This window comes from Butyricimonas sp. (assembly GCF_019423355.1).
Lineage (GTDB): Bacteria > Bacteroidota > Bacteroidia > Bacteroidales > Marinifilaceae > Butyricimonas > Butyricimonas faecihominis.
In genome coordinates, this window is record NZ_JAHZBP010000003.1 from 115,344 (window position 1) to 173,014 (window position 57,671).

Genomic DNA, 57,671 nt, shown 5'->3' on the forward strand with positions numbered 1-57,671 from the left:
TTCGAAAAGATTTCCCGATAGAGGCATGGAGGAAGAATCCGAATCCTAGAGGATTCGTGTATAATAATTTTTATCGGGAGTTGGCCACGAGGTATTACAAATCGGGGAATTACAAGAAACTGGAAGAAATATTGCCTGAGATGGATATGGTAATGATCAATGATGTATTCCGGAAAAGTGTCGAGTTTGCTATTCGGAAAACTCCCACGCCACCGGAAAACTATGTCGAGATTTCAAAGAAATTCATCGACCAGATGATTGCTAAGGTGGGTGACGGTTCGTATCGGCAGACAATAGCAGCTTCTCCCCGACAAGCGGAAGAGCTTGCTCGCTTGTGGTTGAATTACTACATCTGTGTTCATGCTCAAGTTGCCGAAAAATGTGGTCGTTACCAAGAGGCCGTGGACATGATGAATTTGATTGACGAGGATCAACGGTATATCTCTTATCCGGCAGGAAATGAGGCATACATCGTGAGTCTGGAAAAGTTAGGAAACCATACTGGGGCTTTCGAAGCAATGAAAGGTGCGGCAAGTGCCGGGCAGATGACTCCGGTAATTTATGACAAATTAAGAGAGCATTATGCTACCTTGAAGGAGAAACCTGCCACATTCGAGGCATGGATTGCATCTCTGAAACCGAAGCATGAGGTAGAAAAAATCAAGAATAAACTTCGTGCAGAAATTATAGATATACCTTTTGAGCCCTTTGTCATGGAATCACATCAGGGAGGAAAAGTGAAATCTGCCAGTTTCAAAAAAGATGAAATCGTGGTGATTGATTTTTGGGCTTTGTGGTGTGCGCCTTGTATTGCTGCTTTAGATGGGATGCAGATGGCCGTGGATCTTTATGCTAATGATCCGACCGTGAAATTTTATTTCGTGATCACGCAAGATGAACCGAACCGTGAAAAGATAGATGCTCTTTGGAAGAAGAATGATTTCCGGAACATGGAAGTCCTTTATGATGCGAATCCGAAAGGAAAGAATTCACGGAATGTCGTGTATAAATCCATGTTTCCCGGAACGTCGGGTATTCCTCAAAAAGCCATCCTTAAAAACGGGCATATCCGCTATCGTGCGGAAGGGTACGGTGGAAGTCCCAGCGGTCTGATGGATGAGATTTCTTATGTTATCGAGATTCTTAAAGAGGAGGGAAATCATGCTGAGAAATAATCTGATCGTCCTGTTGCTTGCAGCAGCAGGACTTTTTTCTTCTTGCGGGAGCGGGAACCACTATTCGCTTACCGGGAGTTTGCCGACTCGTTATGATGGATGTCTGGTTAAGCTTACGCCTGCCACGTTCTTTTTCTCCGAGGAGAAACCCAGTCCAGTGGATAGCGTCAAAATTAAGGATGGTAAATTTCGGTTTGCCGGAACGGTGCAGGAACCGACTGTCTATATGCTGACGATTGATGGAGTGGATTATAAGATCCCGGATATGGGTTCAATAGCCGTGGTGATTGAACCCGGAGACGTTGCGATAGAATACGATACGCTGGGAATCATTATGGCGGGAACCCCTGTAAATGAACGGTACATGACGACGATAGGAGAGGCCAAGCGGGAAACCGTGCGTCAACGCCAACTTTTATGGCAGGAACGGGATAGCGTGAAGCGTTTGCCGGGGAGTGTGGAAAATGAGGTAGATAACTACTATAATCTGAAAAGTAGTGCTATTTTTAAGGAGAATGTCATTCCGGCATCAGAAAACTTTATTCGAGAATACGCGGGTACTGAAATCGGGGAGTTCTTCTTCTTTCATTGTTGCGGGAAAGATGTGTATAGCAAGGCTTTTGTAGATGAGGTTTATCCGACTATTCGGCCGGAAATACGGGAGCAATACGAGACTTTAATCCGGGCTCGTCAGGAAAAACAGGATTATTTCGTGCATTCGCAGAAAGTCACGAACGTGGGAATGCCCTATCGGGAGATTGTGGCTCGAACAATAGACGGGAAAGAGATTCGTTTATCGGATTATGTCGGTAAGAAACAACTTATTTTACTGGATTTCTGGGCATCTTGGTGTATCCCTTGCATTCAGGAGGTTCCTCTGCTAAAGAGATTGCAGGAAAAGTATAAAAATCAAGGATTACAAATTGTGGGAGTGTCCGTTGATTCTGACCGGGAAAAATGGCAAGATGCTCTTGAAAAGCATAAACCGACAGGTATCCAGATTTCCGAATTGAAAGGTTGGGAAAGTGTTTCCCGTGTTGATTACGGGGTACAGGCGATTCCGTTTACGGTTTTAATCGATGCATCCGGTAAAATCCTTGCTCGCAACCCGCATGGTCCGCTTTTGGAAGAGATCATCGAGAAGTATTTTTCTAAAAAATAGAAATCATTTTTAAATGATTTAGGGTTATATCCCGAAAAACTATCTTTGTTTGAAAAGTTTTTCGGGGTATAACCCTAAACATTTACCTTGTTAGGTAAAAATTGGCATTTCCTTGGGCCGGAATAACTTTTTCTGTACCACGTAGTATGCGACCAGAACGGCAGCACCCGTTACGATCCACGAAATGGGATAGATGACCATCAAGGCGTCGAAACTGGGCAATAAGGGACAGACAAGGTATATCCATAGTAATCGTAAGACACAGGTACCGAACACGGTGAGGATTGCTGGTAGCATGGAATAGCCAAGTCCCCGGAGTGCAGCTCCGGCAATTTCGTATGAGCAGGCAAGACACTGTGTCAATAAGACGATATTCATGCGAAGTGCTGCATAATGGAATACTTCCGGGCTGGACGTGAAGAAGCTGATGGCGAAGTGTTTTTGCCAGACGAATAGCACGTTCAGCAAGCCGCAACAGGCAACACTTAATAACATCGTCAGACGGAAAATTCTTTTACAGCGATCAATTTGTCCGGCCCCGTAATTTTGGCTGATAAAAGTTACCGCGGCTTGACTGAAAGCACTAACGACAAAATAACAGTAATACTCGTAAGTAAGGGCTGCGGCGGAGCCTGCAATGGCTGCAGAACCGAATCGGTTGACGGCTGCTTGTATGAAAATGTTGGCAATCGAAAACACCATCCCCTGTATTCCTGCGGGGACACCGATTTGAAGAACTTTTCGTAATTCGGGACGATTGATGCGGAGGTGCTTGAAGTTTAGTTTGAATGGCCCTTGTTCGTGTCGCAGGATGTATATGATCACGCCTGCGCTGAACATGTTGGCAACGACCGTACCAATAGCGACGCCTGCAACACTCATCTTGAAGACAATGACCAACAGTAAGTTTAGCACGGTATTGATGATCCCGGCAGCAACAAGACAATAAAGCGGGCGTTTCGTGTCTCCCATGCTACGGAGAATGCTTGCCCCGAAGTTGTAAATCATGAAGAAGGGCATCCCGAGAAAGTAAATGCGAAGATACAGAACTGCCAAGTCAATGACATCATCGGGCGTGTCCATAGCTTCCAGTATCGGGCGGGCTATGAGTAAACCTACCACGAGTAGTAGGCACCCGCTTGTCAAGGCGATCACGGAGACCGTGTGTATGGCATTTTTGATTCCCCGTTCATCTTTTTGCCCGATGTAGTTGGCGATCACGACATTTGCCCCGACGGATATTCCCACGAACAGGTTAATCATCAAGCTGATCACCGAACTGTTGCTTCCCACAGCTGCCAGAGCCTGATCGCTGGCAAATCTTCCCACGACGGCTACATCTACCGAGTTGAATAACTGCTGCAGGATGCTACTTGCCGCTAATGGCAGAGAAAACAACAGAATTTTGTTCAGTAAACTACCGTGCAGCATGTCCATCCGGACCGCACCTTGTGATGATTTATTATGAGTACGCATATTTTGATATTTTCATGACGCGAAAGTACAGGAAACAACCTGATAATAGCATACACGGATTACTTTTTGTTTTATCAATTTTACTGATCGGGTAATAGAGAGGAATAAAAAAATCCGCCTCGTTCGAGGCGGATTCTTTATATAGACTTACTGTATTATTAGCAGTGTCCTTGAGCGCACATAGCCTCAGCAACTTTGATAAAGCCACCGATGTTAGCACCCTTAACATAGTTGATCTTGTTACCTTCTCTACCGAATTTAACGCAAGTATCGTGGATGTCTTTCATGATCTGAGACAATTTAGCGTCTACTTCTTCAGCAGTCCAGCTATATCTCATTGAGTTTTGGCTCATTTCAAGACCAGAAACGGCAACACCACCAGCGTTAGCTGCTTTACCCGGAGCGAAAGTAATGTGTTCGTTCAAGTAGTTAACAGCTTCAGCAGTACAACCCATGTTAGAAGTTTCAACTACCATTTGGCAACCGTTAGCAACCAATTTCTTAGCATCTTCTTCGTTCAACTCGTTTTGGATAGCGCAAGGGAATGCGATGTCACATTTAACTTCCCAAGGTTTAGCTTTCGGGAAGAATTTAGCACCGAATTTCTCAGCGTAAGGAGCTACAACGTCGTTGTTGCTAGCACGCAATTCCAACATGTAGTCTACACCTTCTTGAGTAAGACCTTTTTCATCATAGATGTATCCGTCAGGACCAGAAATGGTAACTAATTTAGCACCTAATTGAACTAATTTCTGAGCAGCACCCCAAGCTACGTTACCGAAACCAGAGATAGCTACAGTCTTACCGGCGATTTTCTCACCTTTTTCAGCCAACATGTGTTGTGCGAAATAAACGGTACCGTAACCAGTAGCTTCCGGACGTACTCTTGAACCACCGAATTCACGGTTCTTTCCAGTTAATACACCAACGAATTCGTTACGGATTCTCTTGTATTGTCCGAACAAGAAACCGATTTCACGAGCTCCAACACCGATATCACCTGCAGGTACGTCAGTATCAGCACCGATATATTTGCAAAGTTCAGTCATGAAACTTTGGCAGAAACGCATGATTTCGTTATCTGATTTTCCTTTCGGGTTGAAGTCAGAACCTCCTTTACCACCACCCATCGGAAGAGTAGTCAAAGAGTTTTTGAAAGTTTGTTCGAAACCTAAGAATTTCAAACCGCCAAGGGTTACTGACGGGTGGAAACGCAAACCTCCTTTGTACGGTCCAATAGCACTGTTGAATTGTACTCTATAACCACGGTTGATTTGTACTTCACCTTTATCGTCGATCCAGGGTACTCTGAACATGATTACTCTTTCAGGTTCTACCATTTTCTCAAGGATCTTGTTAGCCTTGTATTTCGGGTTTGCCTGATAGGTATCCCATACAGTTTCAATCACTTCTTGAACTGCCTGGTGGAATTCTGATTCACCTACGGTTCTAGCCTTTAAGGCATCCATGAATTCTTTAATCTCTGCTTTCATTTGAATATTGTTTAAGTAAAAACTTTAAAAAAACATTTTCATTTACTTGAATTATCAAAATTCGGTTCAAAGGTATGCTTTTGTTTATGATTCCAAAAATTTTTCGAGTTATTTTTTGGTAGGTGCAAACGTTATAATAGTTTAAAATTTCAATCACGATTCATGAAGTGCTATGAATCTGTAATAAAACCTGTTAAATGAGCGTGTAACAATTACCGGGGAGTTGCATCACGTGACCTTCCAGCTCGAGTTTTAAAAGAAGTACGGAGAGGTCATGCACGGATATGTGTGTAAGTTGATGTAACTGATCGATATTTTGTTCTCCTCTTTTTAACAGAGTCTCCATGAGTAATACTTCATTATTTGTTACGGGGAATAAATCTAGGGACATCTGGTAGGGGCCGGTTGGGAGAGGTGGCCAGTTGAGAATCCGGATCAGATCCTTGATGTTTTCTACCAAGGCGGCAATATTTTGTTTGATCAACAGGTTACACCCGGCGAAGGTCGGGTCTTCCGGTCTTCCGGGAATCGCCATCACGTCCCGGTTGTACGACAAGGCTTGTCGGGCGGTAGACATGGCCCCTCCTTTTATGGGAGATTCGGCGACAAGAATCGCCTCGCTCATGCCTGCCACGATTCGATTGCGTTGGAGAAAGTTTGTCGGTAAAATCTGTGCGCAAGTCGGAAATTCTGAAATTAAAGCTCCCCCTTGTTCCAGAATCTTTTCGGCCATACTTTTGTGTGAGGCAGGATAAACCATGTGTAGGCCGTGTCCGAGAACGGCCTGTGCTTTTAAACCGTAATGCATGCACGCCGTGTGGGCGGTAATGTCGATCCCGTAAGCCAATCCACTGATAATATTCGGGTGGTAACCTGTTTCGGCCAGTTCATGGAGCAACGTGTCTACTCGTTTCTTGCCCATTTCGGTCGCTTTGCGGGTTCCCACGATGGCAATATTCTTCGAGTCGGAGGCATCCAGAATCCCCTTATAAAATAGTACGAGCGGGGCATCCGCGCAATGTTTCAAAAGGCGGGGATAATTCGAATCTTCGATTCCGCATACCCGGATGTGATGTTTTTTCATGACGTCCAACTCTTGTTTTGCCATCTGTAACCAGCGGGAGCGTTCGGGTTGGATGTTTGTCAGGTTATTTTCCCGGAAAAGAATCTCTATATTCTGATCTGTTTCTTCGAAAAAGCCGGAAATTCCGCCACATTGTTGGAACAAGGAGGCAAAAAGAGCATTGTTAAGCCGGGGTGCCATGGTGATGGCAACCCTTGTTAGGACCGAGTTTTCATGATTCATACGCCGATATTTAAAAGTCATTTGAGACAAAAATACACCTTTATAGTTAGAAAAGCGAATGAAATGGAGAAAATGAGTCCATAAGGTTTGTAAAGTTTATAAGGTTTATAAAGTGGCGGGGTGTCCTCCGGGCAAAATCTATCGGCAAACCAAGCTGCCGTGGACAAAGGTCCCGCGGGTGTCCAAGAACTTTATGGACTTTATAAACCTTATGAACCTTATAAACCCTTTCTCTTTTGGGCATCTGATTAAAATAGTTTAATTTTGTACGGAAATACAGGATGAATGGAAAGTATCATTTTTACCACGGATGCCAGCATTGTTCTTGCTGAATTACTGGGCGGAATCAGGCACGAGAATTTATTTATCGTGGCGGATAAGCACACGGTCGGTTTTTGTGATCGTTTGTTTGAGAAGGTGGATTGGATTCCCTCTCACGTGACGGTTCTGGATTGCGGGGAAGAGTATAAGTCGATTGAAAGCGTCAGCCGGATTTGGACGATGTTGAGTAAACGGGGGGCGCGTCGATCTTCCATTCTCGTGTGCGTGGGAGGTGGTGTCGTGACGGATTTAGGAGGATTTGCGGCTTCCACGTTCAAGCGGGGGATGCGTTGCATCAATGTTCCCACGACACTGCTGGCGCAGGTTGATGCATCTTTGGGCGGTAAAACCGGGTTTAATTTCAACGGTTTGAAAAACGAGATCGGCACGTTCTCCATCCCGGAAAAAGTGATTATCGATGTCCATTTTTTAAGTCATTTACCCGTGCGGGAACGAATGTCCGGTTTCGCGGAGATGATCAAGCATGGTTTATTGTCAGACCGGGAGTATTTGATCCGGTTGTTGAATCTGGAATATCAAGAAACGAGTCCGGAGGACTTTCTGGAGCTGATTCGGCGCTCCGTGACGATAAAAGGTGAAATTGTCTCCCAAGACCCTAGGGAACAGGGACTGCGTAAAGTGTTGAATTTCGGACACACGATCGGGCATTCCATCGAAAGCTTGTCTATCATGCGGGGAATGGCTCTTTTGCACGGGGAGGCGGTGGCATTGGGATTGGTGGCCGAATTGTACCTGTCCGTCAAAGAAAAAGGTTTCCCGGAAGAAATTTACCTGGAAGTCCGGAATTTTGTTAAACGATATTATCCGAACTATCCTCTGATGGAGCATGTTGATACCTTGTATGAATTGATGTTGCATGATAAGAAAAACGAACGGCGGGGAGTGAATTTCACGTTACTCCCGGGCATCGGGGAGTTTTCACTAGATAATTATTGTTCGAAAGATTTAGTGGTTGAGGCATTGAGCCAAGTGTAAATAACGAGTAGAATTATGGATCGAGTTATCGCGTGGGACAAGACAAAGATTGAAGGTGTGGCTGTTTTACCGGCTTCAAAGAGTATCTCGAACAGGGCGCTCGTGTTATGTGCCTTGGCAGGATGCCCGGTACCGGAGAATTTGTCGGATAGCGATGATACACGGGTGTTACGGGAGGCCCTGTCCACTTCTGACAGGCTGGTCAACGTGGGACACGCTGGAACTGCCATGCGTTTCTTGACGGCTTATTTTGCCTTGAAAGGCGGAACCCGGGAATTAACCGGTTCGGAGCGTATGAAACAGCGTCCCGTGCAGGTATTGGTGGATGCTTTGCGGGAATTGGGTGCGAGTATCGCCTACATGGGGGACGAGGGTTTTCCGCCTTTATGGATTACTTCCGCACCTTTACAAGGAGGGCGTTCCCTGTCGTTAGACGCATCCGTGAGTAGTCAATACGTGTCGGCCTTGATGATGATTGCCCCTTTGCTGCCGGGAGGCTTGACGCTCGATTTGGAAGAAAGAATCGTTTCTGCCGCTTACATACGGATGACGGCCGGCATGATGCGCTTGTTCGGGGTAGACGTGCGTTTGGAAGGGAAAAAGATTATTATTCCCGAGAAGGGGTACATTCCGGTAAACTTGCGTGTGGAATCCGACTGGACGGCAGCATCTTATTTCTACGAGATGCTTTCTATTGTCGGGCAGGGGGAAATCTTTATTTCGGACTTGGAAAAAGACAGTTTGCAAGGGGATGCGTTACAATATAGATTGTGGGAACAATTAGGGGTGCAAACAGAATGGCGGGAATCGGGAGTTCTCTTGAGAGTTGCTGGTGAAAACACGGGTTTATTCGAGGCGGATTTCACGGAAATGCCCGATCTGGCTCTTACTTTTATCGTGACTTGTTGTTTAAAAGATATTCCGTTTCATATTTGCGGCTTGGAAACTTTGTATGTTAAAGAGTGTGACCGGGTAGCCGCCTCGATTCGAGAGTTACATAAATTGGGGTATGATCTGGATGTCCCCGTGCATGGCGAGTTGTCATGGAATCGGGAACGGAATACGTTGATTTCATTGGAAATAGATACTTATCAAGACCATCGTATGGCAATGGCGTTTGCTCCTGTCGGGTTAAAGTTACCCGGTTTGGTCATCCGCAATGCCGGGGTGGTGACGAAGTCTTTCCCTACATTTTGGGGACAGCTGGATAAATTATTGATTTAATCATCCGATTAATCACGAAATCATTAATCGGTAATCACGGAATCTATTTATTTATGGAATCATTATTACAATCTTCTTATTTCGCGTTGTTTTTAATTGTTGCTCTAGGTTTTATACTGGGACGAATTAATTTTAAAGGAATATCGCTGGACGTGTCAGCGGTCATTTTTATCGCCTTGCTTTTCGGTCATTTCGGGGTAATTATCCCGAAAGAACTGGGAAATTTCGGGTTGGTACTATTTATTTTCACGATCGGAATGCAGGCCGGGCCGGGATTTTTTACCTCTTTTAAAGCGAAAGGGAAAGTGCTGGCAATTATCACGTTATTAATCGTGGCCACGGCAGCACTGACCGGAATCGCCTCTAAATATTTGTTTGACATCGATACGCCGAGTGTCGTGGGATTGATTGCGGGAGCGTTGACGAGTACACCGGGTTTGGCTGCCGCTATTGATGCCACGGGTTCCTCATCCTCTTCCATCGCTTACGGGATTGCCTATCCTTTTGGGGTGATCGGGGTGATTCTGTTCGTGAAACTTTTACCTAAGATATTACGCGTGGACATCCGTGCTGAAGAGAAACGACTGGAAGCCTTGCAGCAACAACAATACCCGGAGATCAAAACGGCTGTTTTCCGGGTGAGTAATCCGAACGCTTTTGACAAGAGCTTGGCTGATTTGCAAATTCGGACCATGACAGGAGCCGTGGTTTCCCGTTTGGTTCACGATAACCTGACCGAGATCCCAACCCCTCTATCCGTGTTGCGGGAGGGAAATTTGATCAAGGCGGTAGGCTCCCCGAATGCTTTGCGGCAGTTAGAAATCTTGGTCGGGGAAAAGATGAATCAGGATTTGCCTCTGGGGGATAGCATTGATATGCAGTACGTGCTGTTGACGAATAAAGAGGTGGCCGGGAAGAGCTTGGGTAGTTTGAACCTGCATCAGAATTATCACTGTACGGTGACCCGTGTGCGTCGTTCCGGTATTGACGTGGCCCCGAGTCCCGATTTAGTTCTGCGTTTTGGTGATAAGTTGACAGTAATAGCCCGGAAGGAGAGCATGAAGGACGTGTTGAATCTTTTGGGGAATGACAAGAGACGTTTGTCGGACACCGATTTTTTCCCGATTGCAATGGGTATCGTGTTGGGCGTGCTTTTTGGAAAGGTGAATATCTCTTTTTCCGATAGTTTCACCTTTTCTCCGGGATTGACGGGAGGAATTCTGATCGTGGCTCTGGTTTTGGGTTATCTTGGTAAGACTGGACCTATCGTGTGGTCTATGTCCGGCCCGGCCAATCAACTGTTACGTCAATTAGGATTGTTACTGTTTTTGGCGGAAGTCGGGACCTCGGCAGGCGTGAATCTGGTACAAACCTTCGTGAATAGCGGGTTAACCCTGTTCGGGGTAGGTTTTGCTATTACCTTGTTGCCGATGATCGTGGCTCTGTTGGTGGGGTACTACGGTTTCCGGATCAATATTTTGGATCTGATGGGAACGATCACGGGAGGAATGACGAGCACACCGGGATTGGCTGCCGCTGACTCCATGACTGACAGTAACATCCCGAGCGTGGCCTATGCAACGGTTTATCCGATAGCGATGGTGGTTCTAATTATCTGTATTCAACTATTAAGTATGTTAATTTGAACATAAATTACGAGGAATACTTTTTATAAGTGGAAAATAAAAAATATTTTTGTCCCACTATGGTTCAAAATAAGTGCGAAATTGGATGAATCAATATTGATAGAGAGATTACGACGGAATGATCGAAAAGCCTATTCAGATTTGTTTGACAGGTATTTCGACAAGTTGTTCACGTTTGCCCTGAATATGGTATTCCGGGAAGACGTGGCCAATGATATTGTGCAGGAGGTCTTTATCGCGATCTATGAAAAATCGGTTCTGAAAAATTATCAGGGTTCCCTGAAAGCCTACCTTTACACGAGCGTGCGTAATCGTTGTTACAATTACCTGCGGGACGCGAAAGTCGAGGATCGTAATATGGCGTTATACGCCGAGGCGGCAGTCTATTCGGACAACGTGGACATGATTGATCGGGAGGAGATTCTGGAGAAAATCCGGGAGGTGCTGGACGAGTTACCGGAAAAATGCCGGGAAGTGTGCCTTCTTCGTTTCATGCATGGGTACAAGTACAGCGAGATTTCCGAACAGTTGGGGATGAATGAGAATACCGTAAAGGTACAGTTGCATCGCGGGTTGGAAAAGTTGAAACGTTGTTTCTCGGATTATGATTTCGCGCTAGTGCTTTTCATGTTGACGGTTTGTCTTGAAAATGTATAGGCTGTTTCAAATCGGCTCCATTCGTGTGTTGTGACGTGCGTGACCCGGGTAAGCTGTTTTTGTCCTTGAAAAACGAGATCTTGGGGGAAGCTTCTGCCGGGTATGGTTATTATATCACAATTAAATAGTTATTATAGACCAAACCGAATGTTAATATATCCTATCGTAATACAAATATTTGTTATTGTTATAGGAGGGGAATAGGGGAGGAATGGGAGCGGAATGGGAGCGGATCGCAATATGATAACTGGATGATGAAATTATAATTACGATTTTTCACATTAGTTCAGATTTTTCTTGCTCGCAACATTTATGAAATTGCGGGGGATAATCGAGTTTCAAAAAAACGGTATCACTCGCAAATGGAAGGTTTGATTTTAATGATAAGATAAAATTCTGAAATTTTTTCATTTCTCCTGTAAACATTTTTCGAGGTTTCGTGTTATAGGGACGAAATTTTTAGAAAAATACGATGAAAATAGATTGGAGGTTGATAAAACGGAGCTTTACTTCTTCACTGGATGAGGAGGATAGGCAGGTTTTGGAAGCTTGGCTGGATGAATCGGAAAGACATCGACAGCTTTACGGGGAGATGAAACGTTTCGTGGCGAGGCGGGAGAATTTCCAGTTGAGCGTGGAGACAAAGAAACGATTTAAACAGGATTTCGAGACGAGAGTTGACGAGGCTTACCGGAGACGGGGACGACGGGTGTGGTTGAAGGTGGTGAGTTACGCGGCAATGTTGGCATTACCGATTATTGCGGGAATGTTACTTTGGACAAGGCAATCCGTGGAGGAAGTTGTGGATTACGGTATCGGGCCTATTGAGCATGGCGTGAGAAAAGCGACGTTGGTGTTGAATGACGGGAAAGTCCTTGCTCTTGATACTTCCCGGATGACACTGAAAGAGATTGACGGGGTGACGATTCACACGAATGATCAGGCGTTGGTTTACGTGGATTCTCTGGATGATCAGGATGTTAATTTACAGAATCGCTTGATTACTCCTAAAGGGGGAGAGTACACGATCATGCTGGCCGATGGGACGAAAGTGTGGGTGAATGCGGCGACAGAGATTCGTTACCCGGTGAAGTTTGCGGGTAAGGAGCGACGGGTACGGTTGGAGGGAGAGGCTTATTTCGAGGTGGTGAAGAATACCGAGAAACCGTTTATCGTGGAGGCGAACGGGATGGAGGTGAAGGTGTACGGAACGCAGTTTAACGTGAACTCTCGTCGGGATGACCAGATCCAAACGACGTTGGTGGAAGGTTCCGTGTCGGTGAAACCGAAGGGATTGGCGGAAGTGATGTTGAAACCGAACCAGCAAGCGGTGTTTAACAAGCTCGCGGGACGGGTTACGGTTCGGGACGTGGACGTGTTATCTTACGTGGCGTGGCAGCGAGGAAATTATTATTTCGAGAACAAGAGTATAGGCGAGATACTGGATGAACTATCGTTGTGGTATGATATTCAGGTGTTCTTTGTGAATAACGAGGTAAGAAACGAACGGTTTAGCGGGTATTTGCCCCGTTACGAGGAAATTAATGGGTTGTTGTCTCTGATCGAGAAGACATCCCATGTGCAGTTCGAGATAAAAGGTAGAGTGATAATCGTGCGAAAATAAAATTCCGGACAAGCGGCTACTTATCCGGAGTTTGAATTCATTCGGGTAAACAAATGCGACAATGTTTACCCAAGTAGTTTTTTAATTCAAAAATCAAATGTATGAAAAAAAACCAAAGTTTTTACTATTTCTATGGTAAAAAGAATTTATTGAAAATCATGAGGTTATTATTTATTTTGATGACAATGACCAGCATGACGATTTCTGCCAATGGCTTCTCGCAAGAACAGCGGGTGACGTTGGACGTGAAGAATGTTGGTGCGATGGAACTATTTAAACAGATTCAGAAGGAGACGAATTTGTTCTTCGTGTATAATGATGCGGATTTGATCTCGTTCAATAATATATCCGTCTCGGCCAAGGATGAGGCCGTGGATGTTTTGTTGAACCGGGTTTTCACGGGGTTGGATTTTTTGTTCGAGGGAAACGTGATTATCGTGAAACCAACACAAGTCAAGGACGAGAAAAAGGAAGTGAAGAAATTCACGATTAAGGGAAAGGTGGTTGACGAGAAGAAACAACCTCTTCCGGGAGTGACCGTTCGTTTGGATAGTACCACGGTGGGATGTGCCACGGATGCCCAAGGGGTGTTTACTTTGACCTTACCCGTGGAAACGGGACGGTTGATTTTCTCTTTTGTGGGGTTTAAACAAGAGATCAAGAATTTCAAGGCGGGAGAGGAGTTGCTCGTGGTGTTGAAAGAGGAGGTTTCCGACTTGGACGAGGTGACGGTGATTGCTTATGGGGAAAGGAATAAAAAAGAATTGATCAGTTCAATTTCTTCCGTGAAGTCAAAAGATTTGGAAGAAGTTCCTTCTGCCAGTTTAGAAAATTTGCTACAAGGACATATGGCGGGAGTGGAAGTGAGTAACGTTTCAGGAGCTCCCGGAGGTGGGGGTACTCGTGTTGCTATTCGTGGTTACAACACGTTAATGCAAGAGGGAGTAAACGATGGAACTCCTTTGTACGTGGTAGATGGTGTTCCAATCCAATCGTTTACTTCTCCATTGACCGGAACGAATACCTTGGCGGAGATTGATCCGATGACGATTGAGTCTGTGGAAGTCTTGAAAGATGCCGCTTCTGCGGCGATATACGGATCGAGGGCTTCCAACGGGGTTATTTTGATCACGACAAAACGCGGTCGGGAAGGAACAGCTGTTTTCCAAGCAAATGCGTCCTACTCGTGGTCTTGCTTGCCGGAAACTCCGGTACAAATACAAGGTAATGGGGAACGTCAGTGGTGGTTGTATGCAGCTAGACACGTGAGATGGGGATATTCGAATAATATGACTCAGCAGGTCTACATGCCATCATCGTATAATGAGGCTATGGGAAAGGCCGGGGCCGTTTACGATTATTTTTGGAGAAACGGGGCTTCTTCTCTTCTTAATAAAGTGCCTTTGGAACGTCAGTTACAGGATAGTTTGAATCCTTTTTATAATAATTCCACGAATTGGTGGAAATATACTTTTCGTACCGGTAAGATATTGAATGCAAATCTTCAGGCATCCGGTGGAACAGCGAAGGTAAAATATATGGTTGGAATCGGTTGGTATAACGAACGGGGAATTATGGTCGGTTCGGATTTTTCACGAGCAAATTTAATTTCAAATTTAAATTTGACTCCCCGTAAAAATTTATCTTTGGATATGCGTTTATCGCTTTCTTATACTGACATGAGTTCTGCGGGAAGCGGTTTATCTGACAATAAGAATATATCATACATGACGGTCAAACCTACGAGTCAGTCCACGTTGATTCCAAGTTCCGGGACTGTGTATGATAAAATATTTGAAGGGCTTAACACGGTTTCTGAAAAGAAATATAACTTTAATATCCGATCAAATATTCGTTTGGCTTATAAAATTATCGAAGGCTTGGATGTTTCTGGTTCTTTGGGAATTGATTATAGTCAGGCAAACGGGAATAATTTTCGTCCGAGTACACTAGATTCAAGGTATGGTTTAAGTTTGTCGACGGGGAGCGTTATCGGGAGTATGTTACTGCAAACGGAGGAATTGTTGCATTATAATTTTAGTATAAAAGAACGGCATAATTTTGATTGGTTATTTGGTTTTTCGTATACACGGGAGGCAAAGAATAGTCTGTCCGGAAGCGGGAAAGGATCTCCTAGTAATTACATCCATTACGTGATAAATGGGATGCCAACGACGAAAGAATTGGATGGAACTGTTCAGGCGATGCAGAATTTCCTATCCGGTTTTGAAGAAAAGATTATGGTGAGTTATTTTGGGCGTGTGGCATATAATTTCGATAGAAAATATTTGATGGAATTTACTTTACGTCGGGACGGATCTTCCGTTTTTGGTAAGAATGTCCGGTGGGCAACTTTCCCATCAATTGCTTTAGGATGGAATTTTTCCGACGAGAGTTTTATGAGAAATTTCTGGTGGTTAAGTCACGGAAAAATTCGTGGTTCTTGGGGTAAATCAGGACAAGTCTTTAGTAACCCGTATTTGGCACAAGGGGTGCTCGATCTGGGATCTACTTTTTTGGGTGTTAGCGGGATGGTGCCCACGCAAATGCAGAATCAAGATTTGACGTGGGAGAAATCAGATCAATATGATTTGGGGTTAGATGTAGATTTGTTCGATTATCGGGTGAAAATGAAATTGGATTATTATTATAAATACACGAGATCGATATTATGGCAAACCAAGTTACCGGGTACGGTTTATTTCCATACAACCATGTGGGATAATGCATTCGAGGTGTCCAATCAGGGAATCGAGTTAGAAACCCAATTCGATATTTTGCGAGATACGGAGGTGAAATGGCGTGCTCGTTTCAATGTTTCTCGAAATTGGAATGTTTTGGAAAAGACTTATACCGGGGTGGATATTTCCGATAAATATGTAATTGGAAAATCGACATACCAATTGCGTGCTTATAAAAATTTAGGTATTGCACAGAGTGAGAACGATGTTCCGAAGTATTGGGATCAACAGGGAAATTCTAAGTATTTGGGAAACGGCGGAAAGGTTAATCCAACTCGTGCGGGGATGAATGTCATTGCAGACTTAAACGGGGATGGCGTGATCACGGACAAGGATTTGTATTTTGCCGGTTCTACCTTGCCGCTTGCCTACGGGGGTATTGCCAGTGAGGTAAAGTGGAAAGGTTTTGATCTGAACGTTTTGTTTAATTATTCTTTGGGACGTAAGATGATTAATGTATTCCGGAAAAGTACGTTGAATTTTAATTCAACGAATTTAGGAGCCGTGTTTGAAGATTATCGTAACATGAGTTTTTGGGAAAAAGAGGGAGATAATGCGGATTATCCGACGATTGATGCTATTTATTCATATAATTACGGGCAATTTGATGGTCAAATCGATTCAAATATCGAGACTGTTAATTTTATCCGCTTGAAGCAATTAACTTTAGGGTATAACTTGCCGAGCGAGTGGGCAAAGAAATGTTACTTGGCAAGTGTTCGCGTATTTTTCACGGGTGAAAATCTGTTTCTGTTGACTAATTATTCAGGATTAGACCCGGAGAACGTCGATCTATTGCAAGGATATGACCGTATGGAGACTTATCCCTCCGCTAGAAAATTCACCTTGGGATTAACGATTAAATTTTAGTCAATGAAAAAGTTTCTCTATATAATATTGATCGGACTATTTTCTTCATGTAATAGTCTGTTGGACGTGGAGCCGGAAATAATGGTTTCTTTCGATAATTTTTACAAGACAGAACAAGATCTGGAGGTTACTTTGTATCAATTACAGGATTTTGTACATGATCGATTGTTTGATATTCAAACTCAGGAAGCGGCGGGAATGCATGATGATTACACGGGTAATTCCTTGGCAGAATGGTACTGGACTCCGACGGTAATTATCGGGACACAGGGAACAAATTGGTCGGAATCTTATTGGATCGTGTACATGGCAAATGTACTTTTAGAGAATATGGGGACGGCGGCCGCAAAGGTGAGTCCCGAACGACTTCAATATTATGAGGCTCAGGCTTGTTTTGCAAAAGGATTAGCTTATTTTATTATCGGTCAGAAATGGGGAGCGGTACCTATTACTCGGAATAGTACGTCATCGGAGGTTTATGGGAATAAACCCATCCTAGAGGTTATAGATACTGCGATTGCAAATGCCACGAAGGCTTTTAATCATTTACCGGTACAATCCGAGTTGCAGGATCGTCTGGGGGCAAAAATCACGTCAAAACAATTTGGAAGTAAAGGTTCTGCGGCGGCTTTGTTGGCTCATGCTTACGCTTGGAAAGGGAGTTTGATTGATTTACTCGGTTTGGAAGGAAATTCGAAAGATTGTTATAGTAAATCGATTGAATACGCTACTTTCATCATTGATGGAGAGGCGGGAGCTTATAGTTTTGCCGGGAGTCCGAAAGCATTATGCGAACTTTTTTCGGATATTGATAAGGAAAATCCCGAAACTATTTTTGAACTTACGATGGATATGCAAGTTGATATAATAACAGCTCCTTACATATTGGGAGCAAGGTATATAGGTTATCCTTACCATCCGGACGTGTCGACTGCAGCTAGTCACAAATGGAGCGGGAAAAGTTTGATAAGTTATGAAACTATCGAAAAATTGTATGAGGAACAGGATTTACGCCCGGAAGAATATTTCTATAAATATGAGACTTACCGGGTTGCGGATTCAGTAAAAACGACCGGTGGATATGCCTACCCGAATAAGTGGCGGTCTTTCGTGTACACAACCGATCCTAATCTGCCCGGAAGGCAAAAAATGTCGGCGGTTAAGACAAATTATGCCTATTGGAGATTATCCGATATTTATTTGTTGAGAGCTGAATGTTACGTTAAAACGGGACAGGATGGTTTGGCTCAATCTGATCTGAACCGGGTGAGAAGTAATGCAAATGCTATTGCTTATCCCGGGGGGAGAGATGATAGTAGGGGGTTGCAATATGCGATATTCCACGAGCGAGAACGTGAATTTTTGATGGAAGGACATCGATTCTTTGATGTTATACGCAATGGCATGGAATATATTAACAAGGAATTGAAAGGAGCTTTCACCACGATGACCCTGACGGATGTAAAGAACGGGGCGATATTCTTGCCCATATTTGATGATGCTTTCGAGCTGAATGGCTTGTTGAGGCAAAATGTGTATTGGTCCCAGTTTATGAATTAATTAAGAGAACAAAGATGAAACAATTTATATTATTAGGAATATTGTTATCTGCATTTGTCGGTTGTACAAAATACAACCAGATAAATACCGGACTTGCTAAAGCGAAGTTCAACGGGAACATGTACGAGTATTTTCAATCAAATTCTTACGATTGGGATTCGTTACTTTTATTGATAGAATATACAGGATTGGAGGAGTATTTCACGGGAGAAAAGGAGGGGTATGAAAATATTACTTTTTTTGGTCCTACCAATCATTCCATTCGGCGAAAGATGTTTGAAAAATCGCATTGGAATTCAAACTATACAGAAAAGATATATGATTATCATAGCATGAGAGAGTTTGTCGATGGTGTCGGGGTAGAGCAATGCCGGACTTGGATTTTGCGTCATATCGTGAAAGGAAAATATAAGGTGGAGGATATTCCAAGAGGAACGAGTACGGATGCTACTTCCGGTATCACGTTCGAGTCGGCGGCTGGGTCTACATTCCGAGTGTTCTCTCTTCAAGAATCATTTGCAGGAGTACCTGAGGCAGGTGCCGTGGTTCTGTATATTGTAAGTACTACAAATATTGATGTCGCTTCCACGGATATTCAACCGGATAATGGGATCGTGCATTCTTTAGCGTATGGTTATACTTTTGGACAACTTTAATGAATGAAATATGATGAGACAGGTTATTATTATATTATTGATGATTTTGACTTTTGGGGCGTGTGATGGTGTGAAGGTCGGGTATTTACAGGTAAAGGATGCAAGTTATGCCCCACAGGATTCATTGGTTATTCGTAAGGTGCTAGGTGATGATAAGTATGATGAAAATCGATTGGCCAATAATGCACCTTGGGTAACCGGTAATATTAGTGGAGTCTTGGGTACGGAACCTTTGACTTATGAATTAGTTGAGGTTAGAGCGTTGAATGGAACCGAGGAAGGAGCTACATTATTAGCGAAAGAAATAAAGGTTCGCGGATGTGGCAAGATGGAAGTTCCCTTGAAACCGGAAGCGCCTGCGGGGCGTTATGTTGTAACACTAAGAGTAAGTAACGAGGATTATTCTGCTATGTTGTCGGATATTTTCACTTTTATAATTGAATAGGAATGACAAAGAATTATTTTATAACGATATGCTTCACCCTGTTGATGGGGTGGAGTGTATCTGCCTCTTCTCAAGGGATTAATTTTTTCAAAGGAACTTTTGACGAAGCGTTGGCAAAGGCAAAACAGGAAAATAAACTGGTGTTCGTGGATTTCTATGCCACGTGGTGTGGACCTTGCAAGCAAATGGTCGAGAAGGTGTTCACGGATGAAGAGGTGGGGAAATACATGAACGAGAAGTTTGTGTGTATGCAGATAGACGTGGAGAAGGAGGGATGGCAGAAGGAAACAGCGGGGAATTTTAACGTGACAGTATTACCTACATTGATTTTTTTCAAGGCAGATGCTAGCGTGGTTTCCCGGTTGGCTGGGGCGAGAGAGAAAGCTGATTTCTTGAATGCAGCTAAGGTGGTTTGTGGGGAACAGCTGAGTTTCGAGAAATTATACGATCGGGCAAAGTCGAAAAAGGATTTGGCTGATATGCAATTGGTTTTAAAGCAGGCCCCGGATTACGTGGGAGGATTGCAGGGGATGGAAGCTCAGAAATGGATCGTACGAATTGATAAATTATATGCCGAGTACACGAAAGCCAAGATGGGGCTGGATTTTATTAATAAAGAGGATTTTCAGATCGTGAGCAAGTTCAACAAGAAGAACGTGAAGGATGATGCCGTGATGAATTTTATCGCAAAAAATCTGGAGACATACATGAACAAGTTGGGAGAGGCTCCCGGTATTCTGTTGGTGGAGCATAATAATAATGTCATCGGGGATTTGGCGAAAGCCGGTAAAGAGGAGTATAAAAAATACCTTGAAAGAATTAACGGTGATTTGGAAGCGGCTTACGCTATCATGCCCACGGGAACCTTGACTCCTTACGAAAAATTCAAGTATTATTATGACGGAATGTATTTGTTGTCTTACAAGAAGGATGTGGCTTCATACGTGGAATTGATGAACAAGTATCTTGCTGCTTTGGGCGATCAGGTAGGTGCGAATGATTACGGGGAAATTGCTCAAAACATGTATGTCATGAGTAAAGGAAAATTGAATGACGAACAGTTGGGACAGGTAAAGGATTGGTTAGTGAAAGCCATGCAATATGAGGGAACAGGTTTGATCGACCGGATTAATTTCGTGACCATGCTGGGAGATACCTACAAGGCATTGAAACAGTTCGACAAGGCGAAGGATGCTTATAACCAAGGGTACATGGAGGCTTTGCAAATCGAGAACAAGATGCGTTCTGCACAGATTCAGTTAATCATGAAGCGGAAGTTGCAGGCGCTGGAATTAGCTAAATAAAAGGTATGAGGGGATTATTATTTTCAATTGCGATATTTCTTTTTACAGCCTTTACTCCCTTGGTGGCACAGGAAGGAATGGAGGGGTTACGTTACGGGAAGTTGGAAAACGGGTTGACTTATTACGTGAAACATTCCAAGGCAGAACCGGGACGGGTGAGTTTTTACCTGTTACAGAACGTGGGGTCTATCTTGGAGGAGGATCACGAGAACGGGTTGGCGCATTTTCTGGAACACATGGCCTTTAACGGGACGACTCATTTCCCGGGTGGCGTGATGCCCTATTTGCGTGGAAAAGGTATTTTTACTTTTAACGCCCGGACGGGAATCAATCAAACCGTGTATAATATCGAGGACGTACCCACGGCTGACGGGGGATTGGTCGATACGTGTATGTTTATCGTGAAGGACTGGTGTAACGAGATTTTACTGAAAGAGAAGGATATTGATGACGAGCGGGGCGTGATTATCGAGGAGTGGAGAAGTCATTATGACGTGGGACGACGTTTGCAAGAGGGGAGCGCTCCCGTGGTGTACAACCACACGAAGTATGCCCGGCGGAACGTGATTGGCTCGGTGGAGTTATTGAAAAGTTTCCCGTACGACGTGTTGCGTGAATTTTACCACAAATGGTATCGTCCCGATTTGCAGTGTGTGATTATCGTGGGGGATGTTGACGAGGTGGAGTACGAGAATAAAGTAAAAGAGATGTTCGGGCAGATCCCCGCACGGGTGAACCCACTGGAACGCTACGAGGTGGAGATTCCCGACCGGGCGGACTTGGATTACATGCTGATTCTGGATCCGGAGAACCGGTCGAAGATGATCTCTTTCCACCAGCGGGCACACCGGGTCGTGGGATTGGATGAACTGGGACGGAAATCCTACTCGTTCAAGGCTCGTATTTTCAACGCAATCTGGGGACAACGGTTGGCACGTATCGTGAATGACAACCGGGAGAAGTTTTTGAGTGCGTCGGCCGAGTTCGGTTCCTTTGTTCGGAATTACAATGGATTTTCTTTAGACATCGTACCTTATAAAGACAAGGATGTCGAGGCGTTTGAACAGGTGTGGACCGTGTGGGAAGAGATTCGACGGTTTGGTTTCACGGATGTGGAAGTGGAACGGGTGCAGGAGGCACTTTTCCAAGAACTGCAGAAAATGGAGAGTGCTGCAGAGAAGGAGAGTAATCCATACTACGTGAGCGTGTTCCAGTCTCATTTCCTAAGTGGTTTGCCTTTCCGGGAACAAAGCGAGGAGCTGGACGTGTTGAAAGAGGCGTTATTGGAGATCACGCCGAAAGATATGAACGCTTGGATTCATTCGTGGGCCACGGATTCGAACCGGATTATCGTGGTGTCCGGTAATGACAAGGATTACAAATATTTGACCAAGGAGCAGGCGCTTGGCGTCATGGCGAAGGTGGCCGAGAAGGACATTCAGCCGGAAACAATCGAGCGGAAGACCCCGGAAGGATTTGATCTGAAACTCCAAGGGGGAACGATTAAGAAGGTGAAAAAGTTGGATCGGTTCAAGGCGGAAGTGTGGACACTGTCCAACGGGGCTAGGGTGTTCTACAAGTACGTGGAAGAGGGGAACGGTTTCTTCTCCATGGCTTGTAGCAGTCATGGCGGGCGTTCCGTGGTGGACACCGAGGATTTACCGACGCTAGCTGCGATGCAGGCTTTGGCAATGAAGTCCGGGATATACAAGTATGACCTGAACACGTTGAAGGATCTCGTGCAGGGTAAACAGATTCGTCTCAACATGATGGTAAGTGATTACACGGAAGGTTTTGGCGGTAACACGAAAGCGGATAATGCCGAGTTGTTGTTCCAGTTGTACTACTTGATGTTCGAGGAACCCCGTTTCGATAGACCGCAGTTTGACAAATATGTGGAACGTGCTAAATACATGTACGAGAATCGTCGTCAGACCCCACAGGATTTGGTTCAGGATTCGATTCGGAAGTTGACGACTCGTATCGACGATCGTAACCGGGATTGGGGTGCGGCTTATTTCGACAAGATGAATTTCGAACGGATGAAGTCGCTTTACCGGGAACGTTTCTCGAACGCGAAAGAGTTCACGTTCTGTATCGTGGGTGATATTGACCGGGACGAGGCCGCCCGCCTGACGTGTAAATATATCGGCTCGCTGCCTTCTCGCAAGGGGAAGAAGGAGGAATATATCATTCGTAATTACGACGTGGATACCGACACGATTGCCCGTGAATTCAAGGTGGTAATGCCGGGTGACAAGGGAATGGTGAACCTGATGTTAGAGAATGACGGGAAGTTTTCCGACAAGGAGCAAATGGCCTTGACAATTTGGGGACAGATGTTACGGAATCGCTTGTTCGCTATCGTTCGGGAACAGGAGAGTGCCACGTATGGCGTTAACGTGGATGCTAATTGCATGACTTTCCCGTATCGTAAGGCTACTTTGATGGTGGGGTTCGAGACGCAACGGGACAAGGTGGAACGGATGAAGGAGATTATTTATAACGAGTTGGAGAGAAGTAAAGACGAGCTTTTCTCGGAGAGCGAATTGTCGCCTATTCTGATCTCTATCCGGCGGATGCAGGATCAACAGGGCGAGAATATCGGTGTTGATTACTGGATGAACGTGTTGAATACTTACGCCGAGAGCAAGGTGGACGCCACGAATCATAAGGCTTTCGACAAGATACTGGAAAGCATGACGGTCGAGGATGTTCGTAACGCAGCCCGGAAGTTTTTGAAAAACGTGAAAGTGAGAGACTGGGTAATAAAGTCGGAAGAGGTGAACCCGCTATCCGATTGGGAAAAATAGTGGAGAGAGTGTGATTTGAAATGCGGATTTTAACTCTTGTGAAAGTCGTACATGAAGTGCAAGAGACCGGAGGGGACCTTCCGGAAGATTACACCGGAACTCAGACCATGTATTTGGTTGAAGGTTCCGGTGTTTTGTTCCTTTGGAATGAGATGTTGAGAGAAACTACCCCGTTTTATTCGTTTACATGATAAATGTTACCAATGGCATATAATGGAATTACCTTGATGTTCTTATAAACACAGAAATTTTCTGATGAACTCCGGATGCCGTAAGGTGATTGTTTTTCTTTGAGGAACAGGTGTAGACTTTGCATGGAACCTCTTTTCCCAGACTTGATTTCGATGGGAATTATATCTTCATTTTTTTGAATGAGGTAATCTACTTCGGCATTGCTTCCCCGTTCTTCTCGTTTCCAGAAATACAAATCATCCTTGTGATAGCAAGAGGTTGATTTTTGCAATTCCAGCCCTGCATAAATTTCTGCAATGGCTCCTTTGTTTACAACTTCAAAATCATCCGAGAGAAATATCTCTGACATATCCAACCCTAATATACGCTGGAATAAACCTGTGTCAAGAGGAAGCATTTTTCTTTTCTTTGGATTGATTTCCGCTCCGATCGGTATTCCATTTGCCGCTGAATGTGTTACGGGAATAACAAGGCCGGCTTTGATTAACAGGTCAAGGGCTTCCTTTATTTGTTTGTAGTTCGCATTTGCTGCACCCGCATAGACAAATGGTTTGCCTGCATTCTGCATAACACTGTCAAAAACTTCTGTGATGCGGGACTCTGGTACTCTTTTTTTGTATTTAGAAAAATCGTCTTTGTATGATATAATCAAGTCGTCCATGATTCTAAGACAATCCAACATGGATTTTCCTTGAACATAGGAAGCGATAACTTCCGGCATCCCTCCTAGTATCAGAAATTTTTTCAACAGTAGCAAGGCTTTTTTATGAATCGGTTCTAAAAGAGCTTTTTGTGGAGTGGCTTTTTGTATTGCTCCCCACAACATTGTTTCCTTGTTGGCAATAAGGAATTCCTCGAATGAAAACGGGTACACGAATAGGGAGCGAACTCTACCCACTCCGAATGAAGGTAGTTCTTCCAATGCGAATTCCAACAATGACCCGGCGGCCACGAGGTGTAGTTCTGGATATTTTTCATAGAAATATCGCAATGAGGAAATAGCCGCTATACATGCCTGAATTTCATCAAAAAATAAGAGCGTTTTTCCCGGAATAATGGGAATATTGTAAATCAGAGAAAGGTTCTCACAGATTTCTTGTGGCGAAATCCCCTTTTCAAATAATGTACATACTTCTTTTTGCTGGTCAAAGTTTACTTCTACAAAATATTCAAAATGTTGAGCCAAATTTTTTATTGCCGATGATTTTCCTACTTGTCTTGCTCCACGGACAAGAAGTGGTTTTCGTTTACTTTCTTTGCTCCAAGCTAAGAGCTGGTCATCTATTTTACGATATAAATATTCATTTTCCATTTTGTCAAGGCATTAAATCGATATTATTTCCATTTTGTCAAGGCTAATATAGTATTAAATTTCCAAAAAATCAAGGCTGAGTGTTGTTTTAAAGATTTTCCTGATACTTCTTTGATCTTCCCTGATTTTGATTGATACTTTTAGAGGGGATAAATTAATATGGTTTATATTATCACTAACTGATTTGACAGTTGGCGTTTTTTATTTCTAAAAGTTTATTTTTTTAAGTATAGACCCGAACTTTTGTATATAGCCTCCGTATAACCCTCAGAATTGAAACAGAAAAGGAGATGATTAGGAATTATACTTTTGTAGTGGCATTGTTGGCGTTGTTTTTCACGGGATGTGAGGAGGCAATAATAAAGGTGGGGAAGGATTTTTTATCCCATAAAACGAACGAGTTTGATATTACGATTGCCTATCCGGTGTTTACCTCTCAGAAAGCCGAGGTAGAACAAGGATGTAAGGCGGTGAACGGGGAGATTTCCCGGTTGATTGACAGCTTGCAAAATGATTTAAAGGCACAATTGAACGAGTACCTGCAAAAGGCTCGGGAGATGAAGGAAGAGCCGATGATCCCGTTTGAATTGGATGTTAAGGATAGCGTGTTCATGGCGGATCGTCATTATATCAGTGTTCGTCTTGCGGTTTACACGTTGACAGGAGGGGCTAACGGGTTGACGGAATATTACGCGGTCAATTACAGCTTGAAGGACAAGAAGTTTTTGAGCCCGGAGAGTATTCTGAATTATGACAAGAGTGCGGAGATTGACAAGCAGATTCAACGGAATTTCAAGAATCCGGAGAACTGTTTCTCGGAAATTCCCACGTTGGCAAATATAACCACGATAAACTTTTCGGGAGGTGATATTTGCTTTACTTATAACCCGCTGGTTCTAGGGGCCCATTATTGTGGAGCGGCAGAAATATCCGTACCCCGTATGTTATTGAAAGGTGATTTATTGTTGAAATAGATAGGGAGAATTGTAGGGAAGACGAGGGCGATCCGAAAGGATCGCTCTTTTTTTGCATTGATATTTTTGAAAAAAGTCATATCTTGCAGGCAAAATATAAAGGGTGGATATACTGTTGCATCAATTTAACAGAGGGGACGAGCGAGCCTTTAAAAAGTTGTTTGATAGCTTTTTCGGGGCGTCATGTGCTTTTGTTAAACATTACATACCGGAACATGAGGCCGTGGAAGATGTGGTGCAAGAGACCTTTATAAATCTCTGGGAGAAACGGGGAATTTGCACGGATATGGTATATTTTAAAGCGTATCTTTATAAGTCTTTACGTAATAACGCTCTTTTTTATTTACGCCAGCATCGGGTGAATGAAGAGGTCGATCCTAGATTGGAGGACAATACGGAGTCTGTTCTGAACGTGATGATTGAAGAAGAAGTCCACCGGGAGATTATAGCTGCCATAAGTAAGTTGCCAAAGGAAAGAAGGCGTGTGGTGGAATTGAGTATGGCAGGTTTTTCTCAAGAAGAGATTGCTGAGAAAATGGCAATTTCCGTGAACACGGTGAAGACTCAAAAAAGGAAAGCGTATGCTTTTCTCCGGGAGGAGTTGAAACATTTGTTTATTATTTTCTTGGTGTTGATGAATATGTGATTCCTTGTTGATTATCATGATTTTATTCTGTCAGAATAATAAAAATCGAAAAATTTTTAGTTTTCCGGTCACCCTTGAATTCTCTTTTTGCATATTAGGTATGTAAAAGTTGATAAAATAGTATGGAAAAATATAGAGAATCAATCGAGTTGGCGGAGCGAATTACCCGGTATTTGGAAGGGAAACTTTCTGATATGGAGGAATTGGAGTTGGAAAAGGAGCTTCAAGGAATCCCCGAGGGAGAGAAATTGTTGGAACGTATTCGAGATCCTAAAGCGATTGTAGTTAAAAAAGAAATTTACGAATCTTTTGATGCGGCAAGGAGTTGGAATGAAATTCAGAAAGCAACAAGTACAAAGAATTCCAAGCAAATCTACCGTGTGTTCTGGTATGCGGCAATATTGATTTTACCGTTGGCAGTTGCAGCGTTTTTTTTGTACGTGAGTCATTTTAAGGTGGGAGAGCGTCCGAATTATATTGTGAACGCTTATTTTGAAAGTCATAAGACGATGTTAGAGTTGCCGGGGGGACAGTTGGTTGCTTTGGATACCGTAAAAAATGTTGCGGAAAAACTAAATCAATATGGTGTGCTTTTAGAGAATGGAATCGGATTGGATTACACAGGAGTTGATTCAATAACAAATTCAAAAGTTGAGTATCACCGGATTATCGTTCCTAGGGGAGGAGAATATAATCTGAAATTGGCAGATGGGACAAATGTTTGGGTTTTTGCAGAGTCGGAAATTCGATTCCCAATTCGTTTTAAAGGCAATAAACGAGAAGTATACTTGGAAGGAGAGGCTTATTTTGAGGTACACCATGATCCGGCTCATCCTTTCTACGTGAAAACGAAATCTCTTGACGTGAAGGTATTGGGAACGAGTTTTAACGTGAAGGCGTATCGGAATTCGGGGCTGGTGGAAACTTCGTTGGTTGAGGGTGTGGTGAGTGTAAAAGATAACGTGTTGCGTCCCGATATACAGGCTACGTATTATGAGCAATCGGGAGATTTCTCTTATCGTAAGATTAAGGGAGAGAATTACCGTTTGAGAAAGGAACAGATGTTCGTGTTCGAGGAAGAACGCTTGGATGACATTTTACAGGAGATGGCTCGTTGGTATGATTTCGAGGTGTTCTACCAGAATCCGGAGATGGCGGAAAAGCGATTTGGGTTTAAGCTGGAAAAGTATGAACATGTTGATTCTTTATTGAAAATATTGGAGTTGACAGGCGAGGTGAAATTTGAGATGCTTGGAAAATCGTTGACGGTGAAAAGTGGTAGTTGACCACGTATTGCTATAAATAAAAATGGGAGCCAGAGATTTTGTGGTGATTATTTCTGACAACCCATTTCATTAAATTCAATATCAATTTAATTTCTCAAAGTTATGAAAAAAAACTTTTGGACGTGGCTCCTGCACGATAAAAAAAAGGAGAAAAGTTCTATATGCATGAAAATTTGCTTGTGTATAGCGGTTTTTTTAGCTAGTGGAGCATTTCGAAGTGTGCATGCACAAACGGAAAAATTAACGCTGAAAAGGGAAAATGCCTCGATGCTGGACATCATTTTTGCTGTAGAGAAACAAAGTAAAATGACATTCGTGTATAGTATGGATGCCGTGAACAAAATTGGTAAGATCACGATTGACGTGAAGGACGTGTTGATTGATAGCGTGATGAATATTTGTTTGCGGAAGACGGATTACACGTACACTCTCGAAAAGAACGTTGTGGTTATCAAGAAGAAAGCTGCGGAAGAAGTAAAAGGTTCTACGGCTGTGACTCCGAAAAAGAGAGTGATCACGGGAGCGATCACGGATAAGCAAAAGGGAAAGCTTCCCGGGGTGTCGGTTTACGTGAAGGGAACTACTGTCGGTGTCGTGACCGACGTGAATGGCGTGTATAAATTGGAGCTTCCGGCAACAGCCAAAGCGTTGTTATTCTCTTTCGTGGGGATGAAAACGAAAGAGGTTGAATTGAAGGATCAGACGACGATCAATGTCGTGCTGGAAGAGGAAATTTCCGATTTGGATGAGGTGACCGTGGTGACTTACGGGGAACGGAAAAAAAGAGAATTGATTGGGGCTGTTTCATCCGTGAAAGCTAAGGAGCTGGAAGAGGTTCCTTCTGCCAGTCTTGAGAATTTGTTGCAAGGACACATGGCAGGTGTGGAAGTGTCGAATATTTCCGGTTCTCCCGGTGGGGGTGGAACCCGTATCAATATTCGCGGTTATAATTCCTTGTTGTCAGAATCACAGACGGATGGAACACCTTTGTACGTGATTGACGGAGTTCCCGTTCATTCATTTACTTCTCCGGTGACGGGTACGAACACGTTAGCCGAGATTGATCCTTCTACTATTGAATCCGTTGAGGTGCTGAAAGATGCGGCATCGGCAGCGTTGTATGGCTCAAGGGCAAGTAATGGAGTAATCCTAATCACCACGAAACAAGGGAAAACCGGTCGGGGTAAGTTCTCCGCGAATGTTTCTTACTCGTATTCTATTCTGCCGGAGACCCCGACACAGACGGGAGGACAGTTGGAACGAATCGCGAATCTCAATAAATTAAGGAACTATCGCACGGCTTACGGAAGCTGGCAAACAGGAATATATAAGATGCCGGAATCTTATCGTGATGCCTATCACCAGAATGGGGCGTATGATTATTTCTGGAATAGCGGGTATCCCTTAACTGAATATCAAATTGGTACAGGGAAACCTTTACAAGATAGTTTGAATCCATTTTACAACAATTCGACGAATTGGTGGAAATATTGTTTCGATGCGGGAAAGATTTTAAACGCAAATCTTCAGGCTTCCGGGGGGACGGAAACCATAAAGTATATGGTAGGGGCAGGATGGTATGACGAAACAGGAATCATGTTGGGGAGTAATTTTAAGAGAGCTAATATCCTGACAAACTTGAATGTTGTTCCCCGTGCAAATTTGAATATTGATGCCCGTTTGTACTTAGCCTACACGGATCGAAGCCGGGGAGCTGCAAATACTTCTTTTACAAATGCAAGTAAGATAGAGCGGTTGACAGTCGACCCGAAATCAAATTTATCCATTTTGCCGGGATCCGGCGAGATTGAGAAGGAGACCTTGAAACAGTTGAACGAATCTTCCGAGAAAAATATTACTTACCGGATCCGGGCAAGTCTGGCCGTTGCGTACGAGTTCGTAAAAGGATTGAAATTGTCTTCGAGTTTATCCATGGATTTCTCTGAAGGGAAACGGAACTCATTTACACCCAGTTATCTGGATGCGGCGAATAATTTGAGTGTATCAACGGGAAGCATAAGTAGTGGAACGCTATTCTCCAATGAGAATCTACTTGTTTATAATAAATCGATCCGGGATAATCATAACATGGAAATTCTGTTGGGTTTGTCTTATTTGAGAGAGGCAAAAGACCAGTTTAGCGGGAGCGGGAAGGGATCTCCAAGTGATAAGATTCATTATGTACTGAATGGATTTCCTACCACGTTCGAGGAATATGGAAGTGTTAAATCCTTACAGGCTTATCGCTCCAATTTTGAGGAAAAGATCATGTTAAGTTATTTTGGTCGTGCCGCTTATAATTATAAAAAGAAATATTTGTTCGAGTTCACGTTGAGAAGGGATGGTTCGTCCGTGTTTGGGGAGGATGTGCGTTGGGCCACGTTCCCATCGGTCGCTGTCGGTTGGGCTTTTTCCGAGGAACCGTTTTTCAAGAAATGGTGGTTGAGTTATGCTAAAATACGGGCATCATGGGGAACTTCCGGGCAGCAATTCCGAGATGCCTATCTGGCACATGGAACTTTGGAATTTGCAAATACTTTCTTGGGGAATGCAGGGGTATTACCTTCCCAGATCGTTAATAGAAATTTGACTTGGGAGGAATCAGACCAGTATGATATTGGTTTGGATGTCGATCTCTTTGATTATCGTTTGAAATTCAAGTTAGATTACTATTATAAATATTCGAAATCTCTGTTATTCAATGTTTCCTTACCGGGAGATTACTATTATCATAAAACCGCATGGCAGAACGCAATGGAGGTTTCTAATGAGGGAATCGAGTTAGAGTTGAATTATGATATATTACGTAACACGGAAGTAAAATGGCGGGGAAAATTTAATATTTCGAGGAACTGGAACCGCTTTGAAAAGTCGTACACGGATATGGATATGGTGAACGGTACTGGCCAGTTGGTTCTTGGGCGTCCTATTTACGGGTTGTATATTTACAAGGATCTGGGAATAATCGAGTCCGAGAAGGATATTCCGGCTTATTACGATCAGCAAGGGAATAAAAATCTGTTACACTCGATGAATAAGAGTTATCCCTATTCGGCGGGAACCCGGATGATTCAGGATATGAATCAGGATGGAAAAATCAATGATGAGGATCGATATTATGCGGGATCGACCTTGCCGGTTGCTTACGGGGGATGGGCAAACGAGATTATGTGGAACGGTTTCGATTTGAATGTATTGTTTACGTATTCCTTGGGGCGGAAAATTATTAATTTGTACAAGATTTCTTCCTTGCAGAATAATTTAAGAACAAGTACGATTTTTGTTGATTATGCAAACACGACATTTTGGGAGAAACCGGGCGATAAGGCAGATTATCCTATTATAACCTCTAGTACTGATGGTTATATCGGTCAGTTTGGTGGAGATGTCTCTTCCAATATTGAGAAAGTGCATTATTTGCGCTTGAAACAATTGACTCTTGGCTATAATCTCCCGAAAGAGTGGATGAAGAAAATTAATCTTGAAGGGTGTCGTTTGTTTTTTACGGCAGAGAACTTGTTTCTGTTGACAAATTATTCCGGCGTGGATCCGGAAGTGGTGGACCCCTATACCGGGTATGATAATTTCATGTATTATCCTCTTGCCCGGAAGCTAACGTTAGGATTAACTGTAAAATTTTAGCCATGAGGAAAATTATATATATACTACTTTTCCCTTTGTTATGGGGATGTGATAGCGTTTTGGACGTGGAACCGGAGAATGCCATAACATTCACGAATTTCTTTAAAACCGAGGAGGATTTTAATGCCATGATTTTTCAGTTGGAGGGTTTTTTCCGGTACAAACAATTTGAAAATGAAGTGATGGCTTTCCGGGGGTTTTTGGCCGATCAGGTGAATAGCTCCTATTATGGGGATCAACGAATGTTGAATCAAACGTCAATAATAAATTCATTTTCCAATGGTTGGAGAAATCAGTATGATTTGATTTACGTGGCGAACGTGATTCTGGATAATTTATATCGGGCAGAGGGGATTCCGCAGGATAAATTGGACTTCTATGCGGGGCAGGCCTATTTCGTGAAGGGTTTTGTTTATTTCGATTTAGCGAGGAAGTGGGGAGATGCCGTTATCACGAGAAATAGTACCAGTATGGAGGTATATAACAAAAGTTCAATGCTGGATGTGTTGGATGAAGCGATAAAAAATGCCTCGGAAGGATATAAATTGTTACCGAAGTACGAGGATATGCCTCTTCTCGGTGCGAATACTTGGGTGTCAAAGCAATATGGTTGCAAGGGAAGTTGTGCGGCTCTCTTGGCTCATTTGTATGCATGGAAAGGGAGCATGATTGATTTGTGCGGTCTGGAAGGAGATGCAAAAAAATGTTATGAAGAGTCGATAGAATGGTCTACGCTTTTGATTGAAAAGAAAGCGGGATTTTACGAGTTGGAACGCACGAGTGAAGAGGTGTGTACGAAAGCCATGAAAGGAATAGGTGCCAGTCAGGAGAATATTCTGGAGTTTGAGCTGGACCGTTTTCAGACTTACCCGATGGCGTACTTCCCGGGCAGGGTATGGATTACTTGGCCGGTAAAAGGTACGGAAACGCCGGGATCCGTGGTGACGAAAAACTTCGTGATCAAGGCCGAGACGGTTAAAAATCTTTACGAGGATACGGATGACCGGAGGGATGAATATTTCTTTAAGCTGGATTCCATGTCGCATGATACGATGTATAAAGTGAATCAAGGATATGCATACGTGTATAAATGGCGAGATGTAGTCTACAGGAATGTGTCGTGGAGTCCTACCCCTCAGGTCGCTTACATTGACGTGAATTATAGCTACTGGCGCTTGGCGGATATTTATTTGTTGAGGGCCGAATGCTACGCAAAACTGGGTGATGATCTGGCAAAAGCGGATTTGAATAAAATCCGCAATCGGGCTCACGCTACGCCTTATCCGGCTCCGGGAGAAAATGACATTCAACTGGCGATCTTTAAAGAACGGGAGAGGGAACTTCTGCTTGAAGGACATCGGTATTATGACATTATACGGAATGGACTGGAATACATACATACTTATATGGATGGTAATTACAAAACACTGGATCAGCAAGATGTAAAAGAAGGAGCTTTGTTTTTACCGATTGGGGATGAAGCATTTAATCTAAATGATTTGATACGTCAGAATATTTATTGGTCAAGATTCGAGTAAATTTAAAATGAAGACAATGAGAAATATAGGAATAATTTTGGTTTTGCTCTCGCTTTTTTCTTGCGAGACGAAATACAATTACATCGATTCGGGTTTAGCGAACGGCCGTTTTGACGGGACGATGTATGATTACCTGCATTCCAATTCTTACGATTGGGATAGCACGTTACTCTTGGTGGAACGTGCCGGTCTGGAAGATTTGTTTCAAGGGAAGCAGGTCGGGTACGAGAAAATAACTTTTTTCGGTCCGACAAATTTATCCATTCTTCGATGGATGATCGAGCAGGGATATAATGCTATTCGGGAAATTCCGGAAGCAACGTGTCGGGAGTTGATATTACGGCATGTGGTTGCCGGGATTCATTGGCGGGATGATATTCCCCGGGGCGAACAGATTTTGGGCGAGACGCAGGGGAAAGGTGGAAAAGTTTTCACCAGTGCTTTCGGGACAAAATTCTGGGTATACTCGTTTCAGGATACCTATCATGATATTCCGGACGTGGGACCCGTGTATTTGTATGTCACTTCGTTTGACACGAGAACACAGATTGATGTCGCTTCAACTGATATAGAAACGGATAATGGAGTCGTTCATTCTTTGAATTACTCTTATACCTTGGGACAATTATAAAAACGAAATGCTATGATGAAACAAGTATATTTATTTCTTGTGCTGATTATCACCTGTTGGGGATGTCAGGATATGAAGGTCGGGTATTTGAAGGCGGAGAATGCCGGTTATTTACCGAATGAATTGGAAGTGAAAAAAACACTGGATCCGGTGGAAGATGCTGTCAGGATGGCGAATGAGGCTCCTTGGGTGACCCAGAAAATACAGGGAGTATTGGGTACTTCCCCCCTGTCGTTCGAATTTGTAAGCGTGAAGGCTTCGGAGGGAGGAGATGCGGAAGTATTCAAAAAAGAAATTACAGTCCGTGGTGGAGGAGTTATGGAGTTACCGTTATACACGGAACTACCCGTGGGGCGTTATGTCGTTACCTTGAAAGTTTCGAATGATGGTTACTCCGAGTTATTATCGGATGTCTATACGTTTGTGGTAAAATAAATTAATTCGGATAAAGAGGGTGAATTCTAAGTCTCAACCAAATTTTTAACTCAGAAAATCGTGATAAAATTTATTTTTATTGCGATTTTCAAAAAGTCCTGTTTGTATTTGCCAACTACCCCCTCCAACTCCCCCTTACACAGGGGAGAGCTGATTACCAAGCTGTTTCTCCCCCTGTGTAAGGGGGAGTTAGTGGGGGTAGTTGTTTAAAATTGACTTTTAGGACAGCCCCTTTATCTAAAACAAAAGTAAAAATGAAAACAATTCTGGTTATTGTATTGATATTTATGGGAGGAATTCAGTCTTTTGGTCAAGGAATTGAATTCTTTAAAGGAGATTATAATGCGGCTTTAGAAAAAGCCAAGCAAGAGGGAAAGATGCTGTTCGTGGATTTCTACGCGGATTGGTGCGGGCCTTGTAAACGGCTGGCTAAAGATGTCTTCACGCTTGAGGCTGTTGGAAAGTATTTTAACGAGAAGTTTGTTTCCATACAGATTGACGCGGAGAATCCCGCTAATCGTCAGGTCGTGAAGCAGAATAAGGTGAGATCGTATCCCACGCTGGCTTTTTTTGATGCGGATGGAAAATTGCTTTCTCGCTTGGAAGGAGTTCTTGATGGTGCGGCTCTTATAAAATCGGCCAAGGTTGTCACGGGGGAAGAGATGAGCTTTGAGGAGATTTACACGAAGTTCAAATCTTCTAAGAATGATTTAGTGTTAATGCAACAGTTGTTGCTGGGGGCTCCCGCTTACGTGAGTACGCTGGAAAATATGGAACAGACAAAATGGATTGCCCGAATCGAAAAGATTTTTAAGGACTATATTGATTTGAAAATGGGACCGGAATTAATTAATGCGGATGATTATCGCATTATCAATACTTTTCATCATGCGGATAAGCCGGGGGACAAGTTGATGGAGTTTATGAATAAAAACATGGAGGCTTATTTGAAACTTGGGGAAGGGCCTGCTTATTTCGTGATGGAGTACAATAATAAAATCATGGAGAATATGGCCCGTGCCGGTAAAGAGGAGTATAAAAAATACTTGGAACGCATTGATGGGGATATGAGGTTGACATACAGCGTAGTCCCACAGAAAACGATGTCTGCTCGGCAGCGATTTACCTATTTGTATGATGCCGAGTATTTGCTTTTTTATAAGAAAGACGGGGAGGAATACGTGAAGTCTATGGATGCTTATTTTAAAGAATTGGGAGAGGATGCCCGTGCCGTTGATTATGGAATGGCTGCCCAGCAAGTTTATACCGCTACCGGGGGAAAAGTGCCTGAAAGCGTTATTTTGAAAACGAAAGAGTGGACGATAAAAGCATTACAATACACGGATATTTCGTTGATGGATAAAATTAATTTTCTTGCCATGTTGGGGGATACGAATAAGGTACTAAAAGAGTATGATGAGGCAAAAAAATGTTATAATCAAGCTTTTATGGAATCCATGCAGATGGAACATGAAATGACAAAAGCGATGATTCAAATGAGGATCAAGCAGAAATTAGCCGCTTTAGATTTGATAAAATAAAAGTGATGCAATGTGATAACAGTATATTTTAATTTCATAATTTTGTGATACACACAAAAAACAAAACACACAATGAAAAGTACACTAATTATGGCAGTTTTTATGGCATTTGCCTTTGTGGGATGCCAGCCGAAGGTTCAGGATTTGAACGTGAAGAATGAAAAGGTTACGGCGAATTCTGAGAATTGGGACATTACGGTAAATCGTTCTATGTTCTCGTCTGCTGATGCGAACGTGAATAAAAGTTGCGAGGTATTGAACAAGAAAATTGAGAAGTTCGTGAATGATTTGCAGGATAGCTTGAAGACTGATGCGAACGAGTTCTTCGAGTCATGGCAGGCAGCTGGGGAAGAGCGTCCGGTATGGATATACGAGTTGCAGGTAGGTGATAGCGTGTTTATGGCAAACGACCAATACGTGAGTGTACGCTTGATTGTTTACACTTTCACGGGCGGTGCGCATGGAATAACGAATTTCTACACTTTCAATTATGACGTGCAGAATCAGAAGTTCTTGACGAATCAGGAGATTCTGAATTATACTAATGAGACTCAGATTAATACCCAGTTGAAAGCGAATTTCAAGAATCCGGAAGGTTGTTTCACGACAGATCCCACGCTGAAAGATGTGACGGCTGTTAACTTTAACAAAACCTCAGTTTGTTTTACCTATGGTCAATATGTTCTAGGTGCTTACGCTTGTGGGGTGGCTGAAGTCGCTGTTCCCCGGACGGCATTGAAAAACGATTTGTTGATTAAATAAAGTGATATTGCTTTATAAAAATTGGCCGGAAAGCTTTCCGGCCAATTTTGTTTTATTCATTTTAGTAAGGCAGCACTTTCGACCAGCCGGATAAACTCTTTTCGATACCCTTCCGGGTCATAATTTGTAGCTTGTTTGGCGAGGTCGATAACGTTATCGAATGTAAAATCGTTCTTGTAATCCGAATTTTGTAATAACATCCCGAATCCTGCAACAGCGGCAGAGAACCGGAAATTTTCGGAACTCTTTTTTATAGGTGTATCTTTGTCGATAACGGCTACTTCCATTTTAGAACTTTTATGTGAGTTCGGTTGTTTATAGCGAAGCTTCACGGTTAATAATTCCGGACTATCCGTTAGGGTTTGCTTTTCATCTCTTCCTGTTTTCTGGTATTTCAGTGGGTCAATGGTGGGTGCAAAATTACTTTTAACTCCGACCGGGATGATCTCGTACAAGGCAGTAACGCTATGTCCGGCTCCCATTTCTCCGGCATCTTTCGTGTCATCGTTGAAGTCTTTCGCTTCCAGCAGGCGGCTTTCGTAACCGATCAGGCGATAAGCTTGAACTTTAGCCGGATTGAATTCCACCTGAATCTTTACATCTTTGGCAACCGTGAAAAGGGTTCCTCCGAATTCGTTTACTAATACTTTTTTCGCTTCCGTCAGGTTGTCAATATAAGCATGATTCCCGTTTCCTTTCTCTGCGAGAACCTGCATCCGGTTATCTTTATAATTTCCCATACCGAAACCTAAAACCGTCAGGAATATACCTGTGGCCCGTTTTGTTTCAATCATCTTTTCTAGTTCTTTGGGTGAAGAAATGCCGATGTTAAAATCTCCGTCTGTGGCTAGGATAATGCGATTGTTTCCTCCTTTAATAAAATTATTCTCGGCAACCCGGTAGGCTCTTTGGATTCCATCTCCACCGGCAGTACCGCCACTGGCATATAATCCATCGATGGCAGCCAGAATTTTGGCTTTATCACTTCCCGGGGTAGAGGTAAGTACTTCTTTTGTTTGGTTCGCGTAAGTAACAATCGCTACTCGATCTTGTGGACGAAGTTGTTTCACGAGTAATTTCAAAGATGATTTCAACAGCGGGAGTTTGTTGGAGAAATCCATGGAACCGGATACGTCAATCAAGAATACAAGATTCGAGGCCGGAAGGTTTTCCGTGGCAATTTCTTTTGCCTTGATCCCGATATGTACCAGTTTGTGCTGCGTGTTCCATGGGGCGTTGGAAACCTCGGTGGTGATACTTACTGGGTCATTTCCTCGTGGGGCGGGGTAATCATAAGCGAAATAATTCAGGAACTCTTCCGTGCGTATGGCATCGACAGGAGGAAGAGTTCCTTGATTAATAAAACGTCGTACATTAGAATAAGCAGCGTTGTCCACGTCGATCGAGAACGTGGAAAGAGGCTTGTCCAAGGCCAACAGGAAGCAATTTGCGGCGAATTCGTTATACTCTTCCGTGTTTTGCTCGGAAGTTAATGTTACGGGCATTCCGGAACGGAGTTTAAGCACGGCACTTTCGTGGTGTATGGTTTCGTATCCGGTAACAATGCACTCGCTTACCATTGCCGTTTCGTCGTCCGTATTCAGGTAAACGTTTAATGTCTTCTCTTTTACCGGGATATATAAAATTTCTAACCCGATAAAACTGAATCGTAAAGTATCTCCTACATTCGCCTGTATCGTGTAATCCCCTTGCGAATTGGTGGCTACGCCAATATTCGTGTTTTTAATGAGAACGGTTGCCCCGGGTAATGCCGAACTGTCCGCGGCAAGCATTACCTTACCACTTACTTGAATCTTTTGGGCTAAAACGACATTGGATAATCCAATGAATATAACTAATCCCCATGCTAATTTCTTTAAAACGCTATTTGTTTTCATAAGCTGTTATTTTTAAATTAATTTTATCCTAAGATGACAGACGAAAAGAAATTCCATAAATCTTTAGAGAGAATTTTTTTAATTCTTATATTTGTAAAAATCAATGTATAAATAGTGAAGCGGGGTCAAGAGAACATAACGGATGAAGAACTGCTGAAACGATATTGTGAAAGCGGTGACTTGGCGTATTTCGTGGAGGCTTATAAAAGATACATGCCCTTGGTGTACGGGGTAGCCTTAAAGTATCTAAAGCGACCGGAAGATGCGCAGGATGCCGTTATGCAACTATTCGAAGAATTGATTGTGAAGGTAAAAGAGACGGAAATACAATCCTTCAAAGCTTGGCTATATACTTGTATTCGCAATAACTGCTTGATGGAAATCCGGAAACGGAGTAAAAATTTGTCCGTTTCTTTAGACGATTCTTTTATGGAATTTTGCGATGATTTTCATCTTACTGTTGTAAACGAGAGGGAGAATCGAGAGAAATCGTTGCGGGAATGTATCGAGGGGTTGCCTGAAAGACAACGTGTCAGCGTGAAATATTTCTTCCTGAATGAACTTTCGTACAAGGAAGTGGAAGAACGCACGGGTTTTTCTTCGAAAATGGTAAAGAGTTTTATCCAGAATGGGAAACGGAACTTGAAATTGTGTTTGGAACGTAAAGGAATAACATCAAATGAAACGGATTGACGACATAAAAGAATACCTGCATGGCAACCGGAAAGGTAAGGCTGCTAACCGTATGGAGCGGGAGGCTTTGTCCGATCCGTTCTTGTTCGAGGCATTGGAGGGGTTGACTTCGACTCCCGGTGATCCTCTTGATGGCCTGATTCGTCTGGAACGCCAGTTGAACGAGCGCTCCCGTTCATCTCGTAAACAAAAACGGACATGGATGTATATTGCAGCCTCGTTTGCTATTTTGCTAGCTTGCGGGACATGGTGGTTTACCCGGCAAGAGAAAACTTTTGATGTACCCGTGATGGTAGTTGCTCAATTATCTGATTCGGTGAAAACCAAAGAGAGAGCGATACTGACACTTGAAAGTGGAAACACAATAGATTTATTTGATAAAACGGATTCTTTGACAGTGCCTCCGGGCGATAAAAAACAGTTGTTACGCTCGGATAACCGGGTAGCAAGAAAAAAGGATTCTGTACGGGAGATGGTGATGGAGGAACTTGCTGATCAAGAAGTTTCTTTGGCAAGTGTTCAGATTGAAGATACTTCCCGACTGGTAACCCGGAAAATGAAAGTAAACGATAATCACGTGTCGGGTATGATAACGGATGGGAAGGACAATCCTTTAGCGGGAGTGACAGTACTCCTTTCCGGCTCGACGATGGGGGTAGTCACGGATGCCAACGGCCACTTTAGTTTGGATCTTCCTACATCAGAGGGTTTACTTACCTTTTCTTTTATCGGGATGAAATCTCAGCATATTTTGGTTAAGGCGGGAGACAAATTGCAAGTGAAGATGGAAGAAGATGCAGAAAAAATGAATGAGGTTGTTGTTACCGGTTATGGTGTTGCAAAAAAGAAAGAGGTAGAAATGTCCAATATAAAAATGCAGGAAGTTTCTGTTATAACCAGTCGACAAAATGTTGTACTTGATACGTTGGTATCTAAAGATGATGTCCTCCATTTCAATCAATATATGGAAAAAGCTTTGCGCTATCCGAAAGCAGACTTGGATTCGAATAAAATGGGGTCTGTAATACTTTCATTCGAGTTGAACAGGAAGAAAGTCCCCAGCCGAATCCGGATAGAGGATGGTTTCTCGAAGGAGAGCAATAAAGAGGTTATTCGATTGTTGGCCGAGGGGCCTAAATGGGAGAACACGCCATCCGGTAAGCGAATACAAGCCCGTATTCATTTCACGATTGGAAAGAATGGCGAGTCCCATAAAGCCATCTTGGAGGTGTTGCCTTCCGGGAGGAAACCTTAGAATAGAAGATGAACGTCTTCCTCTATCTTGCGAATGGCGGGATAAGCCCCGAAATGTAAATTCTTTTTCAATTGATCGTCAATACTGTTCCGGTAGCCGAAAAGGTTGACATGAGGCGGTTGTTGTGAACCGGAATACGAATCTTTTGCGATTCTCAGTACCTTTTTACAAACTTCCCGGTTCAGCATATAAACCATATCGTAAATATTATGTCCCCGGATAAAGAGATACGTGGTGTCCGGGGTTAGCCCCATTTTTTGGTATTTTTCCTCCAGTATGGAAAGGTTCGCTTTGGGGTAATTCTTCCGGAGTTGGGCGAGCTTTTGTTCGATCCGTCCTTTCAACTTGTTTAACTCGTGACGTCCGTTCTGGCGGATGTCCGGTCGGCGTTGCCATTGAAACGAAATCAGTTCGTTGAAATCAGCGATCGAGAATCGTTTGGGATCTGCCACTAGGAAATATAGATGCCACAGGAATAATTTGTACACGATATTCGAATACTCTTTCAGAAATTGGTGAAAATCGAACACGTTGTTAGGTAGGGTCGTGATCCGGTAGCATAACTCGTTCAACCCCTTGTCATAGCAATGATGGTTCTCGAAAGAGTAGGTATAGGTCTGGAAAATGTAATGTTTAACATCAATCCCTTGTTCTTGCAACAAATAGCGATAGTCACTGTCTATGCAGATAAAAAACTTCGGGTTCAAGTATTTGACATATTTCAGGCATTGCGTCACGCCTCTGGTTTCATGGCCCCGTTCGTTCCGGGAACCCGCGATAAAATGAAACCGGTCATTCGGGCGGAAATGCTTGAAAATATTACTCCAGAAAACAATATCGTCTTTATCTTCCACGTGAATAGCTGCCCTACAACGCAAGAGTTGGGCGTCCATCATAAAACGTTTGGCGGCGTGATAATAATATTTTTCTTTAGATACGGGAGGAGAAAACATAACAATTGAAAATTGAGAATTGAAAATGTAAAAAGACCATCAATCTACGATTAAAAGAGCTGGGTTGGAATCTAAAATCATAAATCTAAAATTGATCAGGTTAGTGAATCAATAGGTCTTCGATGAATACCAACTTGTCCCCCCAGCCATCACCGAACAGGCTCGGGGAGTGGGTAGAGGTAATGATTTGGCAATGCGGGTTCAGTTTTTGAATTTCTTCAAAAAGGCGGTACTGCCACTCGATATGTAACGAGATTTCCGGTTCATCCATGAGTAGGATGTAAGGTTGCTCGTCCATCAGGAACACGCGGAGTAGAATAATTAGTAATTGTTTCTCTCCTGACGATAGCTTGTAAAGATGGATAATTTCATCTCCATCCCGGAAGACCAATTGATTCGTCATCGGGTCAATCTCGATGGTCTTCCCTGTTCCGGCAAACAGGTGGTTCACCGTGTCGTAAAATTTGCGAATCCTGCGGTTGATCTTTTCCGCCTGATCCGGAAAATTCGTGGCTCGAAGGCGGTAATCAGAAAACGAATTGTTATTCTCGCCCACGCTGTACACGATTTCCTTTAACTCGCTGAGCAAGGGGCTATCTTCTTTACCCATTTTTCGACGGTCTCGGATTGGTACGTCAAAGGTGCTGATCTTTAAATAGTTCACTCCGGCTAACTTTTGTCTTACAGATGCTAGGGTACTATCTTTCCGGAAACTGATCAAGATGTCGTCAATAGTGACCTCGGCCTCGATGTTGTACAATTTCAAGCGTTTAATATCTGCCGAAAGTAAGGCGTCAATAATATTGAAGAACGTGGTTTTCCCGCTACCGTTAATACCTGTCAGGATATTCACGTCGGGATTGAGATTCTCCCACCGGAAATTATATTTTCCCCATATATTGCGGATCTCTATTTTCTGAATCTTGTTCGCTTTCATGCTGCTGGCATTTGATAAAGTTTATCCAAATCGTTATCAACAAAGGTAATAAAATTTATACTTTTGTGTCGGTTTTGAGAATCATTTCATGGATTAATATAAAAGAGTATGCAAGGACTTTATGCGATATTATTACTGATCGTTTCGAACGTGTTCATGACTTTTGCTTGGTATGGCCATCTGAAGTTACAGGAAATGAAATGGATAGATAACTGGCCTCTCTTCGGGGTAATCTTGTTTTCATGGAGTATTGCTTTGTTCGAATATTGTGCCCAAGTTCCGGCTAATCGTTTGGGATTCATTGGGAACGGGGGGCCTTTTTCGCTGATGCAGTTAAAAGTGGTTCAGGAAGTGATCACGCTGACCATTTTCATTATCTTCTCCATGCTTTTCTTCAAAGGGGTAACCTTCCAGTGGAATCACTTGGCCGCTTGTGTTTGCTTGGTGCTGGCAGTTTACTTTGTATTCATGAAATAACTATATTGGGTTATCCCCTCTTGTGTTTTACCTTTTCGTGAAAATCAAAAATAGAAAAGTCTAGCGGAAAACTGAAAAATAATGAGTAAACTTGGAGACATTTCCCGGTGTTATCGGAAAGTGAAGAATTATCGGTGATTTATGTAACTTGCGGTAACTGCTTAACGTTATTTATTAAAAAAAGTTGGTGTTATGTTTTCAGTGGAATTCCGCTATCGGGCGAGAAAGATTTATAAGTCTGTAAAACAGATTGTTGAACTGGTAAGTAATGTGTTATTATTTCTAGCCTCTTTTCTCGCAATTATTTTAGTCATTTATCGTTTCGGCTTTGATATGCCGGCTGATTATTCTCATGAGATATACTACACCTATCGAGCGATAATTCGTCTTTTCGTAGTGCTTGGCTTGTTGCGGTTCTTGTTTAATTTCAGGCTGCTGCGGGCGGAAAAAGGATTTTGGATAGAAGTGTTAGTGTTACTTTTCCTGTTTGCCTTGACCTTGTTCTCCAAACACTTCGACCGACCGGATTTCGAGGAGACTAACCCCTTCCTTTTCAAGGTCGAGCGAATATTGACGTATGCCGTGGTATTACTATTGAGTATCATACAACTCTCGAAACAGATATTTGTTGTCTTGCGAAGTCGGGTAAAGGCGGAAGTTCTTTTTGCCGCGAGTTTTTTATTTATCATCCTTTTGGGGGCTGTTTTGTTAAGATTACCTAATGCCACGTACGAGGGGATCAGTTTCATGGATGCCTTGTTTACCTCGACGAGTGCCGTGTGTGTGACCGGGTTGACTGTCGTTGATACCGGTGCCACTTTTACGTTGACCGGGCAGGTCGTGCTGCTCATGCTGATTCAAGTTGGGGGAATTGGGGTGATGACCTTTACCAGTTTTTTTGCCATGTCATTCTTGAGTGGCACCTCCTTTCACGATCAGTTCATGATGAAAAACCTATTGAACGAGGCATCTTTGAGCGATATTTTCCGGACGGTCGTGTATATCATTCTGACCACGTTTATCATCGAGGGAATTGGTGTTTACCTTGTCTACATGCAAGTGCAGGATGTAGCGGAAATTGACAATAAACTCTTTTTCGCCTTGTTTCATGGTGTTTCGGCTTTCTGTAATGCCGGGTTCTCCACGTTGCCGGGCAATCTCTATGATCCTTTGATCAGGCATTTGTATGGTTTGCAAGTCATTTTGGCTTTTTTGATTATATTTGGTGGTATCGGATTCCCGATCTTGTTCAATTACGGGCGACTCCTGCATTATGGTATTCGGAATAAGATCAAATGTCTGTTGGGTATGAATTACAAGGTGATCCACGAACCTCGCATCGTGAGTACGACAACACGAATCGTGTTACCGACCACTTTAATCCTGCTTGTCGTGGGGACAGCCTTGTTCTGGATATTTGAAAATCATAACGTGTTGGACGGAATGTCATTCACGGGAAAATTTGCCACTTCGTTTATGGGGGCCGTCACCCCTCGTACGGCAGGTTTTAACAACGTGGATATGTCCATGTTGCACGTTCCGACAATCTTCCTCACGATTATCTTGATGTGGATCGGTGCGGCTCCGATGTCCACGGGGGGCGGTATTAAAGTAACAACCTTCGTGATTGCTTTAAAAAATATATGGGCGAATCTCGCGGGGAACGATCGGGTTGTTATCGCGCATCGTCAATTGACTCGGGAGAACGTGAACCGGGCGCATTCAATCATCATACTATCTATTCTGTGGATCATTCTGGCTGTTTTTGTCATCGTGATTCTGGAACCGAAGGCAACGCTGACTCAAGCTGTTTTCGAGGTCGTTTCTGCCTTGGGGACGGTGGGGCTGACTTTGGATTTGACGCCCCATTTATGTGTGGCAAGTAAAATGATCGTTGCCCTCACCATGTTTGTCGGGCGTGTAGGCTTAATCACCCTTTTGGCTTGTTTCATCCGCTATCAGGAAGTGAAACTTTATACGTATCCCGATGAAACCGTAATCGTTTAATCAATTGAAAGTTGAAAACCAAGCTCCGTCTCACATTTTCAATTTTCAATTCTCAATTTTTAATTATTATGAAGTGTATCGTATTTGGATTAGGTAATTTTGGGCTTGCATTATCGCAACGTCTGACCAAACGGGGAAACGAGGTGTTGGGAGTGGATTCTGACATCAGTAAGATTAATTTATACAAGGATTCCATCACGAATACCGTGGCATTGGATGTGAAAAATGAACAAGCATTACAAACGCTACCTTTGACAGAAGTGGATGTGGTGTTTGTGGTGTTCGGGAAAGACTTCGGGACCTCCCTGTTCGTGATTGCGCTATTGAAACAGTTTGGCGTGAAACGTATCGTGGCACGGGCCATTTCGCCGGTGCATAAGGTGATTCTGAAGTCTATGGGAATCACGGAGACCATCAATCCGGAATGGGAGTATGCCGATTTCTTTGCGACAAAAGTGGAGTTGGGGACAACTATAGATTCTTATGTTGTTGATGACGATCATTTGATTATCGAGTGGGAGATTCCACCTCGTTTTATCGGGCGAAAATTAGGTGATGCGAAATTCGAGGAAGAATTTGGGTTAAAATTGATAGCCTTAAAACGCTATGATGCTAAAATCGATAAATCATTGGTAATGAATAACCCGTCCGATGATACCGTTTTTGTTGAAAAGGATGTGTTTGTACTTTTCGGTCATCCGAAGAACTTCCGGAAACTTGGAATCCAGATTGCTTGATTCAAGCGAGTCATAGCCAAGAGACAATTTGTGGAATAAATCTATTTTCGGATTGTCTCTTGTCTGGATGAATCCGAGCGTTATGACTCCACGATCCATTTCTCGATATTCCTTGTTTTCGAACTGAAATTTACACCGATTTTAAATATCTTGCGCTTGTCTGATTGGAATGGTTGAGCGTAATGCTTGTCATGGATTTCTTTTTCTCCCCAGAAATAGGCATCGAGCGTGGAGATCAATAGGCTTTTGCCAAAACGATGCGGGCGACTGAGAAAGTAATAACTACCTGTTTTTACCAGTCGGTAAATCAAGGCGGTCTTGTCAATATAGAAATAACCTTCTTTTCGGATTTTCTCGAAATTCTGGATACCTATGGGATAAATTTTCTCACTCATGCGCGTTCGTTTATGGATAATAATAGAATAAAGATACTCAATTTTCTATGATTATCGAAAATGAGCGACAAGTTTAATGCCAGTCTTAAACAGGCTTTCACCGGACACGTATACGCAATTCTTTCGGGTCGAACGTGATGGTCTCGTTACGGAACAGGCGTTCGATATGACCGCTGTTAATCATCTGTCGCGTGGGCAGGTAATGCAAATGCGGACGATCGATCAGGGCGATGGAATCACAGAGCGTGAGAGCAATATCCAGTTCGTGGGTTGAAAAAAGGATACATTTGTTTTGTTCGTGAGCCAGTCTTTGCAATAGCACTCCCAGCTCGTAACGGTTTGGCAGGTCCAGAAAAGAGGTGGGTTCATCAAGCAAGATGATAGGAGTGTCTTGTGCGAGGGCCCGGGCGATCATGATTCGCTGGCATTCCCCGTCCGACATCTGGTCCATTGTTCGTTCGGCATAGGTGGACATATCGAGTAATGCGAGGGATTTATCAACGATTTCCCGGTCTCGTGGTTGCAGTCTTCCTACCCAGTTCGTGTAGGGGGCCCGCCCGAGGGCGACTACATCCCGGCATTTCAAGTTAGGAATCCGAACCTTTTCAGTAGTCACGAAACTGACGGTGCGAGCCAGTTCCTCCGGTCGCAACCCGGCAAGGTCTTTCCCGGCCAGCAATATTCGCCCGGACTTGATTTCCCCTAACCCCGCCGTGGCCCGCAGCAAGGTACTTTTCCCGCTGCCGTTACGTCCCAGCAAGGCGATCAACCCGCCCCCGTCCAAGCTGGCCGACACCCGGTCCAGCAGGATTTGTTGCCCGTATCCCAGTGTTAAAGATTCTAGTTGTATCATACCGGTCGAAGATTTTTATATACTACCCAAATAATTACCGGAATTCCCAGCAGGGCGGTAATACAATTCACGGGTAGCACGAGTGTTTTAGCAATAATATCACATATCAACATGGCCACGACTCCCAGTAATATGCTTCCCGGCAAAAGTGTCCGGTGATCCGCGTCGTTAAACAACATACGGGCCACGTGAGGCACGGCAAGTCCGAGAAAGCCCACCGGGCCGCAGAATGCTGTCACGGTTCCGGTCAACAACGTTGTTGACACGAAAATAAGCGTTCTGGCACGCCGTATATTCAGTCCCATTGTTTGGGCGTAATTCTCCCCGAGTAGAAGAAGATTCAATGCCTTGATACAATAAATCGAGAGAATGACACCCACGCAAATCACGGGAATCATGATAAACAGTTTCGTTGTCGTGACGTGTCCTAGGGAACCCATCGACCATAGGAAGAACATTTTCAATTGTTCGGCAGAACTCAAGTACTGTAAAATCTGTATGATAGCTCCTGCAATGTAACCGATCATCACTCCCATGATCAACACCCCAAGGATATTTTTCACGTAACGACTGATGATGGCAATCAGTAACAGGACCATGACGGCCCCGCCCCATCCGGCCCCGACAATACCTACCGACTGCCAGAACCCGGAATGTGCCAGTCCCAGCAAAGGAGTCCCTAGGATAAAGAAAGCAACGCCTAATCCCGATCCGGAACTTACTCCCAACAAGTAAGGATCTGCCAACGGGTTCCGGAAAACCGTCTGCATCTGCAAGCCGCTTATCGAAAGCGCCACGCCGATCAGAACAGCCACGATCACCCTCACCAATCGAATCGACAGCACGATATTGCGGGTTGTCATATCCGTCTCGTTACCCGTGAACACGTTCCAAACCTGCCCGACGGAAAGTGCCGAATCTCCCGACACCAAGTCGAGCGCGAACAGCACGAAAACCAGCAGGCTCAGGAAAAGGAATATGATCGAATTGCGTTTCACGATAAAATTGAAAATGACATCACCGTTATTAATTTCTTGATTTATGATTTTAGATTCCAGCCGCACGGGGGGACGCTTTAACTACCCCCTCTAACTCCCTTGCACAGGGGGAGGATACGCTACATTGTAATATCGTAGCGTCTTCTCGCATTCGTCTCTCCCCCTGTGTAAGGGGAAGCTGGTGGGGGTAGATGCTTTTTTCATTCTAAACTCTAAATTTTAAACTCTAAACTATTCCAAGTGCCTGTAATAATACAAATCCTCCGTCACCAGTTCCGGGTGTAAGATTTTGATCAGGTCACGGAGTACGATGTCCGGGTGGACAACAGCCGATTCCCAGTAATCATTTCCCCCTTCGGGCGTTAAGCGCAAGTTATTATTATAGACCTTGTTTTCTTGGATGGCTTTCGCATCCTTGAATTTCGGATTCATGATCTTTAACTCGTCGAGAGTTGTTGCCATACCTACATTCAACCACACGTCAGCCTCGCGAATCAACCCGTAGGCTGTTTCCAGCCCGATGGGTTCGGCTCCGTTAGAGGTGTTTTTCTTGTAAATATAATCCCCTCCCGCATCCGTGATTAATTGTGCCACGTAGCTTTTCACGGAAGGCATGGCCCAACTGTCATTCCACGGCGTGTTCAGCATGACGGTAGGACGTTTTTCCACGTTTGCCGTTAACTGTTTCATGTTGTTATAACGTTCGGGTATTTCTTTAAATACTTTTGTACCTGTTTCCCGGCTATCCGTTAATTCGGAAATGGCAACCAACCATTCAGCCTTACCCAGCGGAGATTCTTCCAAGTATTCCCCCACGTACATATAAGGAACATTCAATTCTTTTAATTTGTCCGTCACGGTTGATTGCGCGTCCCCGATGCCGTAAAGTAACACGAGATCCGGGGCCAACCCGACAAGAAGTTCGTAATTTACTTCTGCCCCCATGTCTTTTATGGTTTCTTTGTGGGCAAGGACATACGGGTTGGAAACATAATTCATCCCGGAAACTCCGACTACTCGATCCACTTGGTTAATGGCATCCAGCATGGCGATGTAAGTGGATGACATGCACACAATTCGTTTGGCTCCCGCGGGAATAATCACCCCGTCAAAATCTTTCGGTGCCTGCTCTCCGTTCCGGGCCACGAAGTAGGACATTTCAATGCCTTCCGCTCCCTGCCAAGGATTACGCACGCGAATAATCGTGCTTTCCGTGTTATCAGCTCCCATGATGTCGAAGCCCGCGGCGTATTCCGGTGAGTAAACTTCCTTCGTGAAGGCGGTCGTGGACTTTGTTCTCGTTTGACAACCGGATAGCATCAGAAGAACGATTGACATGAATAAAAATAGAACTCGTTTCATAATATAATAGTTTTTTGCTTCGAGAGAGATCTTTACGCAAGCGGGAAAAACCTGAAACGGTAAATCAAAACAGAATGACCTTGCCATCCAACCTGATTACCATCTGAATCCCGCAGATGCAAATCTGTCCCTCGTCATAGCAGGTCTTCTGACTTATCCCTTTTATCGTGCCTTCCCAGCATTCTAACCAGTGGCAAACGTACGATAAACTTTTCCTTTAAAAGGGGGAAATACAGCAACGGGTATTGTCCCGGATTTTCACCGGATTCCCTTTTTCATTCAATACATCACGAAGTGGTGTATGAAACTATGACGGTGCGAAAATAGGTCGTAATTTTTAATTAGACAATAAATTGGATAAAAGATTTTTATTTCATTGGTATGAACCACCTGTTAGGCGAGGTTTTCGATGATCAATCCCGTCACGGGGGAGGATGCCAAGCGTGTAATAATGTTTAACTTCTTGCATATCTGTCATAAGGTCCCCCATGCCGATGAATTCCCGCGGGCGTAACGTCCGGTAATCACGATTTCGAAGAGAGGGGGGAGCGTATGGACATTACACTCCCGCGTACACGCTTGGAGAGAAACGGGTGGTATCTTTATTGCCAAAAAACAAGTAGAGGTGTAGGGGCGTTCCTTCCGGTTGTTTTGCTGCCGGGATGTCCACGGTCACCTTGCCGTCGCCCCGGAACGAGTTAAAACACGTGATCATTTGCGGGGCGCGGGGTAAGGTCCCGTAAAAATATCCCACATACACTTGATCTGACACGCTCGCTTTCGGGCAGTCAATGTCATTTTCCCAGTTTAGGGTCACGGACCATCCTTCCCTTGTGACACCCGTGATCACCGGTGCATCCAGCGTGCCTGTCGAGAATCGGAATGTCGGGAAAGCCCATACCCCTTCTCCCGGGCGAAAACATCCCCCGTTTTGAGAATGGAATAAGGAATCGCTTTTATTTATTCCCATCTCCTTGGCCATGAGTTTCCATATCGGTAAATCCCCGATGGCACGACGATAGATTCTCCACATTTTACGGGCTTCCGTGAAACGGCTGGAGGATTCCTCTTCCCCCTCGGTTCTTGTTTTTTTAGGGCTCCGTCGTGATTTGCAGGCCCGAACTTTATTGCCGTGTCGGTAATAGGTTATCCCGTCGATCCGGATAGAGCCTTGTGCCAAGAGAGCTACTGGAATAGATAATGTGTTTTCCATGATAATAATTATTTGATAATCACTCGTGTATTAATTCATGAGCAAAAGTAGATAGAATATTTTTAATACGCAAATAAAACTCTTTTAAAACGCTATTATATATAGCGATTTAATAGGGGTTTAATAGCGTTCTAATAGCGCTTTACACGAAAGTGATCACTTATATCTCATGAATAATACATGTAATAATTTATTTATTTAGTTTGAAAGTGTGACTACATTGGTTTATTTGTGTATCTTTGTTGGCGAGAAACATAAAAATAACAGGATATGGCGGAATTTGTAAATCCACTTGGAAAGATTCGGGGTAAGTTCGGTAACGTAATCACTTACGGGGGACCAAACGGGAAAAATTATTGCCGGGGGGCAAGCATCTCGCGTAAACCGAGCCAGGAGCCGCAAAAACGACAGTCCGCGGCTTTCGGGACGATAACGGAACGGAAAATATGGATGAGAGATGCCGTCCAGTTGGGATTTCCCGGAGGGAACGGTTACCCGAAAGGTTTTCGGGGATTTACCAGCGCGAACGTGATGGATGCGGTAACCGTGGAGAAAGCAAATCCGGAAAAACCTTTCAATAGCCGTAAGAAGGCAGTCAAGGAATTTAACGGGGTGATCAACTACGAGAAATTGCGCGTGGCCGCAGGTTCGTTGGTGATTCCGGAGGTTCGTGCCGAGGTTGATATGGAGAATCGGAGAATCTTTTTCACTCACGAGAAAGAAGAAATCGAGTCCGTTGATTGCTTTCTGGATGATAAGATTTATGCCGTACTTCTTTGTAAAACGAAATATATTTGTCGTGTCGAGGAGTTGGGACTTCGGGGAGAGACGATAGAAAAAAGCGTGAACTTTTCAGAAAAAATAGCCGGGGGAGGCCTTGTCATTTATGCTTTTGCTAAAAATGCCGACGGGAAGGATGTTTCTGATTCGGTGTGCTTGTGGGAGGCTGAATCGTAAATGAGTGATGGAAGATAACAGATGTCATAAGAGTTTGTTTATAAAAACAAATCCTTATGACTCTATATATCACGTTATTTGGCCGATAATCTATTTGTTGGAAAACAATAAATATTGTGAATAATCTAAATGATGTTTTTTAAATTAAAATCGTATTAGTTTTTTATATACTTTTGCGATGATTTTGGTGTCACACCCTGTTTCAGGCGTGTGGTGAAAAGGGAATCAGGTGCGAATCCTGAACAGACCCGCTGCTGTAAGCTCCACTAAAGTCCACGGACACTACTCTCTCCACTGTTTCAATTTGAAATGGGAAGGACGTCCGAGGATGGGGTAAGTCAGAAGACCTGCCAATCAATATATGTTTAACGTTCAAGGGAAGGAAGAACGTGGACACCGATAGTTTAATAATTGTCGACTGGATACGCCAAATCTTTTTTTGATTAAAAGGGATTTATGTTTGTGAAGAGGTTATTTTATATTTTTGCTATTATATGGCTAGGAATAACGCTTGTGTCGTGTGATAAGCCGGGAGTGCCTTATCCTAGGGGAATGATGGGCGAAGGGGATATCGAGGCCCTTGTGCTGAACGAGGGAAAACTTAACTCGAATACCGGAACGATTTCGGTGATATACAAGGACGGTAATGTCGTGGCCGATGCTTTTCAGGATGTGAACCATCGCCCTATGGGGGATGTGGCACAGTCGATCACGCTGATAAACGGGAAGTATTTCGTGGCGATGAATAACTCGAAAAAGATAGAGATTGTTGATCCGGTAACCTTTAAATCTGTGGGGACAATTCTTTACACGCAGGCGGGGTATCCCCGGCAAGTGGTGTCGATTTCCTCCACGGAGGCAGTCGTTTCCGATCTCAACCGGCAATTAGTACGTATTCGGACGGTTGCTCCTTACGGGGGACCATTGGAGTATATTTCTATTCCCCGGGCCGTAGAGTATCTGACTGTGGTAGATAATAAAGTGTTCGGAATAACGCAGGGAGGCTTGTACGTGTTTGATGCTGATAATATCAAGAAGGAACAGGCTCGGGTTGTCAAGGATATATATAATGAGGAGTACACGAAAACTTGTCAGTTGCTCGTGGATAAGGAGGGCATGATTTGGGGGTTGATGAACGAGCAGGAAGGCGGACAGGTAACAGGTATCACGTTGAAATGTGTGGACCCCAAGCGGGAGAAGGTGGTGAAATCATATACTTTGCCTTTCGGGGACCCGAATTCCCAGACGCCGGGTGAAATTATCGGTTATATCAATTATAACCGCACGGATATTGATCCCACGGGGACTTGGATTTATTTCAGCGTGAAAACTCGTTCGGCCGAAGAAAATAAGGAGGGGGTGAAGGAACAGCAGAGTGTATTCCGGATGAACGTGGAAACGGGAGAATTCAGTCGTTATTATGACTTGCAGAAAGTCGGAATGATGTACGGTTTTGCTGTTAGTCCGGAGGGGGATATTTATTTATGTGATTGTTTGGATTACACGGCGCAAAGGGGGTATGTTCGGCATTACCTGAAAGATGGGACGAAGAGCAGTCATAAGGTCGGGATTTATCCCGGACAAGTTTATTTTCCTGAAAATCAACGTTAAATGGCGAATAATGCTTAAAAGGATAGCGATAGGATTGTGTGCTTGTTTCGCCTTGGGCGGGATGAGGGTTGAGGCCCAGAAGAAGGACCCCGTGGCGATGTACGGGGTGATTGACACGGTGCAGGTGGTCAGTCAGCGTGTTCGCCATGCTAACGAGGCGAACGCGGGGGCGAAGGTGAGTCGCATTGACCCGGAGATTATGCGGGCGAATAAAACCCGTTCGCTAGCGGAATTGTTGACGGATTACACGGCTATTTACGTTAAAAGTCTGGGAATGGGAGCCTTGTCAACGGCATCCTTCCGGGGGGCCAGTCCCTCGCAGACCCGGGTGAACTGGAACGGGATTAATATTACCCCACCGATGTCGGGAACGTTCGATTTTTCACAGATACCGGTGTTCTTCACGGATAATGTCAACTTGTATTACGGGAGCAGTCACGTGAAGAACGGGACGGGGGCTATCGGGGGAAGCGTGAACCTCTTTACCGATCCGGATTGGAACGCGGGCGTGAGCGGGAAGGCGTTGGGAGAATACGGTTCTTACGGGACTTACACGACAGGTGCGCAGGTGAACGCTGGCGGGATGAAATCGAGTTTTAAGACTCGCTTGTATTATCAACATTCTGATAATAATTATACTTATCTGAATAAGATTTTGACGAACGAGCCTTTCCGAGAGAAGCGGCAAGATGCCGATTACACGCAATGGGCCGCGATGCAGGAGGGATATTTTCGTTTGTCTCCTTATACTCGGTTGACGGCAGTTGCATGGTATCAAGAAGGGAAACGAATGTTGCCACCCGCGCTTGGGGTGGTAAACCAGTCACACGAGCAACAGCGGGAAGTGAACGTGCGAGCGTACTCGGGATTGGATTTTACCCGGGGACTACATGCTTTGCATATGAAAGCGGCATGGCTGTATTACCGGCAGGAGTATGATAAATGGTATGCGGGGGGATTGTTCGATCCCGAAGGAAATAAGAATCAATCGCACACGTGGCAAGGGATTGCTGATTACACGTTTACCCCAAGAGAGAATCTTGTGTTAGGGACAAGCTTGACTTATTCGCATGATTTGATTCGGGTGAGTAGTTATATAGATGTTGATTCTTCGAAGTACACGTTGGGAGACGTGGATTATGATATCCCGGAAGTGGAACCGTCGTTCCGGCATAACCGGGACGTGCTTTCTTGGCAGGTTTCTGCGTTGTGGTCTCCGGTGAGGTGGATGATGTTGAACGGGCAGTATATGTTCGAACAGAATGATAGCCGGGGGGTGTCCACGTGGTCGGCGGGGATGGTGTTCAACTTGTGGGAGAAGGAGTTGCAGGTGAAAGGGAATGTGGCCTATAATTATCGCTTTCCGAGTATGAATGACCTCTATTGGAGACCGGGAGGAAACCCGGACGTGAAACCGGAAGACGGGTATTCGTATGACGCATCGGTGGCTTACCGGAAACAGTTGTACCGAGGGTTGTTTTTGGACGCAGAGGTTTCCGGCTATTTGATGTATATCGACAACTGGATATTGTGGTTGCCGAAGGACGGGAATCAATGGATCTGGACACCCCAGAATCACCGGAACGTGCGTTCGGAGGGGATGGAGTTGTACGGGAAGTTAACTTACGCGATCGGTGATCTGAAGGCTAACGTGTCGGGTAATTACAGTTGGTCGCAATCCCGTACTCGTAAGAAACAGCACGTGGATGACGGGTCGTATATGAAACAGATTCCTTACGTGCCGCGGTTCAAGTGGAATGTGCGGGTTGCTGCCGATTACCGTGGAGTTTTTTTCTCGTGGCAGGTGACGTATATCGGACGGCGTTTTATCACAACGGATCAAGAGTACGCCACGGATCCCTATTCGGTGCATAATGTTTTGGCGGGTTACCGCTACACGTTCTGTAACGGGATGAGCTTGACGCCGCAAGTGCGGGTGGATAACTTGTTGGACACGTATTACGAGTCCACGCAGTATTACCCGATGCCGTTGAGGAATTGCCTCGTGTCGTTGATGTGGGAGTTTTAGGAAAATGAATAAATAGTTATTTTATATTATACAATGAAGATTATGAAGAAGTTTTATTTAGTGTTTTTAGTTTTAGGAATGTTTGTGGGATTTCTAAGTTCTTGTGATGATGATGATAAGTACAGACCCGATGCGCTGGAGCTAGAAATTGTGAGTAAGAGTGGAGCATTTACCGTTGCAAAAGAAGATACTTTGTTTTTGAAGGCGAAACTGAACAATCCGCAAGAAGTGAAATTTAGCTGGACAATGAATGGGCAACAAGTTTCCTCGGATTCAGTTTATATGTTTATTGCTGCAAATATGGGGAACTATAAAATTGATGTAAAGGCCACTGATGGCAAAGAAGAAACAACCGTAAGTGCATCAGTTGAAGTCTATGGAAAATATAAATATGGAACATTTATATTGAATGAAGGACAAGTTTGGAAAGAACATTACGGTACTCTTGCCTTTATTAGTCCCAAAGGAATCGTTACCGATAGTGTCTATTACAAGGAGAACGGGGGATCGCTCGGTGGGGGTACACAAGATTTGTACATTAGAAACAACAAGTTATATATCATATCTCAAAACGGTGGGAATGACGGAGGTTTTTTTAACCATAGCGAACGCGGAAACATTGAAAAAGGAAAGTAGTTACGAAGATGAATTGGGAAGTACGTTGTCAATGCCATCTCATATTGCCGTTCTTGATGATAATGATATTTACATTCGCGATAACAATGGCGTATATCGTTTTAATCCATCATCCAAGGTCCTAACCTTTATTGAAGGTTCTGTTAGAGCGAACAAAACGACAATGGCCGTTGCAAACGGTAAAGTTTTTGCGGCACAAAGCAATAAACTTATCGTTATCGAATCGAACAAGTCTTCCATTTCAAAAGAAATACCTGTTAGCGGTGACATTTCTGGTGTTATCCCATCTTCCGATGGTAATATATGGCTTGCTTGTAGTGCCAGTGGAGAAGAGCCAGCAAAGATTATAAAACTTGATGCACAGAGCTATTCCATGCAAGAGAATTCTATTGAAAATGAAACGGCAGCCAAGATATTGAACGGCGGTTGGAATGCAACTCCTTACATTACAGCCAAAGGAGACACATTATACATGGGTGGTGGTAGTAAACCAATGCCCGTTTATCGTCATGTTTTCAGTCAGAAGAAAACGGAGTTCATGGGAGATATGGCTGAGGGACTGGATCATGTTCAAACTTTATATAATTGCATCGCTGTACATCCTATTACTGGAGAGGTTTACGCTAATATTATTTCGAGCTATAGTTTGGATCCTGAAAATAAAATCTGTGTTTTTGATTTTAATAATGATAAATTGGCATTGAAGGCCAATTATAAAGGATATACAGAATGTCCTGCTGGTGTATTTTTTACTTATAATTTTGAATGATAACGTTCATGAAGAAGAGTTTATGTTATATTTTAGCTATTCTGTGTTTTGCTGGAACGTGGAGTTCTTGTAGTGATGATGGAGGGGATGATAGGGAAGAGCCGCTTACGGCTCCGGAAGTATCTGTTCAGAATTTAAGTTTGAAGGATGCTGTTCTTCCCGGAAAAACTGTGAGATTGAGAGCGAATGTCATTAATACGACAGAGGCAGGCTTGCAGTGGTTCGTGGATGGGAAGAAAGTGTCGTCTGATACAATTTTCGAGTTTTCATCCATGAAGGAAGGGGTTTTCCGGATTAAGGTGACTGCTTTTAATAGGCTTGGTGCGGCATCTGATAGTTTGGACATTCAGGTGATGGATGGGTTCAAAATATCGGATATTACGAACTGGACGGGGAGTGGCGAGAATCAATCGGTGTTGGCCATACAATGGATTACCGGAGAGGTGGAAGATTGGTCACATCCTGAAGATCGTGATGTTTTCTTTCGTGCTTGGGGGTATAAATGGGAAAAAGCAAATCCTCCTACGGGACATGATATGATCGTGGATATTGCTAAAAAAGATCCTCGTCTGTTTATTATCGTGGCATCTGATGATAATCTTGGAATGACAATAAGGGGATTCGGTTACGATATTGATGGTGATGGAATTGAAATTCAAAGTGAAGATCTTGAATATGGGGATAGAACGTTGAAAGGAATACATTTGACGGAGGCAGATTTCAAGGATGGTGTTTATGAACAGAAAGAGGCTGATGTCAATATGGATGGTTTTAACGTAATTTCAGGAGGGGATTACTGGATTGGTGGATGGTATGTCGTTTATCCTTCTTATTGGCTGGGAAGTGGAGTGGCTGTATTAGAATCGAAAGAATATGAATATTCTGGTCTTTATGCAGGTAATCGCTTGCTGGAAAATGAGGAATGGCATACTTGGACATTCTCCCCGATCAATAATGCAGAGAAAAATATTTTACCAATACCTCGTTTGTTAAAGGCAGCGCCAAACAATTAGTATAAAGGTATTTTGTTGATACAAATAAATGGGAGAAACAATTTTTCGTTTCCCCCATTTTATATTAGACGAATAACTATTTCTCGTATTCTTTTTTGTCCTCTAAGAATTTTGAGGAGATCTTGTTGATATTGGAAGCTCCCGATGAGTGTAGGGAGAGGATGATCGGATCGCCGGAGTATGTGGCTTTCGCGGCACCGGAGGTGTGAAGACTGATTTTTTCTTTGACTTGAAAATGAGCTTTTGCAGCTCCCGATACTTCTGCTTTCAGTTCGTTTATCGGAAAGTCTTCCAGGTTTGCTTTTGAGGCTCCCGATACTTCCATTTTGCAGTGTATGGTGTTACCTTTAAGGGAGAGGTTTGAGGCCCCGCTAATGTCGAAGGTTGATTCGGGACTGGTCATTTGTCCTTTGAGGTTTGAGGCACCACTTAGTTCTATGTCAAGTTTTT

Annotated in this window: 46 protein-coding genes, 1 pseudogene and 2 riboswitches (2 of these 49 cut by a window edge); of the genes and pseudogenes, 34 read left to right on the forward strand and 13 right to left on the reverse strand. The window is 43.7% G+C overall.

Annotation, left to right across the window (positions count from 1 at the left end; all coding sequences use genetic code 11):
- Both QVC79_RS05500 and QVC79_RS05505 read left to right on the forward strand, forming a co-directional pair.
- Positions 1–1,175: the 3' portion of a TlpA family protein disulfide reductase gene (locus QVC79_RS05500; protein WP_270594379.1), read on the forward strand. It extends 838 nt beyond the left edge of the window; 1,175 of the gene's 2,013 nt are visible here — the last part of the coding sequence; its start codon lies beyond the left edge, outside the window; it ends in the stop codon at positions 1,173–1,175.
- Positions 1,162–2,337 carry a TlpA disulfide reductase family protein gene (locus tag QVC79_RS05505; RefSeq protein WP_270594378.1) on the forward strand — a complete coding sequence of 392 codons (1,176 nt, stop codon included), beginning with the start codon at positions 1,162–1,164 and terminating at the stop codon, positions 2,335–2,337. Before QVC79_RS05500 ends, QVC79_RS05505 begins: the two co-directional genes overlap by 14 nt.
- Before the next feature lie 90 nt (positions 2,338–2,427).
- Here the strand turns inward: QVC79_RS05505 and QVC79_RS05510 are convergent, their stop codons facing one another.
- The 3 genes from QVC79_RS05510 to dprA form a co-directional block, all read right to left on the reverse strand.
- Positions 2,428–3,813 carry an MATE family efflux transporter gene (locus tag QVC79_RS05510; RefSeq protein WP_124316596.1) on the reverse strand — a complete coding sequence of 462 codons (1,386 nt, stop codon included), beginning with the start codon at positions 3,811–3,813 and terminating at the stop codon, positions 2,428–2,430.
- Between the two features lie 158 nt (positions 3,814–3,971).
- Positions 3,972–5,306 carry an NADP-specific glutamate dehydrogenase gene (gene gdhA, locus QVC79_RS05515; protein ID WP_124316597.1) on the reverse strand — a complete coding sequence of 445 codons (1,335 nt, stop codon included), beginning with the start codon at positions 5,304–5,306 and terminating at the stop codon, positions 3,972–3,974.
- Between the two features lie 193 nt (positions 5,307–5,499).
- A complete protein-coding gene (gene dprA / locus QVC79_RS05520) occupies positions 5,500–6,612 on the reverse strand; it encodes a DNA-processing protein DprA (protein ID WP_270594376.1) in 1,113 nt (370 codons plus the stop codon).
- A gap of 285 nt (positions 6,613–6,897) precedes the next feature.
- Here dprA and aroB point away from each other — a divergent pair, with 285 nt between their 5' ends.
- From aroB to QVC79_RS05580, 12 genes are all read left to right on the forward strand, one after another.
- Positions 6,898–7,929, forward strand: coding sequence for a 3-dehydroquinate synthase (aroB, locus tag QVC79_RS05525; RefSeq protein ID WP_270594374.1), 1,032 nt, complete (start codon positions 6,898–6,900; stop codon positions 7,927–7,929).
- Between the two features lie 15 nt (positions 7,930–7,944).
- A complete protein-coding gene (locus QVC79_RS05530; protein WP_270594373.1) occupies positions 7,945–9,153 on the forward strand; it encodes a 3-phosphoshikimate 1-carboxyvinyltransferase in 1,209 nt (402 codons plus the stop codon).
- Between the two features lie 53 nt (positions 9,154–9,206).
- Complete coding sequence (locus QVC79_RS05535; protein WP_270594372.1) at positions 9,207–10,799, forward strand: aspartate:alanine exchanger family transporter; 1,593 nt, start codon at positions 9,207–9,209, stop codon at positions 10,797–10,799.
- An 81-nt stretch (positions 10,800–10,880) separates the two neighbouring features.
- Positions 10,881–11,456 (forward strand): RNA polymerase sigma factor, encoded by a 576-nt coding sequence (locus tag QVC79_RS05540; RefSeq protein WP_270594369.1) that lies wholly within the window; start codon positions 10,881–10,883, stop codon positions 11,454–11,456.
- A gap of 472 nt (positions 11,457–11,928) precedes the next feature.
- Positions 11,929–13,080, forward strand: coding sequence for a FecR domain-containing protein (locus tag QVC79_RS05545; protein ID WP_124317752.1), 1,152 nt, complete (start codon positions 11,929–11,931; stop codon positions 13,078–13,080).
- Positions 13,081–13,181: 101 nt separating this feature from the next.
- Positions 13,182–16,691, forward strand: a complete 3,510-nt coding sequence (locus QVC79_RS05550; protein WP_270594368.1) for a SusC/RagA family TonB-linked outer membrane protein — start codon at positions 13,182–13,184, stop codon at positions 16,689–16,691.
- A gap of 3 nt (positions 16,692–16,694) precedes the next feature.
- On the forward strand, positions 16,695–18,251 hold the full coding sequence (locus QVC79_RS05555) for a RagB/SusD family nutrient uptake outer membrane protein (RefSeq protein WP_270594366.1): 1,557 nt from the start codon (positions 16,695–16,697) through the stop codon (positions 18,249–18,251).
- 14 nt (positions 18,252–18,265) lie between these two features.
- Positions 18,266–18,907, forward strand: coding sequence for a fasciclin domain-containing protein (locus tag QVC79_RS05560; protein WP_270594365.1), 642 nt, complete (start codon positions 18,266–18,268; stop codon positions 18,905–18,907).
- Positions 18,908–18,917: 10 nt separating this feature from the next.
- Positions 18,918–19,352, forward strand: a complete 435-nt coding sequence (locus tag QVC79_RS05565) for a hypothetical protein (RefSeq protein WP_270594363.1) — start codon at positions 18,918–18,920, stop codon at positions 19,350–19,352.
- 2 nt (positions 19,353–19,354) lie between these two features.
- Positions 19,355–20,656, forward strand: coding sequence for a thioredoxin family protein (locus QVC79_RS05570; RefSeq protein WP_270594362.1), 1,302 nt, complete (start codon positions 19,355–19,357; stop codon positions 20,654–20,656).
- A gap of 5 nt (positions 20,657–20,661) precedes the next feature.
- Positions 20,662–23,469, forward strand: a complete 2,808-nt coding sequence (locus tag QVC79_RS05575; protein WP_270594361.1) for a M16 family metallopeptidase — start codon at positions 20,662–20,664, stop codon at positions 23,467–23,469.
- Between the two features lie 20 nt (positions 23,470–23,489).
- Positions 23,490–23,660 carry a hypothetical protein gene (locus QVC79_RS05580; RefSeq protein WP_270594360.1) on the forward strand — a complete coding sequence of 57 codons (171 nt, stop codon included), beginning with the start codon at positions 23,490–23,492 and terminating at the stop codon, positions 23,658–23,660.
- Here QVC79_RS05580 and QVC79_RS05585 read toward each other — a convergent pair.
- A complete protein-coding gene (locus QVC79_RS05585) occupies positions 23,645–24,973 on the reverse strand; it encodes an ATP-binding protein (RefSeq protein WP_270594359.1) in 1,329 nt (442 codons plus the stop codon). The genes QVC79_RS05580 and QVC79_RS05585 overlap by 16 nt on opposite strands.
- Before the next feature lie 290 nt (positions 24,974–25,263).
- Between QVC79_RS05585 and QVC79_RS05590 the strand changes: the two genes are divergently transcribed.
- From QVC79_RS05590 to QVC79_RS05630, 9 genes are all read left to right on the forward strand, one after another.
- Entirely contained in the window at positions 25,264–25,947 is a 684-nt protein-coding gene (locus QVC79_RS05590; RefSeq protein WP_270594357.1) for a DUF4163 domain-containing protein, read from the forward strand.
- A gap of 103 nt (positions 25,948–26,050) precedes the next feature.
- On the forward strand, positions 26,051–26,593 hold the full coding sequence (locus tag QVC79_RS05595; protein ID WP_124315929.1) for an RNA polymerase sigma factor: 543 nt from the start codon (positions 26,051–26,053) through the stop codon (positions 26,591–26,593).
- 122 nt (positions 26,594–26,715) lie between these two features.
- Positions 26,716–27,879 carry a FecR family protein gene (locus QVC79_RS05600; RefSeq protein WP_270594355.1) on the forward strand — a complete coding sequence of 388 codons (1,164 nt, stop codon included), beginning with the start codon at positions 26,716–26,718 and terminating at the stop codon, positions 27,877–27,879.
- Between the two features lie 102 nt (positions 27,880–27,981).
- Positions 27,982–31,521 carry a TonB-dependent receptor gene (locus tag QVC79_RS05605; RefSeq protein ID WP_287642444.1) on the forward strand — a complete coding sequence of 1,180 codons (3,540 nt, stop codon included), beginning with the start codon at positions 27,982–27,984 and terminating at the stop codon, positions 31,519–31,521.
- 2 nt (positions 31,522–31,523) lie between these two features.
- Positions 31,524–33,059, forward strand: coding sequence for a RagB/SusD family nutrient uptake outer membrane protein (locus QVC79_RS05610; RefSeq protein WP_270594352.1), 1,536 nt, complete (start codon positions 31,524–31,526; stop codon positions 33,057–33,059).
- A gap of 16 nt (positions 33,060–33,075) precedes the next feature.
- On the forward strand, positions 33,076–33,690 hold the full coding sequence (locus tag QVC79_RS05615; protein ID WP_164719564.1) for a fasciclin domain-containing protein: 615 nt from the start codon (positions 33,076–33,078) through the stop codon (positions 33,688–33,690).
- Between the two features lie 12 nt (positions 33,691–33,702).
- Positions 33,703–34,125: a hypothetical protein gene (locus QVC79_RS05620; protein ID WP_229782996.1), complete on the forward strand. Its 423-nt coding sequence runs from the start codon at positions 33,703–33,705 to the stop codon at positions 34,123–34,125.
- A gap of 254 nt (positions 34,126–34,379) precedes the next feature.
- Complete coding sequence (locus QVC79_RS05625) at positions 34,380–35,666, forward strand: thioredoxin family protein (RefSeq protein WP_270594351.1); 1,287 nt, start codon at positions 34,380–34,382, stop codon at positions 35,664–35,666.
- 72 nt (positions 35,667–35,738) lie between these two features.
- Positions 35,739–36,428, forward strand: a complete 690-nt coding sequence (locus QVC79_RS05630; protein WP_270594350.1) for a DUF4163 domain-containing protein — start codon at positions 35,739–35,741, stop codon at positions 36,426–36,428.
- A 56-nt stretch (positions 36,429–36,484) separates the two neighbouring features.
- Here QVC79_RS05630 and QVC79_RS05635 read toward each other — a convergent pair whose 3' ends face one another.
- Positions 36,485–38,326, reverse strand: coding sequence for a YfbK domain-containing protein (locus QVC79_RS05635; RefSeq protein WP_270594349.1), 1,842 nt, complete (start codon positions 38,324–38,326; stop codon positions 36,485–36,487).
- A 114-nt stretch (positions 38,327–38,440) separates the two neighbouring features.
- Between QVC79_RS05635 and QVC79_RS05640 the strand changes: the two genes are divergently transcribed.
- A complete protein-coding gene (locus tag QVC79_RS05640) occupies positions 38,441–39,019 on the forward strand; it encodes an RNA polymerase sigma factor (RefSeq protein WP_229782389.1) in 579 nt (192 codons plus the stop codon).
- The gene (locus QVC79_RS05645) at positions 39,006–40,274 is read left to right on the forward strand and encodes a carboxypeptidase-like regulatory domain-containing protein (protein ID WP_270594347.1); all 1,269 of its coding nucleotides are present in this window, start codon (positions 39,006–39,008) and stop codon (positions 40,272–40,274) included. Before QVC79_RS05640 ends, QVC79_RS05645 begins: the two co-directional genes overlap by 14 nt.
- On the opposite strand, the gene QVC79_RS05650 is transcribed toward QVC79_RS05645, so the two are convergent.
- Positions 40,271–41,227 (reverse strand): DUF4435 domain-containing protein, encoded by a 957-nt coding sequence (locus QVC79_RS05650; protein WP_183312879.1) that lies wholly within the window; start codon positions 41,225–41,227, stop codon positions 40,271–40,273. The genes QVC79_RS05645 and QVC79_RS05650 overlap by 4 nt on opposite strands.
- 100 nt (positions 41,228–41,327) lie before the next feature.
- Complete coding sequence (locus QVC79_RS05655; protein ID WP_124315938.1) at positions 41,328–42,164, reverse strand: AAA family ATPase; 837 nt, start codon at positions 42,162–42,164, stop codon at positions 41,328–41,330.
- Between the two features lie 108 nt (positions 42,165–42,272).
- Here QVC79_RS05655 and QVC79_RS05660 point away from each other — a divergent pair, with 108 nt between their 5' ends.
- The 3 genes from QVC79_RS05660 to QVC79_RS05670 all read left to right on the forward strand — a co-directional run bounded on the left by QVC79_RS05660 (position 42,273) and on the right by QVC79_RS05670 (position 45,385).
- Positions 42,273–42,641, forward strand: coding sequence for a DMT family protein (locus tag QVC79_RS05660; protein ID WP_027200508.1), 369 nt, complete (start codon positions 42,273–42,275; stop codon positions 42,639–42,641).
- A 192-nt stretch (positions 42,642–42,833) separates the two neighbouring features.
- Entirely contained in the window at positions 42,834–44,648 is a 1,815-nt protein-coding gene (locus QVC79_RS05665; RefSeq protein ID WP_270594345.1) for a TrkH family potassium uptake protein, read from the forward strand.
- A gap of 68 nt (positions 44,649–44,716) precedes the next feature.
- Positions 44,717–45,385 carry a potassium channel family protein gene (locus QVC79_RS05670; protein WP_270594344.1) on the forward strand — a complete coding sequence of 223 codons (669 nt, stop codon included), beginning with the start codon at positions 44,717–44,719 and terminating at the stop codon, positions 45,383–45,385.
- Positions 45,386–45,513: 128 nt separating this feature from the next.
- Here QVC79_RS05670 and QVC79_RS05675 read toward each other — a convergent pair.
- From QVC79_RS05675 to QVC79_RS05700, 5 genes and pseudogenes are all read right to left on the reverse strand, one after another.
- Positions 45,514–45,780 (reverse strand): annotated as a pseudogene (locus QVC79_RS05675) (AAA family ATPase); the annotation flags it as partial.
- 97 nt (positions 45,781–45,877) lie between these two features.
- Positions 45,878–46,633 (reverse strand): ABC transporter ATP-binding protein, encoded by a 756-nt coding sequence (locus tag QVC79_RS05680; protein ID WP_270594342.1) that lies wholly within the window; start codon positions 46,631–46,633, stop codon positions 45,878–45,880.
- Positions 46,630–47,583, reverse strand: a complete 954-nt coding sequence (locus tag QVC79_RS05685) for a FecCD family ABC transporter permease (RefSeq protein WP_416336081.1) — start codon at positions 47,581–47,583, stop codon at positions 46,630–46,632. Before QVC79_RS05685 ends, QVC79_RS05680 begins: the two co-directional genes overlap by 4 nt.
- Positions 47,584–47,862: 279 nt before the next feature.
- On the reverse strand, positions 47,863–48,951 hold the full coding sequence (locus QVC79_RS05690) for an ABC transporter substrate-binding protein (protein ID WP_270594746.1): 1,089 nt from the start codon (positions 48,949–48,951) through the stop codon (positions 47,863–47,865).
- A gap of 163 nt (positions 48,952–49,114) precedes the next feature.
- Positions 49,115–49,320: riboswitch (cobalamin riboswitch) on the reverse strand.
- Between the two features lie 232 nt (positions 49,321–49,552).
- On the reverse strand, positions 49,553–50,206 hold the full coding sequence (locus QVC79_RS05700; protein WP_229783013.1) for a hypothetical protein: 654 nt from the start codon (positions 50,204–50,206) through the stop codon (positions 49,553–49,555).
- Between the two features lie 270 nt (positions 50,207–50,476).
- On the opposite strand from QVC79_RS05700, the gene QVC79_RS05705 reads away from it, so the two are divergent.
- The 6 genes from QVC79_RS05705 to QVC79_RS05730 all read left to right on the forward strand — a co-directional run bounded on the left by QVC79_RS05705 (position 50,477) and on the right by QVC79_RS05730 (position 57,221).
- Positions 50,477–51,163 carry a hypothetical protein gene (locus QVC79_RS05705; RefSeq protein ID WP_270594339.1) on the forward strand — a complete coding sequence of 229 codons (687 nt, stop codon included), beginning with the start codon at positions 50,477–50,479 and terminating at the stop codon, positions 51,161–51,163.
- A 166-nt stretch (positions 51,164–51,329) separates the two neighbouring features.
- Positions 51,330–51,532, forward strand: a riboswitch (cobalamin riboswitch).
- 87 nt (positions 51,533–51,619) lie between these two features.
- On the forward strand, positions 51,620–52,774 hold the full coding sequence (locus QVC79_RS05710) for a DUF5074 domain-containing protein (RefSeq protein WP_270594338.1): 1,155 nt from the start codon (positions 51,620–51,622) through the stop codon (positions 52,772–52,774).
- A 10-nt stretch (positions 52,775–52,784) separates the two neighbouring features.
- Entirely contained in the window at positions 52,785–54,803 is a 2,019-nt protein-coding gene (locus QVC79_RS05715; protein ID WP_270594337.1) for a TonB-dependent receptor plug domain-containing protein, read from the forward strand.
- Positions 54,804–54,845: 42 nt separating this feature from the next.
- Positions 54,846–55,439: a DUF5074 domain-containing protein gene (locus QVC79_RS05720; RefSeq protein WP_287642445.1), complete on the forward strand. Its 594-nt coding sequence runs from the start codon at positions 54,846–54,848 to the stop codon at positions 55,437–55,439.
- Positions 55,384–56,208, forward strand: coding sequence for a DUF5074 domain-containing protein (locus tag QVC79_RS05725; protein ID WP_287642446.1), 825 nt, complete (start codon positions 55,384–55,386; stop codon positions 56,206–56,208). The genes QVC79_RS05720 and QVC79_RS05725 overlap by 56 nt, the downstream gene beginning before the upstream one ends.
- Positions 56,209–56,216: 8 nt before the next feature.
- Positions 56,217–57,221 carry a PKD domain-containing protein gene (locus tag QVC79_RS05730; protein ID WP_270594334.1) on the forward strand — a complete coding sequence of 335 codons (1,005 nt, stop codon included), beginning with the start codon at positions 56,217–56,219 and terminating at the stop codon, positions 57,219–57,221.
- A 76-nt stretch (positions 57,222–57,297) separates the two neighbouring features.
- Here QVC79_RS05730 and QVC79_RS05735 read toward each other — a convergent pair whose 3' ends face one another.
- Positions 57,298–57,671: the 3' portion of a GIN domain-containing protein gene (locus QVC79_RS05735; protein WP_270594332.1), read on the reverse strand. It continues 445 nt past the right edge of the window; 374 of the gene's 819 nt are visible here — the last part of the coding sequence; the start codon falls outside the window, past its right edge; it ends in the stop codon at positions 57,298–57,300.

Bases quoted from the DNA above. Each gene is read 5' to 3' on its own strand.
- QVC79_RS05505 (WP_270594378.1), top strand. From the start codon at position 1,162: ATGCTGAGAAATAATCTGATCGTCCTGTTGCTTGCAGCAGCAGGACTT.
- QVC79_RS05510 (WP_124316596.1), bottom strand. From the start codon at position 3,813: ATGCGTACTCATAATAAATCATCACAAGGTGCGGTCCGGATGGACATG.
- gdhA (WP_124316597.1), bottom strand. From the start codon at position 5,306: ATGAAAGCAGAGATTAAAGAATTCATGGATGCCTTAAAGGCTAGAACC.
- dprA (WP_270594376.1), bottom strand. From the start codon at position 6,612: ATGAATCATGAAAACTCGGTCCTAACAAGGGTTGCCATCACCATGGCA.
- aroB (WP_270594374.1), top strand. From the start codon at position 6,898: ATGGAAAGTATCATTTTTACCACGGATGCCAGCATTGTTCTTGCTGAA.
- QVC79_RS05530 (WP_270594373.1), top strand. From the start codon at position 7,945: ATGGATCGAGTTATCGCGTGGGACAAGACAAAGATTGAAGGTGTGGCT.
- QVC79_RS05535 (WP_270594372.1), top strand. From the start codon at position 9,207: ATGGAATCATTATTACAATCTTCTTATTTCGCGTTGTTTTTAATTGTT.
- QVC79_RS05545 (WP_124317752.1), top strand. From the start codon at position 11,929: ATGAAAATAGATTGGAGGTTGATAAAACGGAGCTTTACTTCTTCACTG.
- QVC79_RS05550 (WP_270594368.1), top strand. From the start codon at position 13,182: ATGAAAAAAAACCAAAGTTTTTACTATTTCTATGGTAAAAAGAATTTA.
- QVC79_RS05555 (WP_270594366.1), top strand. From the start codon at position 16,695: ATGAAAAAGTTTCTCTATATAATATTGATCGGACTATTTTCTTCATGT.
- QVC79_RS05560 (WP_270594365.1), top strand. From the start codon at position 18,266: ATGAAACAATTTATATTATTAGGAATATTGTTATCTGCATTTGTCGGT.
- QVC79_RS05565 (WP_270594363.1), top strand. From the start codon at position 18,918: ATGATGAGACAGGTTATTATTATATTATTGATGATTTTGACTTTTGGG.
- QVC79_RS05570 (WP_270594362.1), top strand. From the start codon at position 19,355: ATGACAAAGAATTATTTTATAACGATATGCTTCACCCTGTTGATGGGG.
- QVC79_RS05575 (WP_270594361.1), top strand. From the start codon at position 20,662: ATGAGGGGATTATTATTTTCAATTGCGATATTTCTTTTTACAGCCTTT.
- QVC79_RS05580 (WP_270594360.1), top strand. From the start codon at position 23,490: ATGCGGATTTTAACTCTTGTGAAAGTCGTACATGAAGTGCAAGAGACC.
- QVC79_RS05585 (WP_270594359.1), bottom strand. From the start codon at position 24,973: ATGGAAAATGAATATTTATATCGTAAAATAGATGACCAGCTCTTAGCT.
- QVC79_RS05590 (WP_270594357.1), top strand. From the start codon at position 25,264: ATGATTAGGAATTATACTTTTGTAGTGGCATTGTTGGCGTTGTTTTTC.
- QVC79_RS05600 (WP_270594355.1), top strand. From the start codon at position 26,716: ATGGAAAAATATAGAGAATCAATCGAGTTGGCGGAGCGAATTACCCGG.
- QVC79_RS05605 (WP_287642444.1), top strand. From the start codon at position 27,982: ATGAAAAAAAACTTTTGGACGTGGCTCCTGCACGATAAAAAAAAGGAG.
- QVC79_RS05610 (WP_270594352.1), top strand. From the start codon at position 31,524: ATGAGGAAAATTATATATATACTACTTTTCCCTTTGTTATGGGGATGT.
- QVC79_RS05615 (WP_164719564.1), top strand. From the start codon at position 33,076: ATGAGAAATATAGGAATAATTTTGGTTTTGCTCTCGCTTTTTTCTTGC.
- QVC79_RS05620 (WP_229782996.1), top strand. From the start codon at position 33,703: ATGATGAAACAAGTATATTTATTTCTTGTGCTGATTATCACCTGTTGG.
- QVC79_RS05625 (WP_270594351.1), top strand. From the start codon at position 34,380: ATGAAAACAATTCTGGTTATTGTATTGATATTTATGGGAGGAATTCAG.
- QVC79_RS05630 (WP_270594350.1), top strand. From the start codon at position 35,739: ATGAAAAGTACACTAATTATGGCAGTTTTTATGGCATTTGCCTTTGTG.
- QVC79_RS05635 (WP_270594349.1), bottom strand. From the start codon at position 38,326: ATGAAAACAAATAGCGTTTTAAAGAAATTAGCATGGGGATTAGTTATA.
- QVC79_RS05645 (WP_270594347.1), top strand. From the start codon at position 39,006: ATGAAACGGATTGACGACATAAAAGAATACCTGCATGGCAACCGGAAA.
- QVC79_RS05650 (WP_183312879.1), bottom strand. From the start codon at position 41,227: ATGTTTTCTCCTCCCGTATCTAAAGAAAAATATTATTATCACGCCGCC.
- QVC79_RS05655 (WP_124315938.1), bottom strand. From the start codon at position 42,164: ATGAAAGCGAACAAGATTCAGAAAATAGAGATCCGCAATATATGGGGA.
- QVC79_RS05660 (WP_027200508.1), top strand. From the start codon at position 42,273: ATGCAAGGACTTTATGCGATATTATTACTGATCGTTTCGAACGTGTTC.
- QVC79_RS05665 (WP_270594345.1), top strand. From the start codon at position 42,834: ATGTTTTCAGTGGAATTCCGCTATCGGGCGAGAAAGATTTATAAGTCT.
- QVC79_RS05670 (WP_270594344.1), top strand. From the start codon at position 44,717: ATGAAGTGTATCGTATTTGGATTAGGTAATTTTGGGCTTGCATTATCG.
- QVC79_RS05680 (WP_270594342.1), bottom strand. From the start codon at position 46,633: ATGATACAACTAGAATCTTTAACACTGGGATACGGGCAACAAATCCTG.
- QVC79_RS05690 (WP_270594746.1), bottom strand. From the start codon at position 48,951: ATGCTATCCGGTTGTCAAACGAGAACAAAGTCCACGACCGCCTTCACG.
- QVC79_RS05700 (WP_229783013.1), bottom strand. From the start codon at position 50,206: ATGGAAAACACATTATCTATTCCAGTAGCTCTCTTGGCACAAGGCTCT.
- QVC79_RS05705 (WP_270594339.1), top strand. From the start codon at position 50,477: ATGGCGGAATTTGTAAATCCACTTGGAAAGATTCGGGGTAAGTTCGGT.
- QVC79_RS05710 (WP_270594338.1), top strand. From the start codon at position 51,620: ATGTTTGTGAAGAGGTTATTTTATATTTTTGCTATTATATGGCTAGGA.
- QVC79_RS05715 (WP_270594337.1), top strand. From the start codon at position 52,785: ATGCTTAAAAGGATAGCGATAGGATTGTGTGCTTGTTTCGCCTTGGGC.
- QVC79_RS05720 (WP_287642445.1), top strand. From the start codon at position 54,846: ATGAAGAAGTTTTATTTAGTGTTTTTAGTTTTAGGAATGTTTGTGGGA.
- QVC79_RS05725 (WP_287642446.1), top strand. From the start codon at position 55,384: ATGACGGAGGTTTTTTTAACCATAGCGAACGCGGAAACATTGAAAAAG.
- QVC79_RS05730 (WP_270594334.1), top strand. From the start codon at position 56,217: ATGAAGAAGAGTTTATGTTATATTTTAGCTATTCTGTGTTTTGCTGGA.